The 57671-nt window shown below is 69.5% G+C and carries 44 protein-coding genes, 1 tRNA gene and 4 pseudogenes (1 of these 49 running past the window's edge); 23 read left to right on the top strand and 26 right to left on the bottom strand.

Annotated elements, in window-relative coordinates; all coding sequences use genetic code 11:
• The 6 genes and pseudogenes from DEI81_RS09345 to DEI81_RS09320 all read right to left on the bottom strand — a co-directional run.
• Window positions 1-606, bottom strand: partial view of a DUF6766 family protein gene (locus tag DEI81_RS09345; protein ID WP_111010446.1) — the 5' portion only. 93 nt of this gene lie to the left of the window's left edge; only the first 606 of its 699 coding nucleotides appear in the window; its start codon is at window positions 604-606; its stop codon lies off the left edge, out of view.
• 40 nt (window positions 607-646) lie between these two features.
• Window positions 647-1528, bottom strand: a complete 882-nt coding sequence (locus DEI81_RS09340; RefSeq protein ID WP_111010445.1) for an aldo/keto reductase — start codon at window positions 1526-1528, stop codon at window positions 647-649.
• 127 nt (window positions 1529-1655) lie between these two features.
• On the bottom strand, window positions 1656-3503 hold the full coding sequence (locus DEI81_RS09335) for a gamma-glutamyltransferase family protein (protein WP_258368598.1): 1848 nt from the start codon (window positions 3501-3503) through the stop codon (window positions 1656-1658).
• Window positions 3500-4045 (bottom strand): redox-sensitive transcriptional activator SoxR, encoded by a 546-nt coding sequence (gene soxR / locus DEI81_RS09330; RefSeq protein ID WP_111010444.1) that lies wholly within the window; start codon window positions 4043-4045, stop codon window positions 3500-3502. The genes DEI81_RS09335 and soxR overlap by 4 nt, the downstream gene beginning before the upstream one ends.
• Window positions 4046-4091: 46 nt before the next feature.
• Window positions 4092-4625 (bottom strand): annotated as a pseudogene (locus DEI81_RS09325) (DUF6264 family protein); the annotation flags it as partial.
• Window positions 4601-5464, bottom strand: a complete 864-nt coding sequence (locus DEI81_RS09320) for a CoA ester lyase (protein WP_111010442.1) — start codon at window positions 5462-5464, stop codon at window positions 4601-4603. The pseudogene DEI81_RS09325 and the gene DEI81_RS09320, both read right to left, overlap by 25 nt.
• A 140-nt stretch (window positions 5465-5604) precedes the next feature.
• Between DEI81_RS09320 and DEI81_RS09315 the strand changes: the two genes are divergently transcribed.
• Entirely contained in the window at window positions 5605-9369 is a 3765-nt protein-coding gene (locus tag DEI81_RS09315; protein ID WP_375334768.1) for an AAA family ATPase, read from the top strand.
• Window positions 9370-10046: 677 nt separating this feature from the next.
• On the opposite strand, the gene DEI81_RS09310 is transcribed toward DEI81_RS09315, so the two are convergent.
• Entirely contained in the window at window positions 10047-10640 is a 594-nt protein-coding gene (locus tag DEI81_RS09310; protein WP_111010440.1) for a CDP-alcohol phosphatidyltransferase family protein, read from the bottom strand.
• A gap of 106 nt (window positions 10641-10746) precedes the next feature.
• Window positions 10747-11244 (bottom strand): large conductance mechanosensitive channel protein MscL, encoded by a 498-nt coding sequence (mscL, locus tag DEI81_RS09305; RefSeq protein ID WP_111010439.1) that lies wholly within the window; start codon window positions 11242-11244, stop codon window positions 10747-10749.
• Between the two features lie 146 nt (window positions 11245-11390).
• Between mscL and DEI81_RS16695 the strand changes: the two genes are divergently transcribed.
• A complete protein-coding gene (locus DEI81_RS16695; protein WP_309146571.1) occupies window positions 11391-11543 on the top strand; it encodes a hypothetical protein in 153 nt (50 codons plus the stop codon).
• Window positions 11544-11557: 14 nt separating this feature from the next.
• Here the strand turns inward: DEI81_RS16695 and DEI81_RS16690 are convergent.
• Window positions 11558-11809 (bottom strand): annotated as a pseudogene (locus tag DEI81_RS16690) (FmdB family zinc ribbon protein); the annotation flags it as partial.
• Window positions 11700-12290 carry a 5-formyltetrahydrofolate cyclo-ligase gene (locus DEI81_RS09295; RefSeq protein WP_111010538.1) on the bottom strand — a complete coding sequence of 197 codons (591 nt, stop codon included), beginning with the start codon at window positions 12288-12290 and terminating at the stop codon, window positions 11700-11702. The pseudogene DEI81_RS16690 and the gene DEI81_RS09295, both read right to left, overlap by 110 nt.
• Before the next feature lie 103 nt (window positions 12291-12393).
• Here DEI81_RS09295 and galU point away from each other — a divergent pair, with 103 nt between their 5' ends.
• The 6 genes from galU (at window position 12394) to DEI81_RS09265 (ending at window position 17179) form a co-directional block, all read left to right on the top strand.
• Window positions 12394-13284, top strand: a complete 891-nt coding sequence (gene galU / locus DEI81_RS09290) for a UTP--glucose-1-phosphate uridylyltransferase GalU (RefSeq protein WP_111010437.1) — start codon at window positions 12394-12396, stop codon at window positions 13282-13284.
• A 42-nt stretch (window positions 13285-13326) separates the two neighbouring features.
• A complete protein-coding gene (locus tag DEI81_RS09285) occupies window positions 13327-13986 on the top strand; it encodes a GNAT family N-acetyltransferase (RefSeq protein ID WP_111010436.1) in 660 nt (219 codons plus the stop codon).
• A gap of 93 nt (window positions 13987-14079) precedes the next feature.
• On the top strand, window positions 14080-15279 hold the full coding sequence (locus DEI81_RS09280) for a DUF3040 domain-containing protein (protein WP_146242890.1): 1200 nt from the start codon (window positions 14080-14082) through the stop codon (window positions 15277-15279).
• Between the two features lie 83 nt (window positions 15280-15362).
• Window positions 15363-15435, top strand: a tRNA-Ala gene (locus DEI81_RS09275).
• 202 nt (window positions 15436-15637) lie between these two features.
• Complete coding sequence (locus DEI81_RS09270; protein WP_111010434.1) at window positions 15638-16054, top strand: VOC family protein; 417 nt, start codon at window positions 15638-15640, stop codon at window positions 16052-16054.
• Between the two features lie 87 nt (window positions 16055-16141).
• Window positions 16142-17179, top strand: coding sequence for an amidase domain-containing protein (locus DEI81_RS09265; protein WP_111010433.1), 1038 nt, complete (start codon window positions 16142-16144; stop codon window positions 17177-17179).
• A gap of 77 nt (window positions 17180-17256) precedes the next feature.
• Here the strand turns inward: DEI81_RS09265 and DEI81_RS09260 are convergent, their stop codons facing one another.
• Window positions 17257-18546: a hypothetical protein gene (locus DEI81_RS09260; protein WP_258368597.1), complete on the bottom strand. Its 1290-nt coding sequence runs from the start codon at window positions 18544-18546 to the stop codon at window positions 17257-17259.
• A 50-nt stretch (window positions 18547-18596) separates the two neighbouring features.
• On the bottom strand, window positions 18597-19052 hold the full coding sequence (locus tag DEI81_RS09255) for a MaoC/PaaZ C-terminal domain-containing protein (RefSeq protein ID WP_258368596.1): 456 nt from the start codon (window positions 19050-19052) through the stop codon (window positions 18597-18599).
• Window positions 19053-19179: 127 nt separating this feature from the next.
• On the opposite strand from DEI81_RS09255, the gene DEI81_RS09250 reads away from it, so the two are divergent.
• Window positions 19180-20607 carry a phosphotransferase gene (locus DEI81_RS09250; RefSeq protein WP_181435366.1) on the top strand — a complete coding sequence of 476 codons (1428 nt, stop codon included), beginning with the start codon at window positions 19180-19182 and terminating at the stop codon, window positions 20605-20607.
• Window positions 20608-20672: 65 nt separating this feature from the next.
• Here DEI81_RS09250 and DEI81_RS09245 read toward each other — a convergent pair whose 3' ends face one another.
• Together DEI81_RS09245 and DEI81_RS09240 are read right to left on the bottom strand one after the other, a co-directional pair.
• Entirely contained in the window at window positions 20673-21170 is a 498-nt protein-coding gene (locus DEI81_RS09245; RefSeq protein WP_111010431.1) for a DUF2510 domain-containing protein, read from the bottom strand.
• Window positions 21171-21291: 121 nt separating this feature from the next.
• Window positions 21292-22338, bottom strand: coding sequence for an LLM class flavin-dependent oxidoreductase (locus tag DEI81_RS09240; RefSeq protein ID WP_181435365.1), 1047 nt, complete (start codon window positions 22336-22338; stop codon window positions 21292-21294).
• Window positions 22339-22414: 76 nt separating this feature from the next.
• Between DEI81_RS09240 and DEI81_RS09235 the strand changes: the two genes are divergently transcribed.
• Together DEI81_RS09235 and DEI81_RS09230 are read left to right on the top strand one after the other, a co-directional pair.
• Window positions 22415-22771: a TraR/DksA C4-type zinc finger protein gene (locus tag DEI81_RS09235; RefSeq protein ID WP_111010430.1), complete on the top strand. Its 357-nt coding sequence runs from the start codon at window positions 22415-22417 to the stop codon at window positions 22769-22771.
• Between the two features lie 147 nt (window positions 22772-22918).
• Window positions 22919-23395: a TIGR02611 family protein gene (locus DEI81_RS09230; protein WP_111010429.1), complete on the top strand. Its 477-nt coding sequence runs from the start codon at window positions 22919-22921 to the stop codon at window positions 23393-23395.
• Between the two features lie 122 nt (window positions 23396-23517).
• Here DEI81_RS09230 and DEI81_RS09225 read toward each other — a convergent pair whose 3' ends face one another.
• Entirely contained in the window at window positions 23518-24807 is a 1290-nt protein-coding gene (locus tag DEI81_RS09225; protein ID WP_111010428.1) for an MFS transporter, read from the bottom strand.
• A gap of 117 nt (window positions 24808-24924) precedes the next feature.
• Here DEI81_RS09225 and DEI81_RS09220 point away from each other — a divergent pair, with 117 nt between their 5' ends.
• Both DEI81_RS09220 and DEI81_RS09215 read left to right on the top strand, forming a co-directional pair.
• Window positions 24925-25347, top strand: coding sequence for a helix-turn-helix transcriptional regulator (locus tag DEI81_RS09220; RefSeq protein WP_111010427.1), 423 nt, complete (start codon window positions 24925-24927; stop codon window positions 25345-25347).
• Window positions 25344-27128, top strand: coding sequence for a methyltransferase (locus DEI81_RS09215; RefSeq protein ID WP_258368595.1), 1785 nt, complete (start codon window positions 25344-25346; stop codon window positions 27126-27128). The genes DEI81_RS09220 and DEI81_RS09215 overlap by 4 nt, the downstream gene beginning before the upstream one ends.
• Before the next feature lie 103 nt (window positions 27129-27231).
• On the opposite strand, the gene DEI81_RS09210 is transcribed toward DEI81_RS09215, so the two are convergent.
• Together DEI81_RS09210 and DEI81_RS09205 are read right to left on the bottom strand one after the other, a co-directional pair.
• Window positions 27232-28095, bottom strand: coding sequence for an NAD(P)-dependent oxidoreductase (locus tag DEI81_RS09210; RefSeq protein WP_111010426.1), 864 nt, complete (start codon window positions 28093-28095; stop codon window positions 27232-27234).
• A gap of 555 nt (window positions 28096-28650) precedes the next feature.
• Window positions 28651-29679 carry an LLM class flavin-dependent oxidoreductase gene (locus tag DEI81_RS09205; RefSeq protein WP_181435364.1) on the bottom strand — a complete coding sequence of 343 codons (1029 nt, stop codon included), beginning with the start codon at window positions 29677-29679 and terminating at the stop codon, window positions 28651-28653.
• Between the two features lie 141 nt (window positions 29680-29820).
• Here DEI81_RS09205 and DEI81_RS09200 point away from each other — a divergent pair, with 141 nt between their 5' ends.
• Complete coding sequence (locus DEI81_RS09200) at window positions 29821-32388, top strand: RNA helicase (protein WP_111010532.1); 2568 nt, start codon at window positions 29821-29823, stop codon at window positions 32386-32388.
• 33 nt (window positions 32389-32421) lie between these two features.
• On the opposite strand, the gene DEI81_RS09195 is transcribed toward DEI81_RS09200, so the two are convergent.
• The 5 genes from DEI81_RS09195 to DEI81_RS09175 all read right to left on the bottom strand — a co-directional run bounded on the left by DEI81_RS09195 (window position 32422) and on the right by DEI81_RS09175 (window position 36923).
• On the bottom strand, window positions 32422-33297 hold the full coding sequence (locus tag DEI81_RS09195; protein WP_111010425.1) for a hypothetical protein: 876 nt from the start codon (window positions 33295-33297) through the stop codon (window positions 32422-32424).
• A gap of 124 nt (window positions 33298-33421) precedes the next feature.
• Complete coding sequence (locus DEI81_RS09190) at window positions 33422-33943, bottom strand: ribonuclease H (protein ID WP_111010424.1); 522 nt, start codon at window positions 33941-33943, stop codon at window positions 33422-33424.
• Between the two features lie 88 nt (window positions 33944-34031).
• On the bottom strand, window positions 34032-34625 hold the full coding sequence (locus DEI81_RS09185) for a hypothetical protein (protein ID WP_111010423.1): 594 nt from the start codon (window positions 34623-34625) through the stop codon (window positions 34032-34034).
• Between the two features lie 52 nt (window positions 34626-34677).
• A complete protein-coding gene (locus DEI81_RS09180; protein WP_111010422.1) occupies window positions 34678-35511 on the bottom strand; it encodes an aldo/keto reductase in 834 nt (277 codons plus the stop codon).
• A 203-nt stretch (window positions 35512-35714) separates the two neighbouring features.
• On the bottom strand, window positions 35715-36923 hold the full coding sequence (locus tag DEI81_RS09175; RefSeq protein WP_111010421.1) for an MFS transporter: 1209 nt from the start codon (window positions 36921-36923) through the stop codon (window positions 35715-35717).
• Between the two features lie 575 nt (window positions 36924-37498).
• Between DEI81_RS09175 and nrdH the strand changes: the two genes are divergently transcribed.
• From nrdH to drmB, 8 genes are all read left to right on the top strand, one after another.
• Complete coding sequence (nrdH, locus tag DEI81_RS09170) at window positions 37499-37732, top strand: glutaredoxin-like protein NrdH (RefSeq protein ID WP_111010420.1); 234 nt, start codon at window positions 37499-37501, stop codon at window positions 37730-37732.
• Between the two features lie 65 nt (window positions 37733-37797).
• A complete protein-coding gene (nrdI, locus tag DEI81_RS09165) occupies window positions 37798-38214 on the top strand; it encodes a class Ib ribonucleoside-diphosphate reductase assembly flavoprotein NrdI (protein ID WP_111010419.1) in 417 nt (138 codons plus the stop codon).
• A gap of 17 nt (window positions 38215-38231) precedes the next feature.
• Entirely contained in the window at window positions 38232-40337 is a 2106-nt protein-coding gene (gene nrdE, locus DEI81_RS09160; RefSeq protein ID WP_111010418.1) for a class 1b ribonucleoside-diphosphate reductase subunit alpha, read from the top strand.
• Window positions 40338-40856: 519 nt separating this feature from the next.
• Complete coding sequence (gene nrdF / locus DEI81_RS09150) at window positions 40857-41831, top strand: class 1b ribonucleoside-diphosphate reductase subunit beta (RefSeq protein ID WP_111010416.1); 975 nt, start codon at window positions 40857-40859, stop codon at window positions 41829-41831.
• 1100 nt (window positions 41832-42931) lie between these two features.
• Window positions 42932-47659, top strand: coding sequence for a DEAD/DEAH box helicase (locus DEI81_RS09145; protein ID WP_111010415.1), 4728 nt, complete (start codon window positions 42932-42934; stop codon window positions 47657-47659).
• Complete coding sequence (locus DEI81_RS09140) at window positions 47656-49173, top strand: NERD domain-containing protein (RefSeq protein ID WP_111010414.1); 1518 nt, start codon at window positions 47656-47658, stop codon at window positions 49171-49173. The genes DEI81_RS09145 and DEI81_RS09140 overlap by 4 nt, the downstream gene beginning before the upstream one ends.
• A gap of 23 nt (window positions 49174-49196) precedes the next feature.
• Complete coding sequence (locus DEI81_RS09135; RefSeq protein WP_220035659.1) at window positions 49197-52364, top strand: helicase-related protein; 3168 nt, start codon at window positions 49197-49199, stop codon at window positions 52362-52364.
• The gene (gene drmB, locus DEI81_RS09130; RefSeq protein ID WP_111010412.1) at window positions 52345-54156 is read left to right on the top strand and encodes a DUF1998 domain-containing protein; all 1812 of its coding nucleotides are present in this window, start codon (window positions 52345-52347) and stop codon (window positions 54154-54156) included. Before DEI81_RS09135 ends, drmB begins: the two co-directional genes overlap by 20 nt.
• Before the next feature lie 21 nt (window positions 54157-54177).
• Here drmB and DEI81_RS09125 read toward each other — a convergent pair whose 3' ends face one another.
• On the bottom strand, window positions 54178-54552 hold the full coding sequence (locus DEI81_RS09125) for a very short patch repair endonuclease (RefSeq protein ID WP_111010411.1): 375 nt from the start codon (window positions 54550-54552) through the stop codon (window positions 54178-54180).
• A 300-nt stretch (window positions 54553-54852) separates the two neighbouring features.
• On the opposite strand from DEI81_RS09125, the gene DEI81_RS09120 reads away from it, so the two are divergent.
• A complete protein-coding gene (locus DEI81_RS09120; RefSeq protein ID WP_111010410.1) occupies window positions 54853-56385 on the top strand; it encodes a DNA cytosine methyltransferase in 1533 nt (510 codons plus the stop codon).
• A gap of 87 nt (window positions 56386-56472) precedes the next feature.
• Here the strand turns inward: DEI81_RS09120 and DEI81_RS16755 are convergent.
• From DEI81_RS16755 to DEI81_RS09105, 3 genes and pseudogenes are all read right to left on the bottom strand, one after another.
• Window positions 56473-56616 (bottom strand): annotated as a pseudogene (locus DEI81_RS16755) (IS30 family transposase); the annotation flags it as partial.
• A 191-nt stretch (window positions 56617-56807) separates the two neighbouring features.
• Window positions 56808-57155 (bottom strand): annotated as a pseudogene (locus tag DEI81_RS16565) (DDE-type integrase/transposase/recombinase); the annotation flags it as partial.
• Between the two features lie 218 nt (window positions 57156-57373).
• Window positions 57374-57671: IS3 family transposase (locus DEI81_RS09105; RefSeq protein WP_146244065.1), on the bottom strand; the 298-nt coding region annotated here is incomplete at its 5' end.

Below are 57671 nucleotides of genomic sequence, written 5' to 3'. Positions count from 1 at the left end.
GACCGAGATCACCATGAACTCCGATTGCCAGTTCTGCATCGACTCGAACCAGAACTGGCTCGTGGCGAGGTAGCCCCACCCGGAGACGACGGCACCGCCGTGCTCGCGTTGGTCCTCGTTGTAGGCCGCAGCGCCGCCGAGGACGTGCCCCACGACGCTGCCGACGAACAGCAGCGCGAAGAGGATGAGCAGCGAGTTCTCGTACAACACGAGTACCAGGCCACCGCGCCGGACCGGCCAGGGAACACGAGCGTCGTCCCGGTGCTCCCGCGGGTCGTCGTCCTGCTCGGCCGCTTCGTCCAGGGGCTTCGACTCGCTCGACCCCCACTGGAACAGGAACGACGTCAGCACGACGTACGACCCCATCTGGAGGAACTCGCTCTCCCAGTTCTCGAACGTCGCCTCGACGAAGTCCCCGCTCCGCAGGAACGCGCCGAGGGACTCCGCCGCCTGGCCGTGCTCGAGTGCGTCGGCGTTCGCGACGTGCCAGCCGCTGAACACCATGCCCGCGAAGAAGACGAGGAACGCGATCAGGTTGACGAGCAGCAGCCCGTTCCGTCGCGCCCACGTCCACTCCTGCGGCCGGTCACGCAGGAAGGCGCTCATGTCGTCCGCCGGGTTCCCGCGTGCCGACCGTGGAGCACGATCACGCCGCGGGTGCCTGCGCGGCGTCGAGGCGCTCGATCTGCTCGGGCCGCAGCTTGACGTCGGCCGCCCGCACGGAATCGAGGATCGACTGCGGTCGCGACGCACCCGGGATCGGGATGACGACGTCGCTCTTCTGCAGCTCCCACGCCAGCGCGATCACCTGCGGGGAGACGTCGTGCTCGCGCGCGACGATCGAGAAGGCCTCGTGGATCGCCCCGAGGTCACCGGCCGACGTGATGCCGCCGAGCGGAGCCCACGGCAGGAACGTGATGCCGAGCTCGTCGCACAGGACGAGTTCGACCTCGCTCGTGCGGAACGCCGGCGAGTACTGGTTCTGCACGGACACGAGCCGCCCGTCGAGGATCTCGTTCGCCTGTCGGATCTGGTCGACGTCGGCGTTCGAGATGCCCGCCATGCGGATGACGCCTTCGTCGAGCAGGTCGACCAGGGCACCGATCGAGTCGGCGTAGGGCACGGCCGGGTCGGGCCGGTGGAACTGGTAGAGGTCGATGGCCTCGACGCCGAGGCGCTTCGCCGATGCCTTGGCGGCCTCCTTGAGGTAGGCCGGGTCGCCGTTCTGGGTCCACCGCTCGTCCGGCCCGGGGCGCAGGTGTCCGCCCTTCGTGGCGATGACGACGTGCGACGTGTCCCCGCCGTACTCCGCGATGGCCTTGGCGATGAGCGATTCGTTGTGCCCGACCTCGTCGTGGCCGCCCAGGTGGTAGGCGTCCGCCGTGTCGATGAGGGTCACCCCGGCCTCGAGTGCGGCGTGGATGGTCGCGATCGCTCGGCGTTCGTCCGGTCGCCCCTCGATGGACATGGGCATGCCGCCCAGACCGATGGCGCTGACGTCGGTGTCTCCGATGGTCCGTTGTCTCATGGCTCCAGCATGCGCCGCACGCACCGAGCCGGTTCCCCGCGAGGCCTCCCTGTGGATGTCGACAGCTCCCCGGCCCCGGTGGAGGGATCAGCGGTCAGCGGGAACGCGGCCGGCGACGAGCAGACCTTCAGCGCCCCGCGGCGTACGCCTGCTCGCCCCGCGGGTTCGCGGCGGCCGACAGGACACCGGTCCGCGGGTCGCGGCCGACGCTCGAGAGGCGACCGAGGGTCCAACCGCCGGCGCGCGTGACGACGTGTCCCCGGGCCTCCAGGCCGGCGATGACGTCGTCCCCGATCCGGTCCTCGACGACGATCCCCGCGGGCTCCCACGTGCGCGGCCAGAACGACCCCGGGAACGAGGTCGTGTGCAGCGCCGGGGCGTCGATCGCCTGCTGCGGCGACCAGCCGCCGACGATCGTCCGGAGCAGGTAGAGCAGCTGCCACTGGTCCTGCTGGTCACCGCCCGGGGAGCCGAGGGCGACGACGGGCTCGCCGTCGCGGAGCACGAGCGTCGGGGTGAGCGTCGTGCGCGGACGCAGCCCGGGGCGGAGCGTCGAGGCGGTGCCCTCCTCGAGCCAGGTCATCTGCAACCGCGTGCCGAGGCAGAAGCCGAGCTCGGGGATCGTCGGCGAGGACTGGAGCCATCCGCCGGACGGGGTGGCCGACACGATGTTGCCCCAGCGGTCGACGACGTCGATGTGGCACGTGTCGCCGCGCGTCTGGCCGTCGGGGCCGACGTGCGGTTCCGCGCCGGCGAACGAGTCGACGGTGGGTTCCCCGACGCCCTCGGGGCGCTCGTCGAGCGCCGGCGGCAGGTACTCGGTGCGGAGCGGGGGCATGACGCCGGCCGGCACGCCGGCGTCGCCCGGGCGGATCTCGGCGGAGGCCCGGTCACCGATGAGCGCGCGTCGCTCGGCTGCGTAGGCCGCGGACAGGAGCCGCTCGAGCGGCACGTCGTGGTCGCCGTAGTACGCCTCGCGGTCGGCGAGGGCGAGCTTCTGCGCCTCGACGATGGTGTGCGCGCCCTCGACCGTCGACGGGTCGAGCAGGGCGTCGTCGAGCGGTTCGAGGATCGCGAGGGTCTGCAGCAGTGCGGGCCCCTGCCCCCAGGCGCCGGTCTTCGCGATGGTGTGGCCGCGGAACTCGAGCGTCACCGCGGGCTCGTACGTGGCCCGGAACCCGGCCATGTCCGCAGCCGTGATGACACCCGCGTGGTCGGTGCCCGACGAGTGCCGGTGCGGCGTCCGGACGAACCGCTCGACGGCCTCGGCGACGAACCCCGACGCCCAAACGTCCCGGGCCGCGTCGATCCGTGCCGACCGGTCCGCCGAGCCCTCTCCGGCGGCGACGAGCCGCTCGAGCACGTCCGCGTACGCGGTGTTCCGGACGACCTCGCCGGCGACGGGGATCCGGCCCTCGGGCATCCAGCGCTCGGCGGAGGACGGCCAGTGCTCCGTGAACAGGTCGGCGACGCGGCCGATCGTGTCCGCGACGCGAGCGGCGACCGGGTGGCCGTCGCGCGCATATCCGATGGCGTAGGCCAGGACGTCGGCGAGGTCCCACGTGCCGTGGTCCCGGAGGAGCAGCAGCCACGCGTCGACGGCGGCGGGCACGGCGGCCGCGAGGGCGCCCGACCCCGGCACGAGTTCCAGACCCTCACCGCGGTAGTGCTCGACGGTCGCACCGGCGGGAGCCGGGCCCTGCCCCATGAGCACGACGGGCGTGGGGTCCGCCGCGGTGGCGAACACCGCGGTCATGTCGCCGCCCGGGCCGTTGAGGTGTGGCTCGACGACGTGGAGCACGAACGCCCCGGCGACGGCCGCGTCGAACGCGTTGCCCCCGCGCTCGAGTACCGACTGCGCCGAGGCCGTGGCCAGCCAGTGCGTCGAGGCGCTCATGCCGTGCGTGCCCTGCAGGTCGGGGCGGGTCATGGTCGTGGGTGGGGTCGTGTAGGTCACGAGGTCCTTCCTGGTCATGCGGGCCGCTCGGTCGGTTCGAACCGTGCCGCGTTCGTGTCGGCGACGATGCCGGTGTCCCCGCCCGAGCGCGCCTCGTGCAGCCGCGAACCCGTGCGTACTCCGTGCAGCTGGTGCGGACCGGGGCCGGAGCGGGCGGCGCCGTCCCCGGGGTTGACGAGGGCGCAGCGGGTCAGCGACAGACAGCCGCACCCGATGCAGCCGTCGAGGTCGTCGCGGAGGGCCTCGAGCTCGCGGATCCGGGTGTCGACCGCGTCGGCCCATCGTCGCGAGAGCGCCGTCCACTCCGCCGGGTTCGGGGCGCGGTCTGCGGGCAGGGCGTCGAACGCCTCGCGGATCTCGGCGAGGGACAGACCGGCTCGCTGCCCGGCGGCGAGGACCGCGAGCCGACGGAGCGTGTGGCGCGGGAACAGTCGCTGGTTGCCGGCCGTCCGTTCCGCCGTCACGAGACCGCGTTCCTCGTAGTACCGGATGGCCGACGGGGCGATCCCCGACCGGCGCGACAGCTCGCCGATGGTCAACAGGTCGGTCGCGGTCGGCACGCGTTCATCGTCGCACCGATCCGGCCCCTCGCGGTCCTGGGGGTTGTCAGGTCCCGCTCCCGCCGGGCCACGGAGAGTCACCGGCCGGGGTCGTGCCGCCGAGGTCGCCGAGTGCCGACGCGGACAGGACCCCGCCGCCGACGACGCATCCGACGGCCACCACGAAGCCGATCGCGGCGATCCACCACGAGCTCCGCCGACGGATCCAGGCCCACACCGCAAGGACGAGCGCCGCGACCCCGACGACGAACGCACCGCCGGCCGCGAGCGCGCCGCCGCCGACGAGCGCTCCGGTCGAGCACCCGCTCGCGGGGTGGCATCGCGGTGCCGATGCCAGGACCGCGACGAGCGCGATCACGGCGGTCACGATGGTCATGACGCCGGTCGCGGCCAGCAACAGGACCGTCACCACCCGGTCGGCGATGCGCCCGACCGGTGGGATGAGCGAGGTGCCGCCCTGCTCCCACGCGATCCGGGCCTCCCGTTCGGCCTGCGTCTCCATGTGCGGCCGGGAGGCCCGGCTGCCGTCCGGCGCGCCGCCGTCCGTCCCCCCGGTCATCGGGGTTCCACCCCGAAGGCCTGCGCGAGGCGTTCGATCTTCTGTGCGCGCCCGAGCCGGGGCAGGTCGCTGCCGTCCCGGACCATGCGGTCGCGCGCCTCGAAGTCGTCGAGGAAGTCGCGGGCCCAGGCGACGTCGGCCGGCGTGGGCGAGATGACCTCGTTGATCACGGGCAGCTGGTCGGTGTCGAGGCACAGCTTGCCGGTGAGGCCGAGCGCCACCGCGACCTGCGCCTGCTCCCGGAGGATCGGGTGGCTCGTGCCGACCGTCGGGCCGTCGATGGGGCCGGGCAGGTCCCCGACGCGGGACGCGACCACGAGCCGGGATCGCGGGTAGGCCATGGCCAGGGTGTCGGCGGAGGTACCGGTGTCGCGGCGGTAGTCACCGCTCCCGAACGCCAGGCGGAACGCGCCCTTCGCCCGGGCGATCGCCGTGGACTCCTCGATCCCGAGGGCCGACTCGACGAGCGCGACCACGGGGTGGGTGCCCCCGAGGCGGTGCCAGGTGTCGGTGACCTGTTCCGCGGCCTCCGTCTTGGCGAGGACGACGCCCCGCAGTCCGGGCAGGCCGCGGAGTGCCTCGACGTCGTCCGCCCAGAACGGCGTCGTGACGTCGTTGATGCGCACCCATGCCGATCCGCCGCCCGCGAGCCGCGCGGCGACGGTGGCGCGGGCCTCCGGCTTGCGCTTCGGGTCGACCGCGTCCTCGATGTCGAGCACGACCTGGTCGGCCCGGGACCGCGCAGCGCGGTCGAAGCCGTGCTCGGCGGTCGCGGCGACCAGGAGCCAGGACCGGCTGATCTCGGCCGGGACGGCACGGCGTTCGGAGGTGGAGGTGCGCGGACGGTCGTCGATGGCCATGCGTCGTTGGTACCACACCCACCCCCGCGCGCCAGGGGCCGCGGAGGGCTGCGTGTGGAGGGTCGCGTGATCACGCTCGGATGTGTCGAAATCGGCGTTCATTGACCGTCGGGGCTCGGCGGGCCGCCTACAGTATCGGTGTGTGGCGTGTCGACAGGACTGCAGAGCGCGAGGACGACGTGGATGACGACGTCCGCGCCGATGACCTGCGCGCGCCCGAGCAGGTGACGAGCCCACAGCAGCTGAGCCTCGGGGACCCGCGACTCACGGCGGGGAACGCGGCCGAGCCCGTGTGGGACGCCTGGCGCGAGCAGCTCTCCGGTGTCGGTGGCACGTCCCCGCTCATCCACTTCTCGGATCACCCCCGGGCTCGCATCGAGCTCAGCACGACCCACCCGGGTGGCCTGGCACAGTTCATCACCGGCAAGACGACCCTGCTGTCGAGCCTCATCCGCGACGAGGTCGCGTTCCGCGCCGCCCGCATCGCCGCGGGGTTCGTGGAGGAGAAGGGCACGGAGCTCGCGACGGTGCGCGGGATCGACGCGGTCGAGCTCGGCATCGGCATGGTGGACTGGCGGCACGCCGACGTCGACCACCGCGGGCCGGTCCTCCTCCGGCCGCTCGCCATCCGCCGCCACGGGCGTGACTTCGAGGTCCGACTGCTCGGCCAGCCCGTCCTCAACCCGGCGCTCGCCGACGCCCTGCGCGACCAGTTCGGGATCGTGCTCGACGCCGAGGCCTTCGTCGCGCTCGCCCAGCAGGACGGCTCGTTCACGCCGAACCCGGTCATCGACCGCCTCCGCGGCCTCACCGCGCACCTGCCGCACTTCAGCGTCCACCCGCGCCTCGTCGTGTCGACGTTCGCCGAGGTCGCGTCGAGCATGGTCGAGGACACCCGCGACCTCTCGCACCCGGTGCTCGACGCCCTCGCCGGCAACCCGAGCGCCAAGTGGCAGGTCGAGCAGTCCTACCGGCCGGTCGAGCAGACGCCGTCCGACGAGCGCAGCCCCGAGACCGACACGCTCCTGCTCGACGCCGACGACGAGCAGGAGAACGTGATCGCGCAGATCACGGCGGGCAACTCCATCGTGGTCAAGACCCTGCCCGGCACGGGTGGCACCCAGACCATCGTGAACGCCCTCGGTGGCCTCGTCGCCGCCAACAAGCGCGTGCTCGTCGTCAGCCCGCGGCGCGCGACCCTGCGCGGCATCGCCAGCCGGTTCGTCGAGGTCCAGCTGCCCGGCGTCGCCGTCACCCCCGCGACCCTCCGGCGCGACCTCATCCGCGCGATCGGCCGCAACGAGAAGTCGACGAAGCCGAACCTCCGCGAGGTCGACGACGCGCTCGTCCGGCTCCGAAAGGTCCTGCTCGACTACCGCGGCGCGCTCGGCCGCGTCGACCCGGCGTTCGGTGTCTCCGTGCTCGACTGTCTGGTCGAGCTGTCCCGTCTGTCGCTCCTCCCGGTCCCGCCCGCCACGACCGCGCGCCTGTCGCGGTCGTCCGTGGAGGCCATGGTCGACGGTCGCGCGCGCGTCGCCGAGACGATGGTGAGTGCCGCGAACCTCGGCGAGTTCAAGTACGGGCCGGACGACTCGCCCTGGTACGGCGCCCGGTTCGCGTCCAGCGCCGCCGCGCACAAGGCACACCAGACCGCGCAGGGCCTGCACGCCACCGAGCTGCCGACGCTGCTGCAGCGCGCGAACGACCTCATCGGCTCGACCCACATGCGGCCGTTCACGACGATCGGCGAACTCGGCGTGTACCTGCGGCTCCTCACCGAGATCCGCGACACCCTCGACCGCTTCCTGCCCGTCGTGTTCGATCGCTCCGTGTCCGAGCTCGTCGCGGCGACGGCCCCGCGGGGTGAGGGTGCCCCGATGTCGGCGACGAACCGCCGTCGCCTCAAGAAGCTCGCCCGCGAGTACGTCCGTCCGGGCGTGCACGTGTCCGACCTGCACGAGGCCCTGACGCGGGTCCAGCAGCAGCGGGTCCTGTGGCAGCGGTACGTGGCGGCCGGCGTCGCCCCGGAGATCCCCACCGGCATCGCCGACGTCCAGGTGCTCTACTCGAACGTCGCCGAGGACCTCGCGCGTCTCGACGAGCCGCTCGGCAACACGTCCCGTGAGCGGCAGCTCGCCAACCTGCCGATCGACCAGCTCGTCGCGGACATCGGCGAGCTCGCGGCCGAGAGCGACGTCCTGCACAACCTGCAGGAGCGCACGGAGCTCATGACGACCCTGCGCGACCTGCAGCTCGAACCGCTCATCACCGACCTGGCGAACCGCCACGTGCCCGAGTCCCAGGTGCCGGCCGAGCTCGAGCTCGCGTGGTGGCAGTCCTGCCTCGAGATGCTGCTCGAGGGCGACCGCGCCCTGCTCGGGGCGAACACCGACATGCTCGACCGCGTCGAGGCGGACTTCCGGCTCGTCGACGACGCCCACGCCGCCGGGGTGTCCCAGGGCCTGGCGTGGCAGCTCGCCGAGAACTGGAAGGTCGGCCTGGTCGACTGGCCGGACGAGGCCGCGCAGCTCAAGGCGCAGCTCCGGCAGCCCGCGATCACGTCGCGGCTGCTGCAGGACTCCGCACCGCACCTGTCCCGCGCCATCGCACCCGTTTGGCTCGCGTCGCCGTACGAGGTCCCGCAGATCGCCGACACGATGCCGTTCGACACCGTGATCCTCGTCGACGCCGGTGCCGTGACGATCGCCGAGACCGTCGGGGCGATCCGCCGCGCCAAGCAGACCGTGGTCTTCGGCGACCCGGTCACCCAGACGCCGTCCCCGTTCCGCATCGCGGTCGACCCGGACCACCGGGCGCTCCGCGTCGACGAGCAGACGCTCGACTCGCTGCACGCCGACTCCGCGCTGGCGAAGCTCTCGACGCTCCTGCCGACCCTGTCGCTCACGCGCTCGTACCGCGCCGGCGGCGAGGACCTCGCGGAGCTCGTGAACCGGCGCTTCTACGGGGGCCGCATCGAGTCCCTGCCGTGGGCGGGTTCGTTCCTCGGCCACGGCTCGATCGCGATCGACTACGTCGCCGAGGGCAAGGCCGTGCCGGACCCCGAGTCCGGCGCCGTCGAGAGCGTCGACGCCGAGGTCGACCGCGTCGTGCGGCTCGTCCTCGACCACGCCAAGAACCGGCCGACCGAGTCGCTCATGGTCATCACGGCGTCCGCCAAGCACGCCGTTCGTGTCGAGCAGGCCGTCCTCGCCGCCGTGCAGGGCCACAAGGACCTCACCGAGTTCGTGATCGGCGACCGCCCCGAGCCGTTCATGGTGGCGACGCTCGAGCAGTCCGTCGCCCAGAGCCGCGACCGCGTCGTGTTCTCGATCGGCTACGGCCGCACGCCCCACGGCCGCGTCCTCCGCGACTTCGGTCCGCTCGGCAAGCCCGGCGGCGAACGCCTGCTCGCCGTCGCGATGACCCGCGCCCGCCGGTCGATGATCATCGTCACGTGCTTCCAGCCGTCCGACATCGAGGCCGAGCGCATGGGTCACGGCACCGTCGCGCTCGCCGAGATCCTCGCCGAGGTCCGGGCCCGCACGAGCATGGAGTACGTGCCCGACGACAGCGACCCGCTGCTCGTCGACCTCGCCCGCCGGCTCGAGATGCGCGGCATCCCCGTGGCGCTCGGACACCGCGGCAAGCTCGGCCTCGTCGCCGCGCACGGCGGGGTCTGCGTGACGATCGAGACCGACGCGTCGCTCGCCAAGGGCTCCCTGCGCGAGTCGCTGCGCCTCCGGCCCGAGGTGCTCCGACGGCTCGGCTGGCACTACGTGCGCGTCCACGCCTTCCAGCTCTTCTCCGACCCGGACCGCGTCGCCACGACGGTCGCCCAGGTGCTCGGCGTCGACCGTGGTGCGACGCAGGAGATCGCGATCCCGCCGGTCCCGGCCCGGCAGTGACCGCGGGCTGGCCACCGACCGCCAGCTGGTCCCGATGACCGGGAGGCGCGCCTCCCGACCGGCCGGACCGGTCACCCCAGGGACGGAACAGCTCCGCGGGAGCTGGGCGGCCCACGCCGACGTCCGTTCCGCCACGGGGGCGGAGGCCGTCGCCGCCGGCCCCGCGGGCGACCCGTCCGCCGTTGGTCCCGCGGGCGACCCGTCCGCCGTTGGTCCCGCGGGCGACTCGTCCGCCGGGCGGACGACGGGCGCACAGGACCGCACGTCTGACGGCGCCACGGCCGCTCATGACCGACGGCCGGGAGGCCCCACTCGCCGCCGCCGGGTCACGACCGCTCCGGCGCCGGGAACGGACCCGAACCCCGCGCCCGAGCCGGAGCGGCACGGCGCGGGGGAGAACGACGCGCGGCTGCTGGGCGACCGGCCGCCGCACTGGGGCTGAGGCGGCCCTCCCGCCGCCCGTGAGCCCTGCCGCCTCCCCGTTCCGCCCTCGCACGGCCCCCGTCGGACCGGGACGACGTTCAACGCGTCGCCCGACAACGGTCGTGTCGGCGGCGGAAGTCGGGGGATGGAACTGTGCGGCTCACGTACCCAGGGGCGACGCGTCGATCGGGGAAGCGTGGCAGCCTCGGCAGCGCGAGGTCAGCGAGGAGACTGCCGTCCGCGCGGTGCCGACCTCAGCGAGCGGGGACGGCGTCGCCGCGGCGCTTCCGCACCATGGCAGCGGCGTACTGTACGCCGGCGAGCACGTGCCCGACCGTGCCGAGGACGATGCACACGAGGGCGACGACACGCACCCACGTGAGGTGTTCGGCGACCGACGTCGACGAGAACAGCAGCACGGGCAGCCCGACGAACAGCAGCGCCGAGCGGATCTTGCCCGTCCAGGTCACGTCGAGGTCTGGTGACCCGCGGAACAACGCGCTCGACATGGCGACGAGCACCAGGTCCACGACCACCACCACGGCGACGACGACCCACGGCAGGAGCCCGACGAGGACCAGCGACAACACGATCGCGACGATCGACAAGCGGTCCGCCACGGGATCCAGCGCCTTGCCGAGTGCGGACTCCTGGTGGAATCGGCGGGCGATGAAGCCGTCCGCCCAGTCGGTGACCCCGAGTCCGACCAGCGACACGAGGCCCCATCCGGGGTGTCCCGCGACGACCAGTCCGACGTACACGGGGATGAGGACGAACCGGACGAGCGTCAGCAGGTTCGGCCAGGTCTGCCAGTCCGGACGGGCTCGCCTCCCACTGATGTCCGCCATGGCGTCGGGCCTCTCGTTCGCCGTCGTGGCGAACCCGCCGGTCGCCCATCCACTCAGGATAGCGGCGGTGCCTCCGGCACCTGGGTGGCGAGCGATCGGCCCGGTCTCAGAGCTTCGTCGTGCCGCTGATGCCCGGTCCCGTCGGCGCGTCGGTGGGGGCGACGTGCGCGCCCGCGGCCTGACCGGTGATCCCCTGCTGCTGTCGGAGCAGGTCGCGGATCTCGAGGAGGACCTCGACATCGGTCGGCGGGACGTCCGCCGGCGGCTGCTCGACGTCGTTCTCGACGCGCTTGAACGCGAGCTTCCTCAGGCGGTTGACCGGCAGCACGAGCGCGAAGTAGACGACCGCGGCCACGATGACGAACTGGATCACGGCACCGAGCACGGAACCGAAGTGGAGCTCGGCGTGCGCCCCGCCGACTCCGGGGATCGTGAGGACCCAGGTGTGCTCGAGGCTCGACGCGTTGAACAGCGCCCCGACCGCCGGGTTGATCACCGCCGTGACGATCGTGTTGACGATCGCGGTGAACGCGGCGCCGATGACGACGGCGACTGCGAGGTCGATGACGTTGCCGCGGAGCAGGAACTCCCTGAAGCCCTTCACGGGACCCCCTCGTGTCCAGGTGTCGGCCCGCGCCACGGGGACCGGCCGGGCGTCCAGTCGACCGGCACGGATCACGCTACCGACGGAGCACGACTCAGGCCGCGCTGGAGCTCCCGGATGAGGACGACGACGGTGAGGACGAGCCTGTGGAGGACGAACCGGATGAACTCGACGAGGTCGAACCGGATGAACTCGACGAGGTCGAACTCGACGACGACGACTCGCTCGGTGTCGATCCGCCACCGGACTCGGACTTCGTCCCCGATGCCCCGGACGACGACCGGGAGTCCGTGCGGTAGAAGCCGGACCCGTTGAACGTCACTCCGACGGGGCTGAACACCTTGCGGAGCACGCCGCCGCAGGTCGGGCACTCGGTCAGGGCCGCGTCCGAGAAGGACTGCTTGACGTCGAAGGCGGTACCGCACTCGGTGCAGCGGTAGGAGTAGGTGGGCACGTCAGCTCCGGAAGGTGAGGATGCGCGATGGGGTGATGATGCCGTCGACGGGCTGGTCGTGGCGCTCGCGAGGGACCTCGTCCACGTACTCCGCGTCGAACACCACAGCATAGACGGGCGGACGCTTGGCCATGGATCCGAGGGTCTTGTCGTAGTAGCCGCGCCCCCAGCCCATCCGCATGCCGGCTCGGTCCACGGCGGCCGCGGGCGCGAGGATGACGTCGACGTCGTTGATCGCGATCGGCGAGAGCACCTCGCCGACGACCTCGGGGACGCCCGCCAGACCCTGGTGCTCGGTCTCGCCGTCCCCCACGGCCCAGTCCAGCAGGCCGTCGTCCCGGGCGATCGGGAACAGCGTGCGGATGCCCGCGTCGAACGCCCAGTTGAGGAACGGGCGGACGTTGGGCTCGTCGGACGACGGGAGGTAGGCCGACAGCGAGGAGATCGCCCGCTCCTCCACGAAGCGCTGGAGCGTGGCGGTGAGGTCCGTGGTGAACGCGCTCCGCTCCGACGCGGTGTGCATGCGGCGACGTTGCCGCAGCTCGGCACGGAGGGCTCGTTTGGCGTTCCCGATGTCGCTCTCGGCGCTCATGGCCACGAGCTTAACGGCTCGTCCCCGCGTGGCCATGTGTCCTCCACACGGTCCCCCGTCCGTTAACGCCCGCGTCGTGGGGGCAGCGGATACGCTCGTCGCCATGGGTTTCCAGATTTCCAAAGCAGTGATCCCGGCCGCAGGGCTGGGGACGCGGTTCCTCCCCGCGACCAAGGCGATGCCGAAGGAGATGCTCCCGGTCGTCGACAAGCCCGCGATCCAGTACGTGGTCGAGGAAGCCGTCGACGCGGGCCTCCATGACGTCCTCATGATCACCGGTCGCAACAAGAACGCGCTCGAGAACCACTTCGACCACGTGTCGGAGCTCGAGGAGACCCTCCGCAAGAAGGGCGACCACGACAAGCTCGCCAAGGTGAACCAGTCGACGGACCTCGCCGACATGCACTACGTGCGCCAGGGCGACCCGCTGGGCCTCGGCCACGCCGTGCTCCGCGCCAAGATGCACGTCGGCCGCGAGCCGTTCGCCGTGCTCCTCGGCGACGACATCATCGACGCTCGTGATCCGCTGCTCAAGCGCATGATCGAGGTGCAGGACGAGAAGAACGCGACCGTCGTCGCCCTGCTCGAGGTCCCGGCGTCCCAGACCCACATGTACGGCATCGCGACCGTCGAGGAGACCGACGAGGACGACGTCGTCAAGATCACCGGTCTCGTCGAGAAGCCCGCCCAGGGGGAGGCCCCCTCCAACCTCGCGATCATCGGTCGCTACGTGATCCGCCCCGAGGTGTTCGACGTCCTCGAGAAGCAGGAGCCGGGCAAGGGCGGCGAGATCCAGCTCACGGACGCGCTCATGAAGATGGCCGGCGCCGAGGAGTGGACGGGTGGCGTGTACGGCGTCGTGTTCCGTGGACGCCGGTACGACACGGGTGACAAACTCGACTACATCAAGGCGATCGTCCAGCTCGCCTCCGACCGCGACGACCTCGGCCCCGAGCTCAAGGAATGGCTCAAGGAGTTCAACGCGGGCGAGTAGCCGTCCCGTCCGGGACACCCGAACCAGGAACGCGATCCCCCGATGACGACCATCCCCACCCTGACGCACGGTCGGATCACCATCCGCCCGCTGCGCCTCCGTGACACCCGTGACCTCGACATGGCCCTGTCGATGAACCGGAGCTGGTTGCGGACCTGGGAGGCCACGAACCCGTCGGGACTCGTGTCGGCGGACGTCCGTGGGAGCATCCGGGCCCTGCAGGCGAACGCGCGTGCAGGGCTCGGCCTGCCCTTCGCCATGGAGCTCGACGGCCGGTTCGTCGGACAGCTCAACGTGTCGGGCATCAGCTACGGCTCGCTCGCCAGTGCGTCGATCGGTTACTGGGTGGTCGAGAGCGCCGCGGGGCACAACGTGACCCCGACCGCCGTCGCGCTCGCGACCGACCACTGCTTCCGTTCCGTCGGGATCCACCGGGTGGAGATCTGCATCCGTCCGGAGAACGCGCCCTCGCTCCGGGTCGTCGAGAAGCTCGGGTTCCGGTACGAGGGCCTGCGACGCCGGTACATCCACATCAACGGTGACTGGCGCGACCACTTCTGCTTCGCGCTCGTGGCCGAGGAGGTCCGCGAGGGCGTCCTCGACCGCTGGGTGCGCGGCGCCGTGCCCGCAGGTCAGGGCAGCGTGCCCGACCAGGCCCGTGAGGAGGCCGCGATGCCGATCGCGACCTCGCGCCGCGGCTGAACTCGTCCTCCACAACCCGAATCCGGCGCGACTCGCTCAACACGCGACGCGCAATGACCGATCGGCGCGCGGCCCGCCCATACCGTGTTCCCCGTGAGCATCGGGTCCTGGAGCGGAGGCATCGTCCTCCTCATCGCGGCGGTGCTGTGGCTCGTCTACCTCATGCCCTCGTGGCACGCGCGTCGGCAGTACCTCGCCACGGAGCGCAACGCGGTACGTCTGCAGCAGACGCTCCGGATCCTCGCACAGACCGCCGAACTCCCGGACGAGGTCCGCATCGAGATGAACGCCCGATCCCTGGCAGAGGCCCAGCGTGTGGCCGCGAGCGAAGAAGCCCGGCGCCGCGCCATCGTCCGAGCACACGAGGCCGCACGCCAGCGTGAGATCACGCGACGCCTGGCGGAGCAGGAGCCAGAGCTCGAGCGGGTCGCCGCGTCGCCGGCGCTCACTGCCCGCCGCATGCGTCGTTCTCGACTGGGGGCGACGCTCATCGGCTTCGTCGGGCTCGTGGTCACCGTGGTGACGCTCGTCGCCGCACCGGCGATGTGGCTCATGGCGCTCGCCGCCGCGCTCGTGGTCGTGGGGGCGGTGGCGGTCCTCGCGCAGCTCGCCGCCGTCGGCCGTGCCCGGATGCGCCGTGCCGCCGGGGTCGCCGCGGCGACCCGGGCACCCGCACCGCGCGCCCGGTCCGCACGGGCACGGAACGCCGCTCCGATCGACACCGCCGTTGGCACAGCGGAGACCGCACCGGCCGCCGAGGACCGGAGCTGGACGCCCGTGGAGGTCCCCAAGCCGCTCTACGTGTCGCGACCCGACGTGGAGCGCGCCCGTGCGGAAGCCCGCCAGGCAGCCGAGGAGTCGTCGGCGGCGCTCGCCGCACGCCTCCGCGAGCGTGTCGCCGAGGCCGCTGCGGCTGCGGACGCGGAAGCAGCGCGACGCCGAGCAGAGGCAGCTGCGGTGGCCGCGGGCGCGACCGACCCCGACCTCGCTCGGGTCACGCCGATCCGATCCGATGTCGAGGCCGCTGCGGCCGCGCTCGCCGAGCACGACCAGGCGACGCCGACGACCCTGGCCGAGCGGATGGGGCTGCGCGCTCCCGCCGCGGACGGGGCCGCTGGTGGACCACAGCCGGGAGGCTCGACCACCGCCACCCGGACCGCGGACGACCGGCGGCCGGAACCGGCCGCACCGTCGGCACCGCCGAGCAAGTACGCGGGTATGGGGATCATCGACGAGGACTCGTGGGAGCGCACGGACCTCGACGCGGTCCTCCGCCGCCGCCGCGCGGTCTGAACGCGGTCGCCCGGCCGGACCGATGTCGTGCCGGGCTCGATTTCGGATCGAGCCTGCTGCGGTGCTAGTCTTGCTGGGCACTCGGGGCTATGGCGCAGTTGGTAGCGCGTCTCGTTCGCAATGAGAAGGTCAGGGGTTCGAATCCCCTTAGCTCCACCGAGAACCGCGCGGCGAGAGGCCCGGGTCCACCAGGATCCGGGCCTCTCGCCGTCTCGGCGGGTGGTCGTTCTGCACCTGTCGTCTCGGCATGCTCGTTCTGCGCTGCGGGCGATGGTGGTGGTGCGCAGCGGCCTCTGGCACCATGGGCGCACCGCGACGGGGCGCACGCCGCTCCACAGCCAGCACGCGAGGAGCGACGATGCCCACCGCACTCAACCCCTACATCGGTTTCCGTGACGAGGCCCGCCAGGCGATGGAGTTCTACCGCGACGTCTTCGGCGGCGACTTGACGCTGTCGACGTTCGGCGAGATGCACGCGAGTGAGGACCCGACCGAGCAGGACAAGGTGATGCACAGCGTCCTGGTGACCCCGCACGGCCTCCTGCTCATGGCCTCGGACACGCCGAACAGCATGGAGGCCCCGACAGGGTCCCGCATCAGCATCTCGTTGAGCGGCGACGACGGGCAGGAGCTCCACGGCTACTGGGACGGTCTGGCCGACGGGGCGACGATCATCGCGCCGTTGACCGCCGCGCCGTGGGGTGACGAGTTCGGGATGCTGACCGACCGCTTCGGCGTCACCTGGCTGGTGAACGTCACCGGTTCGCGGTCCTGAGCGGCGCCGGTCGTCTCGGGGTTCCAGATCTCGGGAACGGTGGGCCACCGGCGCATCCTCGGACGTATCGCTTACCCTGTCCGGACGATGACTGCTCCCGCCGCGCTCACCCGACGTTCCCTGTTCTCGCTGGCGGGTGTCGCCGGTGTCGGCCTGGCGCTCGCGGCGTGCACGGCGGACGACCGGTCCTCAGGGTCCGCGACGCACGGACCCACGACGGGCAGCGCGTCGACAGGCGCGGCGCACCCGGTCGCACGGGCGCTGTCGCCGGCGCAGGTGCCCTTGGCCGGCGGGGTGACCGTGACCATCACGGGGTCCGGGCTGGCGCGGGTCGCGGGCGTGACGGTCGGCGGGCTCGCGGCACGGGACGTCCACGCGACGGACGAGCGGTTGACCTTCACGGCTCCGCACCAGGCCTCCTACGCCCCGGGGCGCGCGGAGGTGGCGCTGTTCACCCGTGCGGTGGAGCCGGTGCCGTCGGCGAACGTGACGACGTCGGACGGCAACGGCAGCACGAGCAACGACGGCGTGAGCGGGGACACCGCCACGAGCGGCGCGACCTCGACCCCGACGCCCACCGCAGCCACCGCGGGAACGCCCGTCGCCACGACGACGCTGACGTACGCCGCGCTGACCGCCGTCGACCGTCAGCTCCAGTACGCGATGGCGCACTGGTCGAACTACAACCTGGCGGAGTACGGCAACATGAACGCGATCGGCGGCGACTGCGCGAACTTCGTCAGCCAGACGCTCGTCGCCCGCGGGTGGCAGCAGCGCGACGACTGGTACAACCACGACGCCGGGGCCGTGCACTCCGCCACCTGGACCTACTGCCCGTCGCTCGACCCGTGGTTGCAGACGAACGCCGCCGCCTTCGGGCTCACACGGCGCACGCTGGACGAGCGCGCGAAGGTCGGGGTCGGTGACATCGTCATGTGGGACTGGAACGGCAACGGGTCACCGGACCACACGACGATCGTGTCCGAGGTGTTCCCGCAGGCCGACGGCACGGTGCTCATCAAGTCGGCGAGCCACAACGAGGACGGCCCCTACCGTGACCTCGACGAGATGCTCACCGTGCAGCACCCCGGTGGCACGGCCTGGTTCCACACCTTCGACGCATAGGGGAGCGCTGGCCGCCGAAGCGGGTCGGCGCATCGGCACAGGGGGGCGAACGCGCCGCACCACAACGGGGAGCCGGGTCACGGGAACCCGATGTACCAGATGAGCACGATCGCGATCGCCTGCAGCACCACGCCGACGACGGCGAGCACGACGGTGCGCCGCCGCGTCCGCACGAACAGGTCGGTCCCGAGCACGGGTGCGGCGGGCATGAGCAGCCGCACGAGGCTCTGCTGTGGCAGGAACACCGCGACGAGGTAGACCCCGTACGCGGCCACGAACCCGACCACCTCGGGCCCGAGCGCGCGCGTGCTCCGCCGGACGAGCAGCCACACCGCGGCGGCGATCACGGCGATCACCAGGACGAACCCGCCGTTCCCGAGCCACCGTCCGGCGAGCATGAACCACGGGGTCATCGGCACGAAGTGGACGTGGCCGACGTACCCGGTCCACCAGGCGAGCTCGCTGTCGAGGTAGGTGTCCGGCCGCCCGGTGACCGCGCTCGCGATGAACGGCCAGGCCAGACCGGCCACCGCGACCACGATCCCGGTGACGGCGAGGCCGAGGCGCGTGGTCCAGGGGACGCGGTGGATCCACCGTCGGGCGGGCAGGCCCCGGGTGCGCGATCGACCGGCCCGGACCTCGATGGCGACGAGGTGCACGGCGACCGCGACGGACAGCGCGAGGGCGCCCGGGCGGGTGAACGCGGCGACCACGCCCAGGGCGGCCACGAGCGGATACCGGCGTTGCACGAGTGCGAGCAACGCGCCCGCGACGAGCAGCAGGGACAGCGCCTCGGCGTAGGGCACCTGCAGCAGGAACCCGAGCGGCCCGAACACGAACAGGGCCGTGGCGCGCCGGGCCCGTCGGGACCCGGCGACGGCGCGGACGAGCCGGTAGAGCACGACCGTGCCGCCGGCGCCGCTGAGCAGGGACACGACGACGCCCGCACCCCAGAAGGACAGCCCGGTGACGGCCATGACGACACGGACGACGGCGGGGAACACCGGGAGGAACGCCCACGCGTTCGGCTCGACGTGCCCGTGGTGGTCCAGGGGGACGGACCGCGGGTACCCGTGCACCGCGACGGTCTGGTACCACCACGCGTCCCAGGAGCCGGAGAACGCCAGCAGACCGTGGGCGCCGCCGTGGCCCTCCGGCTCGTGTCCGGCGGCGGCCCCGACGAGCAGCACGCCGACGAGCAGCACGGTGCTCACCGCACGGGAGCCGACCCACAGCAGGAGCGGGGCGGTCCACCCGCTGTGCCGTCCCTCCAGGGCGATCCGGATCAGGCGGGCGAGCCGCCGCGGCCGGGAGGCCCCGCCCACGCCGTGGACGGCCGTGCTGACGGGCGTCGGCAGAGCTGGCACGACCTCGATGATCGCAGAGGCGCGACGGGCGCGCGCGCTCCGACGGGAGGTCACTCGATGGCGGCCTCGCGGGTGAGGACCATGACGTCCATGCGTCCGGTCTGCACGACCTCGCCGTGCTGGTTCCGGAGGGTCACGGTGCGCTCGACGATGCCGGTGCGGCCGGAGCTCGTGCGACGGGTGGACAGGATCTCGACCGTGCAGGTGAGCGTGTCACCGATGAACACGGGCGCGGTGAACCGCCAGCCGTCGATGCCGAGGAGCGCGACGGCGGAGCCCTCGAACACGCCGGTGCGGGCGATCAGCCCCAGGCACAGGGACGCGCCGAGCATGCCGTGGACGATGCGCTGGCCGTACCGCGTCTGCTTCGCGAACTCGACATCGGTGTGCACCTGGTTGTTGTCGTTCGTCCACGACGCGAACGACACGACGTCCGCCTCGGTGATCGTGCGACCCGGGGTCACGAAGGTCTGTCCGGCGGCGAGGTCCTCGAGGTAGTGCGGCACGGGGCCAGTGTCCCACGCGGGCTCCGACCTGCCGCGCTGCCCGGGTCCCGGGCAAGCCGGAGCCGACCACGGCCTCCCGGCGCGGACCAGGGAACCGCGCCGGTCCGTCCGGCGTACGCTCCGGCGCATGAGCGACGCAGCCCCGACCACCGCCGCGACGGACCCGACATCGACCTCGGAGCCGCGCGACGACCGCCGGGTCGACGCCCTGACCCACGAGGTCGTGGCCGCGTGGATGGCGGGGCAGCGCTGGTACGCCGCGAAGGGCCTCGACCCCGCGCTCCGGCTCATCGCCGCCCTCGAGGGGGAGGTCGACGGCGTCCGGGTCAGCACGCAGCTCGTCATCGACGACGCCCCGAGCACGCCCGTGCTGTACCAGGTGCCGCTCACCGTGCGGACCGAGCCGGTCGACGCGCTCGACGAGGTCCTCATCGCCACGGACGGCGAACGGTGGCTCTACGACGGGCCGCACGACGCCGCGTACGCACGGTGGCTGCTCGGGACGATCGACGGCGGCGCGACCGTGCAGGCCGACGGCGCCAGCGTGGAGGGGCAGCACCTCGCCGACATCGGTGCCGTGACCGCCGTCCGGGTGCTCCGCGGCGAACAGTCGAACACGTCCGTGATCTGCGACGTCGACGGCGGCGGCGGGCAGGTCATCGTCAAGGTGTTCCGGGTCCTGCACCACGGCGACAACCCGGACGTGACCTCCCAGGCCGCGCTCTCGGCAGGTGGCTCGACGCGCGTGCCGAGGTCGTTCGGGGCGCTCCGGGGCACCTGGCCGGACGTCGGGCGGGACGAGGGCAGGGCGACGGGCCACCTCGCGTTCGCGCAGGAGTTCCTGCCGGGGCTCGAGGACGCCTGGCGCGTGGCGCTGCAGGCCGCGCAGGACGGCGTGGACTTCACCGAGCAGGCCCACGGTCTCGGGCAGGCGACGGCCGAGGTGCACGCGGTGCTCGCCGAGCAGCTCCCGACGGTCGCGGCCGGCACCGACGAGATCGCCTCGGCGGTCGGGTCGATGCGGCAGCGGCTCGAGGTCGCCTCGGATGAGGTGCCCGCCGTCGCCGAGCACGCCGACGCGATCCGCAGGATCTACGACGCCGCCGAGGGTCTCGAATGGCCTCGGCTCCAGCGCATCCACGGCGACCTCCACCTGGGGCAGGCGGTCTCGTCGCCCGACCGCGGCTGGGTGCTCCTCGACTTCGAGGGCGAGCCGCTCCGGCCGATGCCCGAGCGGTCACGCCCCGACGTCACACTGCGGGACGTCGCGGGCATGCTCCGCTCGTTCGACTACGTCGCCGGCGCCCTGCAGCACGGCGACCACCCGACCGATGCGAGTGGCTGGGCGCACGATGCGCGCCGCGCCTTCGTGGACGGGTACATCGCGGCGTCCGGGACGGACATCCGTGCCCAGCGGACCCTGCTCGATGCGTTCGAGATCGACAAGGCCGTCTACGAGGCCGTGTACGAGGCGCGCAACCGTCCGGACTGGATCGGCATCCCGATCGCGGCCGTGGCCCGGCTCGTCGAGCGGTCCGCGCCGGACGCGGCCTGACGCCGCCCGCGGCCTGACGCGCCGCCTGGCCTGCCGTGCCGCCCGTGGCCGGACGCGCCGCCCGATCAGGCGGGGACGGCGCCCGTGAGCTGACTCGCGGCGAGCGCCAGGGTCATGATGCCGAGCACGGCTGCCGTGAAGGCCATGCTGCGCGCGGCGACGCGCCACACCCCCGTGGCTCGGGGGCGGGCGATGCCCACGATCGCGGCGAGCACCGCGAGCAGGCTGACGATCCCGAACGGGTCGACCACCAGGGCGAGCAACGCCAGCGCGAGCGAGCCCCAGCCGAACAGGCAGAAGCGCCGCGCGGCGTGCACGCTGAACCGGCCGCCCGGGGTGAGCGCGATCGATCCCGTGCGGGATCCGCACGCCCAGCCGTGCTCGTCGAGGTCCTGCGACGTCACCGAGAAGTGCGGGGCGACGGACTCGGGCGTCGTGGGGGCCAGTGTCCGGTCGGCCAGCGCGGGCGCCTGCGTGGCACTGCCCCACGTGCGACCGTCCCACCACCGCAGACGCGTCGCATCGGCGGGGTCGGGGAACCAGCCAGCAGCCGGCAGTGACACGGGGACGTCTCCTGATCCTGGGAGGGGTGGAACGCGATCGAGCCTACGAAGCGCGTCCCACCCGCCCCAGCCCCAGCACGAGTGTCGGCAGAAGGGGGGACAAACCGGACGGGAGGTACGTTCAGGCCGCGCCCACGGCCTCCCGGTCCCAGCCGAGCTCGGTCCCGACGGCCCTGACGCCGGCGAGCAGGCGCGCGTTGAACTCGACGCCGAGCTGGTTCGGCACCGTCACGAGCACGGTGTCGGCGGCCGCGACGGCCGCGTCCTGGGCGAGCTCGGCGACGAGCTGCTCCGGCTCGCCGATGTACGAGCGTCCGAACCGCGCGAGGCCGCCGTCGAGGTGCCCGACCTGGTCCTGCCCCTCCACCTGCGCCCGGACGCCGAAGTAGTGGCGGGACTCGTCGTCGGTGATCGGGATGATGCTCCGCGACACGGAGACGCGCGGTGTGCGCTCCCAGCCGGACTCCGCCCACGCGTCGCGGAACCGCTGGATCTGCTCGGCCTGCAGCTCGTCGAACGGCACGCCGGTGTCCTCGGTCAGGAGGGTGGACGACATGAGGTTCATGCCCTGCTCCGCGGTCCACTCCGCCGTCGCGCGGGTGCCGGCACCCCACCAGATGCGGTCGGGGAGCGTGTCGGACAGCGGGAAGAGGGGCAGCGACCCCTCACGGCCGGTCATCTGCGGGTTCGCGTTCGCCATCGGCTGCCCGGCGATCGCCTGGCGGAAGATCGCGGTGTGCTGCCGGGCCATGTCCGCGTCGGTCTGCCCCGCCGCGGGCGCGTACCCGAACGACTCGTAGCCCGCGAGCGCCGTCTCGGGCGATCCCCGGCTCACGCCGAGCTGCAGGCGGCCGCCGCTGATGAGGTCCGCGGCCGCGGCCTCCTCGGCCATGTAGAGGGGGTTCTCGTACCGCATGTCGATGACGCCGGTGCCGATCTCGATGCGGCTCGTCCGCGCCGCGATGGCGGACAGCAGCGGGAACGGCGCGGCCTGCTGCGGCGCGAAGTGGTGGACGCGGAAGTACGCGCCGTCCACGCCGACCTCCTCGGCGGCGACGGCCAGGTCGATCGCCTGCACGAGGGCCTCGCGGGCGGACCGCACCCGGGACCCCGGCACGTTCTGCCAGTGCCCGAAGGACAGGAACCCGATCTTCTTCGTCATGTGCATGCGAACGCACGGACCCCGGCGAGCATTCCGGCCGGGAGGCACGCTGCGAGCCCGTCCCGCCACTAGCGTCGAGCAGGTGGCCGATGACGCATGGACGGACGACGACGCCCGGGAGGCCCTGCTCGCCGAGCGGGTCCGCTCACGCCGACTGCTCGGTGCCGTCGAGCGGAGCATGGACGACGTCGCATCTGCGCGGGACGGTGCGAACAGCGACGACGAGCACGACCCCGAGGGCGCCACGCTCGCCTGGGAGCGCGGGTCCCTCGGCGCGGTCCGTGACGACGCCCGCCGACGGCTCGAGCTCGTCGACGCCGCGCTGCATCGTCTCGATGACGGGTCCTACGGACGGTGCCTCGTCGGGGGCGAGCCCATCCCGCAGGCGCGACTCGCCGCCGTCCCCTGGGCGCGGACCTGCGTCGCACACGCGGGCTGAGTCGCACGCGGGATGACCGGTCTGCTCCGGTGTCGCTCGTGGCGGGACCGCTCCCGGTTGTCCGATGCCGGGCCTCCCGGTCGTCGCGGGGGGACATCACCAGCCGCACCCCCGGGGTTTCCCAGCCGGGGTTCCTAGCCTCGAGCCATGGACGGCGACCGCGTGCACACCGACGGGGCCGACCCCCGTGCCGCGGACGACGATGGAGCGGCGCGAGCCCCCGGACAGGCGCTCGTCGCGGCGCCGGTACCGCCGAAGCGACATCGGTTCCACTGGTTCCGCGACGTGCGAGCGTGGATCCACGCGCGGCCCCACGTGCACTTCGTCTACCGCGTCCTCGTCGGGATCGTCGGCGGCCTCGTCATCATCATCGGGCTCGCGCTCGTGCCCCTGCCCGGGCCGGGCTGGCTCGTCGTGTTCATCGGTCTGACGATCCTGTCGAGCGAGTTCGCGTTCTTCCACCGCATCTCGACCTGGCTGCGCCGGAAGCTGCACGACTTCTGGGATCGGGTCCGTCGGCACGCGCCGTCCTCGCGGATGCGGGCTGCAGCCGACCGGGGCAAGGCGTCGGTGGACGCGGCGCACGACGACGCCCATCGGTCGATGGGGGCCTCGTCGCGCTGATCGCGCTGCCGCTGCGGCTCCTCCCGCGTTGAGCCGCGCTTCGCCCTGTTGAACCGGGTTGTTCCGCGGTTCAACACGACGGAACGCGGTTCAACCGGGCGTGATCCAGGTCGGGGGTGGCGTCAGACGGTGCGGATCGTCCCCGTCGCGATGCGCTCGACCTCGTCGGCGGCGGCCTGCTCGAGCGCAGCGGTCCGGGGCGACCGGAGCTGGGCCACGAGCGCGACGACCGCCGCGAGCACGACGAACCCGCCGTAGGCGACGCTCACGGGCACGATCCCGACGCTCGGCTCGAACACCCCCGCGACGACGCTCGGTGCACCGAACGCCAGGTAGCTCGCGACGTAGATCGCCGACAGGAGTCCGGCCCGGTGCGCGGGGGACGCCGTGGCGAGCAGCATCCGCAGCCCTGCCTGGAACCCCGCCCCGAAGCCGACGCCCGCGATCACGGCGCCGACGACGACGCCCACGAGCAGGTGCGCGACGACGAACCCGAGCGTGACGACCGGCCCGACGACGAGCGCCACGAGGCCGAGCACGACCGCGTGACGGGCGTCCATGCGCTGGATGACGACCCCCGTCAGCGCACCGGTACCCGCGAACGCCGCGATGAACCCGCCCGCGGCCACGTGGTCCGTCACGCCGAACACCGCCGGCAGGAGGGACGGCACGATGGACAGGAACATCCCGCCGAGCGCCCAGCTCGACACGAGGGCGCCGACGACGCTGCGGAACAGGCGCTTCGACGACGCCGGGATCCCGAGGGTGGGGCGCAGGGACCGGAGCGCGCCGGGCTGCTTGCGGACGCGTTCCGGCACGACGACGAGGGTGGCCGCCGCGAGCACGAGCAGTGCGCCGAAGACGATGTAGACGAGTTGCTCGGGCAGCGGTGCCCACTCGACGAGCATGCCGCTCGAGAGCGCCCCGACCGCGAGGGCGATGGGCGGGACGGCGCCGTTGAGGACACCGGCGAAGGCGGGATGCCGTTCGAGTGAATGATCGAGGAGCGCCGCACCGAGGGCCCCGATGAGCACGCCCACGAAGACGCCCTGCACGATGCGGGCGACGATGAGCATCGCGACCCCGTTCGCGAGCACGAACAGCACCATCGCGGCGACGACACCGAGCGCACCGACCGCGAGCACGGGCTTCCGGCCGACGTGGTCGGACAGCGCGCCGGCGGTCAACAGGCTGACGAGGAGCCCGGCCACGTAGATCGCGAACACCCCGGTGAGCATGAGCGGGCTCAGGTGCCACTCGGCCGCGTACACGGGGTAGATCGGCGAGGGGATGGCCGACGACGCGACGGAGATGAACATCATCGCCGCGACGATCCAGAAGGCGACGACCGAGCGTCGCGGCTGGGTGGACACGGCCTGTCCGTGGTCGCTCGTGCGCTCCGTCGGTGCCATGCCGTTCCTCCTGGTCCTCGGGCTCGCGCCGCGCGGTCGCAGTACGAGCAGACTCGTACTGTACTCGCAGTACGACCGGAGTCGTACTGCCCAGTACTGGGTGGTAGCCTTCCGCGCATGTCAGCAGCCGTCGCCGTCGCCCCCACCCCGGCACCGCTCCTGCCGCAGCCGGACCCGGACGCGATCGCGCTGCCGAGCGTGATGGCGGCGCTCTCGGACCCCATCCGCCTCACCATCCTGCACCGGTACCTCGTCGACGGCGACGGATCCGAGCAGGCCTGTGGATGGGTGGGGATCGACCGGCCGAAGTCGACGCTGACGCACCACTTCCGGGTCCTGCGCGAGGCCGGCCTGCTCGAGCAGCGTCAGGACGGCCTCGAACGACGCAGCCGCGTCCGGACCGAGGTCATCGCCCAGCGGTTCCCCGGCGTGCTCGACCTCGTCCGCACGTGGCAGGTCCCGCCCGCCGTGCTCCTCGAGGACCTGCCGCCGCTGCCCGCACCGCGCACGGCCGGCGCGCACACCCCGGCTCGCGCGTGACGACGCAGCACGCCCCCGAACTCGCCCCGGCGCCCGCCCGCCGGATCGTCCCCGACGCCGCACTCGCCCGTGCGCTCGCCGAGGACCTGCGCACCGCGGGGTATACCGTCGACGCCGTGGACGCGCTCTGGGGCACGGACGCCGCGGCCGCCCTGCACCGTGGCGACCGCGTCCCCGCGCTCCGGGCCCTGGACGCACGGCGACGCGCCGGCATGACGACCGGTGCCACGAACGACAGCGCGGACGACCGAGCACCCACCGCCACAGCGCCCGTCGCCACAGCGCCCGTCGCCACAGCGCCCGTCGCCACAGCACCCGCCGCCACAGCACCGACCGCCACTGCGCCGACTCCCTCAGCACCAAGCGCCACAGCGCCGACCCCCACCGCCACGCTCGCCACGTGCTTCGTGCTCGGCGTCGCCGTGCCCCGGACCGACGCCGACGCGGCCCTGCCCACCGCCGGCGTCGAGGCGCTCGCCGCCGCGGGCCTCCTGCGCGTCGTGGGCGACCACGTCGTCCCGGCGGTCGACCTCCGGCCCTACGCCTTCGTCGACGACGCCGGCGCGGGCAGCTGGTGGATCCTGTCCGACCTCGGCGAGGCCGTGCTCGGCGGGCCGCTCGGCGAGGACCACGTGCTCGGCGTCGGTGGTGCCACGATGACCCTGAGCGGCCTCATGGTGCCCGTCCCCGTCCGTCGCGTGCTCGACCTCGGCACGGGCTGCGGGATCCAGGCGATGCACGCGCGTCGCCACGCGGACCAGGTCGTGGCGACCGACATCTCGGAGCGGGCCCTCGCGATCGCGCGGTTCAACGCCGACCTCAACGGGCTCGACGGCATCGAGTTCCGCCTCGGGTCCCTGTTCGAGCCCGTCGCGGGAGAGCGGTTCGACCGCATCGTGTCGAATCCGCCGTTCGTCATCACACCCCGGCGCGACGACGTCCCCTCGTACGAGTACCGCGACGGCGGCATGATCGGCGACGGCCTCGTCGAGACCGTCCTGCGCGTACTCGCCGAGCACCTCGAGCCGGGAGGCACGGCGCAGCTCCTCGGGAACTGGGAGTACCGATGGGGTCAGGACGGGCTCGACCGTGTCCGCGGCTGGTTCGACGACACCGCGTCGGCGCGCGACGTCGACGTCTGGGTCGTCGAGCGCGAGCAGCAGGACCCCGCCCGCTACGCCGAGACCTGGATCCGCGACGGCGGCACGCGCCCCGGCACCCCCACCCACGACCGACTCGTCGACGCCTGGCTCGACGACTTCGCCGCCCGACACGTCACCGCCGTCGGGTTCGGCTACGTCGTCGTCCGCCGACCGGACCCCGTGGCGGAGGCGAGCGGCGCGCCGAGCGGCGGGCGGGCCTCCCGGCTGCGGCGCTTCGAACGGATCGCGGACGCGCTCGGCAGCAACCCGACCGGCCTCGGCGCCGCCGTCGCACGGACGCTCGACGCCGTCGCGTGGTCGCGCGGGCACGACGACGAGGCCCTCGGGCGCGCGCACCTCGTGGTCGCCGGCGACGTGACGGAGGAGCGCCACTACTGGCCGGGCAACGACGACCCGACCGTGATCACCCTCGTGCAGGGCGGCGGGTTCGCGCGGCGCGTGGACGCCGACACCGCGCTCGCCGCGTTCGTCGGTGCCTGCGACGGGGACCTGTCGGTGCGGGCGATCGTCGAGGCGATCGCCGACCTCACCGGCGTCGGGGCCGAGGACCTGGCCGCCGATCTGCTGCCGCGCGTCCGCGCCCTGCTGCACGACGGCCTCCTGCGCCCGCCCGCCTGACCTGCTCGGTCCCGCTCGTCCCGCCCCCCCACCGCCGAGATCGCAGTCGTCGCCGTTCCGACGGTGGTCAGAACGGCGACGAGTGCGATCTCGCGGAACCGGCTCAGCGGCCGTCGCGCCAGCTGTACTGCGGGTCGTAGCCGATGAGCTCGCGGGCCTTGTCCGACGACAGGAGCGAGCTGACGCCGTCGATCGCGCTCTTCCGGGGGATGTCGGGGACGAACCGCTCGACGAGTTCGATCGTCGGCGTCGTCATGACGGTGTCCGGCGAGGCGATGATGAACGCCTCGAACCCGGTGAGGTCGCTCTCGACGGCCTTGCGAACGGCCTGGGCGCCGTCACGCGAGTCGATGTAGGACCACAGGTTGAAGATCTTCGCCTCGGGCTGCTCGTCCCACGGGTACGCGGGGTAGTCGGTCTCGTCCATGACGTTCGAGAACCGCAGGCCGATCATCTTGAGGGTCGGGTCCCAGCGGGTGAAGTGCCGCGCCATCTCCTCCTCCACGGCCTTGCCGAGCGAGTACGAGGACTGCGGGCGGACGGCGAACTCCTCGTCGACCGGCAGGTACGGCGGCTGGTGCTCGCCCATGGGGATCCCGAGCAGCGTCTCGCTCGACGCCCACACGACGTTCTTGATCCCCGCTGCCTTGGCCGCGTGGAACACGTTGATCGACGCCGTCACGTTGTTCGTGATGAGGGCGACGTCGGGCACGAGGCCCGGCGCCGGGATCGCCGCGAGGTGCACGACGGCGTCGACGGGAGTGTCGTACCGGTCGTCGAGCCCGATGAACGCGCCGAGCACCTGCCCATAGTCGCTCAGGTCGGTGCGGACGAACGCGACGCCCTCGGGCTTGTCCGGGGACGGCACCCGGTCGAGCAGGACCACGTCGTAGCCGTGCGCGTCGAACTCGCGCACCACGGCCCTCCCGAGCTTGCCGCTGCCACCGGTCACCACTACGCGCGTCATCGCGCCTCCTCGTCGTCGAGTCCCACCGGGCATCGAGCCCGGTCGCGGCCCCAGGCCGCCCGTCCAATCATGCCCGGTCCTGCGCATTCCGGCTCCACCCGGAGAATCGGCCGCGTGATCTGGCTTTCGATGCGGTCGTATCAGTAACATGCACCTCGGTGGACACGGCTGGTTACCGTGACGCCCGCACCGTACGTGGTCGTTCGGAGCGCGCCGCAGCCTCCTGATCCGGCTATCGGTGCCCCATCGGCTTCGGTGTGTCGATGCGCCCTCGTGGTCTCCACGAGGGCGCATCGTCGTGTTCGGGCCGCGGAGCGACGGAGAACAGCCAGGATGCGTACTGTTCCGCGATCGGACTGTTGACGGGTGACAAACGCACAGCGCGATGCGATCATGGACGCACCATCCCGTTCGGATCAGGGCCGGGATGGGCGCCTCGGCGGGGGAGGGGTCCTCACCACGCCGCCTCTCCCGCCGAGGTCAACCCCGGCGAGTGGCATTCCCTGATCGCCGGACGGTCCTGGTCCCCGTCGCCGGGTCGGGCGTCCGCGTCGCTCAGTCGGCGGGCGTCCAGCCCAGGCGCGGCGCGATCCGGTCGGCGACGAGCGACAGGATCCGACGATGGGACGCGGCGTCGCCGTTGGCGGGCAGCGTGATCACGAGCTGGTCGGTCGCGGCGACCGCGGGGTCCGCGAGCAGCGCTTCCACGATCCGCTCCGGTTCGCCGGCCAGCACCTTGCTGAACCGGAACGGCGGGGTGCCGGAGCGCGGTCGACCCTCGTCGTCCATGCCCGCTGCGTAGCTCTCGATGAACTCGCGGTGCGTGGCGGCGTCGGCGTCGGTCTCGAACGGCACGACGATCCGACCGATCGCGACCCGGCCGGTCCGACCCGGGTGCGCCTCCGTCAGGCGTTCGCGGTACGCGACGATCTGCGCGGCCTGGGCGTCCGCGAACGGCGCCCCGGTGTCCTCGGTGTTGAGCGTCGACAGATGGAGGTCGAGCCCCCGCTCCGCGGTGCGCACCGCCGTGCCCGTGCTGCCGCCGCCCCACCACACGCGATCGAGCAGACCGGCGCTGCGCGGCTCGACGACCAGGTCCTTGCCCGCCGGGATGCTCTCGTACCCGCCGCCGCTCGTGCCGAGGGCGTCGCCGCGGAGGGCCTCGAGGAGCCGCGCCGCGCGGGCCTCCGCTTCCTCGCGGAACGGACGGTCGACCGCGCCGAACAGCGGATCGAGCACCGGCCCGGACTGCGGGATCCCCGTGCTGATGCCGAGCTCGACGCGGCCACCGCTCAGGAGGTCCACGGTGGCGACGTCCTCGGCGAGCCGGATGGGGTCCTCGTACCGCATGCCGAGCACCGCGGTGCCGAAGCCGATGCGACGGGTGCGTTGTGCCGCCGCCGCGAAGAACGTCATCGGGCTCGTCAGGAACGGCTCGAAGTGCCGGCCGCGGACCCAGCCCGTGGCGTATCCGAGTCCCTCGGCGTGCTCGAACAGCTGCAGGCCGTCCTCGAGCGCGGCGGCCGCCCCTGCGGGCCCGCCGTGGTTCGGGACGAAGGACAGGAACCCGAGTTCGCGCAGCACGGACCCGAGCCTAACCCGTCCGGTCGTTGCGTTCGCATGCAAATACGCGCGATCGGTTCGACCGGACCACACCCCGGTCGACGACGCTCGCGACGCTGGTGGCCGCCCGGCCCAGGCGGGATGCGGGAGGATCGACCCACCATGACCGACGTCACCGCCCCGGCACCCCTGCTCACCGCGCTCCCGCCGGCCGGCGATCCCGACGCCGTCTACGCCGCCTTCGCCGAGTGGGCCGAGTCCACCGGCCGCCCGCTCTACCCCGCGCAGGACGAAGCCCTCATCGAGCTCGTCTCGGGCGCGAACGTCGTGCTCAGCACCCCCACCGGGACCGGCAAGTCGCTCGTCGCCGCCGGCGCGCACTTCGCCGCGCTCGCCGAGGGCAAGCGGTCGTACTACACCGCCCCGATCAAGGCGCTCGTGTCCGAGAAGTTCTTCCAGCTCGTCGACCTGTTCGGCCCCGAGAACGTCGGCATGGTCACGGGGGACTCCTCGGTCAACGCCGACGCGCCGATCATCTGCTGCACCGCCGAGATCCTCGCGAACACCGCGCTCCGGCAGGGGCCCGACGCGGACGTCGACGTCGTCGTGATGGACGAGTTCCACTTCTACGGCGAGTCCGACCGCGGGTGGGCGTGGCAGGTCCCACTCCTCGTCCTGCACCGTGCGCAGTTCCTCCTCATGTCCGCGACGCTCGGCGACATCGAGGTGATCGCCGACGACCTGTCCCGGCGGACCGGACGCGTCACCGCGCGCGTCACGGGGGTGTCCCGTCCGGTGCCGCTCGACTACGAGTACGTCATGACGCCCGTGCAGGAGACAGTGGAGGCGCTGCTGTCCGACGGCAAGGCCCCCGTCTACATCGTGCACTTCGCCCAGGCGGCGGCGCTCGAACGCGCGCAGTCCCTGACGAGCATCACGGTCGCCTCGCGCGAACGCCGTGACGAGATCGCGGCCGCGATCGGCGGATTCCGGTTCAGCGCCGGGTTCGGCCAGACCCTGTCCCGCCTCATCCGCGCCGGCATCGGGGTGCACCACGCGGGGATGCTCCCCAAGTACCGGCGGCTCGTCGAACAGCTCGCGCAGCGGGGCCTCCTGCCCGTCATCTGCGGCACGGACACCCTCGGCGTCGGCATCAACGTGCCCATCCGGTCCGTGCTGTTCACCGGGCTGACGAAGTTCGACGGCACGAAGATGCGACAGCTCTCCGCGCGCGAGTTCCACCAGATCGCCGGTCGCGCCGGACGCGCCGGGTACGACACCGAGGGCACCGTGGTCGCCGAGGCGCCCGAGCACGACATCGAGAACGCCCGCGCCCTCGCCAAGGCCGGGGACGACCCGAAGAAGAAGAACAAGGTCAAGCGCAAGAAGGCCCCCGACGGGTTCGTCTCCTGGGGCGAGGCCTCGTTCCAACGGCTCATCGCCGCGGAACCCGAACCGCTCGTGTCCCGGATGCGGATCACGCACGCGATGGTGCTCTCCGTGGTCGGTCGCGGTGGCGACGTCTTCGGTGCCGTGCGCGACCTCGTGTTCGCGAACCACGAGCCTCCCGCCCGTCAGTTCGCGCTCGCGCGGCGCGCGCTCACCATCGCGCGGACGTTGCTCACCGCCGGCGTCATCGAGCGGGTCCCGGCCGGGAGGCCCGGGGAGCCCCCGACGGTCCGGCTCACCGTCGACCTGCAGCCGAACTTCGCCTTGAACCAGCCCCTGTCGCCGTTCGCGCTCGCCGCGTTCGAGCTGCTCGACCCCGAGTCGCCGACCTACGCCCTCGACATGGTGTCCATCGTCGAGTCCACGCTCGACGACCCGCGTGCGATCCTCGGCGCGCAGCAGTTCAAGGAACGTGGCGAGGCCGTCGCCGCCATGAAGCGTGAGGGCATCGAGTACGAGGAGCGGATGGAGCTCCTCGAGGAGGTCACCCACCCGCGGCCGCTCGCGGAGCTCCTCGAGGCCGCGTACGAGGCCTACGGCCGGGAACAGCCCTGGGTGCTCGACTTCGCCCTGTCCCCGAAGTCCGTCGTCCGCGACATGTTCGAACGCGCCATGACCTTCGGCGACTACGTCCGCTTCTACGGGCTCTCACGCTCCGAGGGACTCGTCCTCCGCTACCTCTCCGACGCCTACCGTGCGCTCCGGCAGACGATCCCGACCGAGATGCGCACCGACGAGCTCACCGACATCGTGGAGTGGCTCGGCGAACTCGTGCGGCAGGTGGACTCCTCGCTCGTCGACGAATGGGAGGCCATGGTCGCCCCGCACCTCGTCGGCGACGCCCCCGAGGCGGAGATCGCCCCGCCCGCACCGAACCGCCTCACGACGAACACCCGCGCGTTCCGGGTGCTCGTGCGCAACGAGCTGTTCCGGCGGGTGCAGCTCGCCGCCCTCGACGACGCCGAGGCCCTGGGGGAGCTCGACGCCGCCGGCGGTCACGACTGGCGCGCATGGGACGCCGTGCTCGAGGAGTACTACGCCGAGCACGACAGCATCGGGACCGACGCCGACGCCCGCTCCATGCGGTACCTCGTGCTCGACGAAGCCGGGCCCGGGCGGACCTGGCGCGCCCGGCAGATCTTCGCCGACCCCGAGGGCGACAACGACTTCGGGATCGTCGCGACCGTCGACCTCGACGCCTCGGACGAGGCCGGGGAGGCCGTGGTCCGCGTCACCGAGATCGGCCGGTTCGACGGCTGGACCGAGGTCGACGTGGACTGAGGTCGGGCCGGCGGTCAGCCCTGCGCGGGGCGGTCAGCCCTGCGCGGGATAGAACGCCGACGACCGACCGTTCGGGTCGAGGTTGAGCAGGTCGCCCTCGTCGAGCCAGTCCCGATCGTGGAACCCGCTCTGCGGATTGAGCCACCGCAGTTGCGCGACCGTGATCCCGAGGCGCTTCGCCACGGTCACCGCGCGGTCCCCGTGTGCCACGAAGTACTGCATCGGCGTGCCCGAGGCGTCCCGGACGATCGTGCCGTAGGCGTACGGGACCGCCGGCGCGATCGTGCCGAGGTGGAACCCGGGGTACGGGGACGGCACGTGCCAGGTCAGGGGCGCGGCGGCGAGGACGTGGTTCGCCCACGACGGGATCGTGTTCGTGGCGGCCTCGGCGTCGGTGTTCACCGGAACGAGCACCACGCTCCGCAGGAAGCTCGGGTCGTTCCCGGCCTCGGACAGGTCGTCCACGATCGGCGGTTGCCCCCCGGCGCCCCACTGGACCAGACCGATCGCCCCGAAGTCGTAGCCGTCCCCCTGGTGCGCCACGCTCGGGCGGAACTCGAGCGACATCGGCTGGGACACCGTCGTCCGGAACCCCGACAGCTCAGCGGTGAACGTGCCGTCACCGTCCGAGACCACGCGCACGTGTGCGGACGTGTCGCCGCTGGGCGACGTGACGTCCGTCTCGACGACCACCGTGCCGCTCGGCAGGGACGTGTGCTCGTGCTCGTCCACCGTGGTGTCGGGAGCCGTCGTGGCCTGTGCTGCCGGCTGCGACGGCCTCGCCGAAGCGTGCGCGTCGCGCGGATGCGGCGCGGGTGCTGCCCCGTGACCGGCACCGAACACGCTGCAACCGGCGAGCGCGAACGTCACCAGCGCCGCGACGGCAACGCCGGTCGCACGAGCCCCCATGGCTCCCCCCTCGTCAGCCGGAGCCTAACGGCTCGCGCGCGACCGGGACAACCGGCGGACGGAGGGCGTCACCCGGATGATCCCCGCGCGATCTCCCGGTGTCACTTGATGCTCGGGCGGGCGCTCAGAAGAGCGTCGCGGGCGGCGTGGCCTCGGGTAACGGAGCCGGGTCGGTGACCTCGACCCCGGGCCACCCCGGCCCGTGCGGGACCTCGGACCGGCGCTGGTACGCGGTCGCAGCGGCTCGGGCGCGGGTGTCGGCGGCCTCGTTCATCTCGTGGCCGACGTGCCCCCGGACCCACTCGAACGTGACCTTCCGGCCCTGCAGTTCGGCGTCGAGTTCCTTGATGATCTCGACGTTGAGCACGGGCTTGCCGTCGGCCTTGCGCCACCCCTTGCGCTTCCAGCCGGCGAGCCATTCCGTGCAGGCCTTGATGGCGTACTGGCTGTCGCACAGGATGTGCAGCGGCTCGCCCGTGGCCTTCGTGGCGCGCAGCAGCTGGAGCACGGCCGTCAGTTCGCCCTGGTTGTTCGTGGCGCTCGGCCATCCGCCCGCGGCCCATCGGTCGTCGTCCACGTACCAGGCCCATCCGGCGGGGCCGGGGTTGCCGAGGGCGGAGCCGTCAGCGGCGGCGACGATCGTCACGGGACCTCCAGGTGTTGGCGAGTGCCGGACCACGGTACCCGACCTCGGCGGCTTGCCCCGGGCCTCCCGGCCGACCTGTGGACGACGATCAGGCGGGGCCGCGCTCGGCGATGCGCAGTGCGGCAACGAGCGCATCACCGTCCGCGACGTCCCAGAACGCGAGCTCCTGCGGGCCGAACAGGCCGTCGAGCCCCGTGTTGCGGTAGATCATCGCGCCCCTGGTCCGGTTGCCGAAGAACCCGCCGGACGCATCGGTCACCCATTCGACGCTGCAGTGCGAGCGACCTCGCGACCACGTCGTCGTGTGGTCGGTCCGCGTCACGGGCGTGTCCTTCGTCCGGCGCCCCGTGGTCACGAGGGCGCGACGGTCCGTGATGCCGTACGCGGTCACGCGCTTGCGGTGCCGCTTGACGATGAACCGACCGACGAGCATGTGGAGGCCGATCAGCGCGAACACGCCCCCGTACGCGACGAGGAACCGCGGGGCGCCGCCGCTCGCGGCCTCGGTGATCCAGAACGCGACGAACGCACACCACACGATGCTGAAGGGCACGAGGAACGCATCGCGCCCGGTGAACAGGACCGACGGGTCGCCCCGACCGCTCCAGAGCAGGTGCTCGCCGGGTTCGAGCTCGCGTGTCACCTGGTCGCGGGCGCTCGGGTCGTCACGAGGATCGGTCATGAGTTGACGCTACGGGCATCGTTGACGACCCGCTCGCCGCATGAGCGAGCGCTCAGGCGACCCGGTCCGGGTGCGACCCGATCCGCTCCCCGTTCTGGAGCGCCGCGATCGCCGCCATGTCATCGTCGTCGAGTCCGAACCGCCCGACGTCGATGTTGGACGCGATACGCGCCGGCGTGACGGACTTCGGCAGGACCACGACCTCCTGCTGCAGGTTCCAGCGCACGAGCACCTGCGCGACGGACACGTCGTGCTTCGCCGCGATGCGCGCCAGGGTCGGTTCGTCCACCAGACGTCCGCGCCCGAGCGGCGACCACGCCTCGGTCACGATCCCGTGCCGCGCGTGGAACGCCATGAGTTCGGTCTGCGGCAGCCACGGATGCCGCTCCACCTGGTTCACCGCCGGGAGCACGTCCGTCTCGTCGAGGAGCCGCTGCAGGTGCTCGACCTGGAAGTTCGAGACGCCGATCGAGGTCGCGCGCCCCTCGGTCCGGATCCGCTCGAGCGCCCGCCAGGTGTCGACGTAGCGGTCGTTCGCCGCCGCCGGCCAGTGGATGAGGTACAGGTCCACCCGATCGAGCTCCAACCGGTCGAGCGATGCGTCGAACGCCCGCATCGTCGCGTCGAACCCCTGGTTCGTGTTCCACACCTTCGTCGTGACGAACACCTCGTCGCGGTCGACCTCTGCGGTCCGGAGGGCCCGGCCGACCCCGGCTTCGTTGCCGTACATCTCGGCCGTGTCGACGTGCCGGTAGCCGACGTGCAGAGCCTCGCGCACGGCACGCTCGGCCTCGTCGTCGGAGACCTTGTACACGCCGAGACCGACGGCGGGGATGGTGTTGCCGTCGAGCAGGGCGACGGTGGGGACGGTTGCGGGATCGACCATGCAGTCCATGGTGCCCGCGGCGGCGTCGGCTGGTGTTCTCGGCCTCCCGCTGGTCTTTGACGTCCCCGCTGTCGGACGACGCCCGCGGTGTCGAAAACAAGCGGGACGGGCCGGGAGCGGGGCCGGCGGGGAGTGAGTCGGCTGGAAGCGGAACGGAGGGGAGTGGCTCAGGGGGACCGGAGGGGAGTGAGGCCGGCCGGGCCTCAGGTCGTGGGCAGGTCGACCGGCTCGGTGTCCGGGATCGGCGAGGCGTCCCGCCCGCGGAGGTCCGGCAGCCACCGCCGCGCGAACAGCGGCACGAGCACCCCGACGAAGGCCGTGACCGCGCCGACCGCCAAGCCGCCGACCGCACCGTGCGCGTCGATGAGGAACCCGGCGACGGCGGACCCCAGCGCGGCCCCGATGAGCTGTCCGGTCCCCATCCAGCCGTAGGCCTCGGCCGTGTCGCTGAACTTGACGGTCGACGACACCGAGCCGAACATGACCGCCAGCGCGGGGGCGATCCCACCACCGGCGATGAGCAGGGTCAGGCACAGCCACCAGAAGCCCGGGTGGACCGTCGTGAGGACGAGTCCCACGAAGACGATGGCCATCCGGATCCACAGGCCGTTCGGCGCGATCGGACGGTGCCCGAACGCCAGCCCACCGCCGAGCGACCCGATCGCGAACAGGGCCAGGACGATGCCGGCGTTCGGGCTGCCGTCGCCGAACGCGCTCGTCACACCGGCCTCGACCGCAGCGCACGCGCCGATGAGCAGGAACCCGGTGAACGTGGCGACGAGCACCGACGGCCGACGGAGCACGGTGCCGAACGCGCGCTTCGAGCGGGGGATGCGCACCCGACCGACCTCGGGGGAGGCGATGAACCAGGTGCCGCCGACGACGAGGAACACGATGGCGATCACGATCGCGAGCACGGTGCTGATCTGGGTGGCGACGAAGGTCGTGATGACGGGGCCGGCCACCCAGATGAGCTCCTGCGCCGACGCGTCGAGCGAGAACAGCGGGGTCAGCTGCGCCGACGTCACCATCTTCGGGTAGATCGTCCGCACCGCCGGCTGCACGGGCGGCACCGCGAGGCCGCCGACGAACCCGACGAGCATGTACAGCGGAACGGGCATGACGACGAACGCGACGGCGGCCATGCTCACCGCGCAGACCGAGGTCGTGAGGATGAGCACCGGCCGCATGCCCCACTGGCCCATCCACCGACTGGTGAGCGGTCCGGCGATCGCCTGCCCGATGCTCGAGGCCGCCAGGACCAGCCCGGCGGCGCCGTAGGAGTGCGCCACCCGTTCGACGTGGAGCAGGTACGCGAGCGACAGCATCCCGAAGGGGAACCGGGCGGTCAGCTGGGCCGCGATGACGCGGCCGACCCCCGGAGTCCGCAGCAGGTTCCCGTACGCGCTCACCGTCCTCAGTGTACGGACGCCAGGGTGCCGGCCGGGAGGGTCGACACGCGTCGTGGAGAGCGGCGCAGCCTCCACAGGTGGTCGGTCGCGGGCCTCCCGGGACGGCTGGCAGCGTGGTGCCGGACGGATTCTGGCTGCCACGTCGGCGGCGCTGTCCGCCACCTCCACAACGGGGGAGGGGCGCCATCGACGACCGGACGCGCGACACGCCGAACCGCGAATCCCACACCCTGTGGAACACGCCCTCCACCGCTGTGCACAGATGTCGGTGGCCGGGCGGAGACTGGCGGAAATCCGGGCCTCCGAGGGGCTCAACCGGAATGCCCCACCTGTGGGGACTGTTGTGGAGAACTACACGGGTGTAACACTTCCTCTTGTGGTCGACTCCGGTGTCGGACACAAGATGTAGTATCGACCAGCCGGGACAGACCGGCCCCTCGGGGGCTGAAATGCCCCTCACCGGGGCCACCACGGACCGGCCGTCCGGACGAGGATCCGGGCCCACACGCACCAGCAGCACCACATCGAGAACCACCGCCGGACAGCCCGTCCGGAACACCACCTCTGGGGAGATCATGGCCGTCACCGTCTACACCAAGCCGTCCTGCGTCCAGTGCACGGCGACGTACCGCGCGCTCGACAACAAGGGCATCGAGTACGAGGTCCACGACGTCTCCTCGGACCCTGCCGCGCTCGAGCACGTCAAGAGCCTCGGCTACCTCCAGGCGCCGGTCGTCGTGACGGACGACGACCACTGGTCGGGCTTCCGTCCCGACAAGATCGCCGGCCTCGTCGCCGAGATCGGCTGACCCACCTCACCCACCTGCAGGGCACCGCGCCCGCTCCTCGCCCGTCCACTCGTCGGAGGCGCGTCATGAGCCAGCTCGTGTACTTCTCGAGCGTCTCGGGCAACACGGCACGGTTCGTCGACAAGCTCGGACGCCCGGCCGTCCGCATCCCGTTGTTCGCCAAGGAGCCCCCGCTCCGCGTCGACGAGCCGTACGTGCTCGTCCTGCCGACGTACGGCGGTGGCAACGGGCGCGGCGCGGTGCCCAAGCAGGTCATCTCCTTCCTCAACGACGAACACAACCGGTCGTTGATCCGCGGCGTCATCGTCGGCGGGAACACCAACTTCGGCGACGCCTACGGACTCGCCGGCGACATCGTGGCCGCCAAGTGCCACGTGCCCGTGCTCTATCGATTCGAACTCTTCGGGACCCCTGACGACGTGCAGGCGGTCAACTCAGGATTGGATGCATTTTGGACGCAGCAGTTGCAGACGTCGATCTGACGTCACCCGCGACGGGGATGGACTACCACGCCCTGAATGCCATGCTCAACCTCTACGGTCCGAGCGGCGAGATCCAGTTCGACAAGGACCGCGAGGCCGCCAAGCAGTACTTCCTGCAGCACGTCAACCAGAACACGGTCTTCTTCCACAACCTCAAGGAGCGCCTCGACTACCTGGTCGAGAACGACTACTACGAGCAGGCCGTCATCGACCAGTACTCGCTGGACTTCATCCAGCGGCTCAACGACCTCGCCTACGCCAAGAAGTTCCGGTTCCAGACCTTCCTCGGGGCGTTCAAGTACTACACGAGCTACACGCTCAAGACCTTCGACGGCAAGCGGTACCTCGAGCGCTTCGAGGACCGCGTCGTCATGACGGCGCTCGGGCTCGCCCACGGTGACGAGGACCTCGCGGTCAACCTCGTCGAGGAGATCATCGGGGGCCGGTTCCAGCCGGCGACCCCGACGTTCCTCAACACGGGCAAGGCCCAGCGCGGCGAACTCGTCTCGTGCTTCCTCCTCCGCATCGAGGACAACATGGAGTCGATCTCGCGCGGCATCAACTCCGCCCTCCAGCTGTCCAAGCGCGGCGGCGGTGTCGCCCTGCTGCTCTCGAACATCCGCGAGGCCGGGGCCCCGATCAAGCAGATCGAGAACCAGTCGTCCGGGATCATCCCCGTGATGAAGCTCCTCGAGGACTCGTTCTCGTACGCGAACCAGCTCGGCGCCCGTCAGGGAGCGGGCGCGGTGTACCTGTCGGCGCACCACCCCGACATCATGCGGTTCCTCGACACCAAGCGCGAGAACGCCGACGAGAAGATCCGCATCAAGACGCTGTCGCTCGGTGTCGTCGTGCCGGACATCACCTTCGAGCTCGCCAAGAACAACGAGGACATGTACCTGTTCTCGCCCTACGACGTCGAGCGCGTCTACGGCGTCCCGTTCGGCGACGTCCCGATGACCGAGAAGTACCGCGAGATGGTCGACGACCCGCGGATCAAGAAGACCAAGATCAAGGCGCGCGACTTCTTCCAGACGATCGCCGAGATCCAGTTCGAGTCGGGCTACCCGTACATCGTGTTCGAGGACACGGTGAACAAGGCCAACCCGATCAAGGGCCGGATCAACATGTCGAACCTGTGCTCGGAGATCCTCCAGGTCAACACCCCGACGACCTACAACGAGGACCTGTCGTACAACACGATCGGCAAGGACATCTCCTGCAACCTCGGGTCGCTCAACATCGCGCTGACGATGGACTCGCCCGACTTCGGCAAGACCATCGAGACCGCGATCCGTGGCCTCACCGCGGTGTCACAGCAGTCGCACATCCGCTCGGTGCGCTCCGTCGAGGACGGCAACGACAAGTCGCACGCGATCGGCCTCGGGCAGATGAACCTGCACGGCTACCTCGCCCGTGAGCGCGTCCACTACGGCAGCGACGAGGGCATCGACTTCACGAACATCTACTTCTACACGGTGCTGTACCACGCACTGCGGGCGTCGAACACGATCGCGATCGAGCAGGGCACCGCGTTCGAGGGCTTCGCCGACTCGAAGTACGCCTCGGGCGAGTTCTTCGACAAGTACACCGAGCAGGCGTGGGTCCCCGCGACCGCTCGGGTGCAGGCGCTGTTCGACGACGCCGGCATCCACATCCCGACCCAGGCCGACTGGGCCGCGCTCAAGGCCTCGGTCCAGGAGCACGGCATCTACAACCAGAACCTGCAGGCCGTGCCGCCGACGGGATCGATCTCGTACATCAACCACTCGACGTCGTCGATCCACCCGATCGCGTCGAAGATCGAGATCCGCAAGGAAGGCAAGCTCGGCCGCGTCTACTACCCGGCGCCGTTCATGACGAACGACAACCTGGAGTACTACACGGACGCGTACGAGATCGGCCCCGAGAAGATCATCGACACGTACGCGGCGGCGACGCAGCACGTGGACCAGGGCCTGTCGCTCACGCTGTTCTTCAAGGACACCGCGACCACCCGCGACATCAACAAGGCGCAGATCTACGCGTGGCGCAAGGGGATCAAGACGATCTACTACATCCGCCTCCGTCAGCTCGCGCTCGAGGGCACCGAGGTCGAGGGCTGCGTCAGCTGCATGCTGTAGCCGCCGGTCGCTGACCGCGACCATCCGTCGGACGTGAACCTCATTTGTCCCCCGACGCAAACACAAGTCCAAAAAAGCTCAGGGTCAGGTTCGCGAAAACCTGACCCTGAACAGCCCCTAGCGGGGACTCCAACTGAGCGCTGGAGCGTCCACTGTACATGAGTTGAACTGGCCCGGTCGGGCCAGGCTCTCGGGGCTGACGAAGCCCCGAGAGGAGGTGATGACAGTGGCACGCACAGTGAGCAGGAGCGCCTCGAGCGGGCGCTTCGTAAGCAAGGCTGCCGCCGCGCGCTGGCCGTCGAAGACGACCACCGAGCATGTCGGCAGCGGCACGAGCAACGCGCGTTCGGTGAACCGCTCAGCCAGCACAGGTCGATTCGTGACCGAAGCGACGGCGAAGCGGAACCCGGGCGGAACCATTCAGCAGCACATTTGATGCTGCGCTGGGTGGGCGGTGGTGACACCGCTCACCCAGCACCACCACTGATCTGCCGGCACAAGAACTGCGAGGAACCTACGTTGGTCGAGAAGCTGAAGCTCATCGATTCGGTCCAGGCCATCAACTGGAACCGCATCCAGGACGACAAGGACGTCGAGGTCTGGAACCGCCTCGTCAACAACTTCTGGCTGCCCGAGAAGGTGCCGCTGTCGAACGACGTGCAGTCGTGGAACACGCTCACGCCCGAGGAGCAGACGCTGACCATGCGCGTGTTCACCGGCCTGACGCTGCTCGACACCATCCAGGGCACGGTCGGCGCGGTCTCGCTGATCCCCGATGCGCTCACCCCGCACGAGGAAGCCGTCTACACGAACATCGCGTTCATGGAGTCGGTGCACGCCAAGAGCTACTCGTCGATCTTCTCGACCCTCGCGTCGACGCCCGAGATCGACGAGGCCTTCCGCTGGTCGGTGGAGAACCCGAACCTGCAGAAGAAGGCGTCCATCGTGATGGACTACTACAAGGGCGACGAGCCGCTCAAGCGCAAGGTCGCGTCGACCCTGCTCGAGTCGTTCCTGTTCTACTCGGGCTTCTACCTGCCGATGCACTGGTCGTCGCGCGCGAAGCTGACGAACACGGCCGACCTGGTCCGCCTGATCATCCGCGACGAGGCCGTGCACGGGTACTACATCGGCTACAAGTTCCAGAAGGGGCTCGAGCTCGTCACCGAGGCCGAGCGGCAGGACCTGAAGGACTACACGTTCTCGTTGCTCTACGAGCTCTACGACAACGAGGCGCAGTACACGCAGGACCTCTACGACGGCGTCGGCCTGACCGAGGACGTCAAGAAGTTCCTGCACTACAACGCCAACAAGGCGCTCATGAACCTGGGCTACGAGCCGATGTTCCCGAAGAACATCACCGACGTGAACCCGGCCATCCTCTCGGCCCTGTCGCCGAACGCCGACGAGAACCACGACTTCTTCTCGGGGTCGGGTTCGTCGTACGTCATCGGCAAGGCCGTGAACACCGAGGACGAGGACTGGGACTTCTGATCCCGAGCGCTCGCTGACCACGCCTCGTCCCTGACGACGTCCCCGCTGTCGAACGACAGCGGGGACGTTGCTTCCTATTAGATCGCAGCCATAGTTGGGTTTCGTCAACTTAGGTCGCATCTCGGGCTGATTCCGGCACCCAACGTTGCGTAAAGCGCGCAACGTTGGGTGCTGACTCGCTCTCTCGCTCTCGTCGATGTGTGGACGCGCGAGCAGGTGCGTGCGGGCGCGAGCAGGTGCTCGCGGACGGACGCATGTCATCTCACGCCCGCGGTGTGTGCGGGCGCGAGCAGGTGCTCGCCGACGGACGCTGTGTCATCCAACGCCCGGGTGCGCGTTCGGCTTGATCCGCCACTCGCCGATAACGGGCGTTAGGGCGGGGCTCGCTTGAGGGCGTCTGTCTGTCGTTGACCTCCGGGCAATGCCGTGCTGCCACGGTGCCTTCGGAAAAACGTCCGCGCTGCCGGCGGGGCGATACTCCGCAACTCTTTCGGTGTGGAGCGCCTCTTCGTCGTTCGTTAGCTCAAGGTGGCCAACGAGGCCCCGAGGACCCTAGCTCACGTCGCCCAGATCGCTTCGAGCAGATACTGCCAGAACTTCCCTGGGCTATTGGTCGTGCTGTTGGTGTTCGCCTTCAGAACTGCGTTCATGGGCGTCTCTTTCCGGTTGCAAATGTGGCGTTCCCTGAGGAGGCGCACAAGAGCAAGGATCAGGACCACCGCCAGCCACACTACGCCGCGCCCGGCGTTTATCGTGGGCTCGCTGGCACCTTGAACCAACGACCCCCTCATTCTGGCGTAGTCGAACTATCCGTGTCGAGGGCGGAACGCAGGTGATGATGCAGAGGTGACCTACGGCACGGCGCGTGGGACCTCGACACGTCTTGGAAGCGCGGGCCGGACCGTAGCGGCTACTCCTGCGTCCCCCGAACAGGGCACGCGGCGCGAGGCTTCAGCTTTGTAGAGTGATTCTCACCCGAGTCCTGTGATCTCTGCAGTGCGCTTCACGGACAACAGTTGAGGTTCCCGCTCGACAGAAGTTGTCCGTGAGGCTGTAACTTCGTCTCGCGGTGGAACCGTTGAAGGAGCACGGTCTTGGACATGCAGTCAAGTGCGACGTTGGACCTCAACTCATGGGAGCCGGACGCGTCGCTCGTGCGCGAAGTCGAGGACCAGTTCAATCGGACGATCGAGTCCTACCGGATCCATCCGAACTTGATCTCCGAGCACGCCAACCATGAAGAGTCGATCCGTACCGGCGGCTACGCGAACCGCACCTTGCTCGAGCTCATCCAGAACGCCGCCGACGCTCTGGCGGGTGCTGCCGACACCAGCAGGGAAAACTCGGGACGCGTCGAAATCATCCTCGACGCGGCCCAAAGCGTGCTGTACTGCGCGAACGCAGGACGGCCGTTCTCGATGAGCGGCCTGACAGCCGTCACGATGGCCTATCTGAGCGAGAAACGCGGCGACGAAATCGGACGCTTCGGCCTCGGATTCAAGTCAGTGCTCGCGGTCTCGCAGGCGCCGCAGGTGTTGAGCCGCTCGATCTCGTTCGAGTTCAACTCGCCGCATGCTCGAACTGAGATGGCAAAGGTCACAAACGCCAAGCGGTATCCTATCCTCCGGACCGCGACGGTTCTCGACGCAGCAACTGAGCTGGAGCGAGATCCCGTGCTCGCGGAACTCGGATCCTGGGCCACGACGATCGTCAAGCTCCCCGCGGCGACACATCTTGAGCGTTTGCGTGATGAGATCCAGGGGTTCACCTCCGAGTTCCTGCTGTTCGTCGATGCGGTCCGGGAAGTTCGGCTGCGTGTGATCGGAGACGAGCCGTTTGAGACGAGCCACGTATCCCGCGATCTGGGAGCCAACAGGTTCAGGATCGAGCGCCCAGACGGCGGCGGTGACGAATGGATCGTTCAGAGCGATATGCACAAGCCGTCGTCAGAAGCACGCCACGAAGTCGGCGAGGCAGTGTCACGCGAAAAGGTCAAGGTCACGGTCGCCGTCCCGGTTCAACGCAGCAGACTTGGTTCCGGGCAGTTCTGGTCGTACTTCCCGCTTCAGGACAAGACCTCGGTAGGAGCGCTGCTCAATGCGCCGTGGAGCGTCAACGACGACCGCACCAATCTGCTCGAGAACCGATACAACCGCGAGATCATCAAGACCCTCGCCGCGCTCTTCGTGCCGTTGCTCCCAAGGTTGCGGACCTCCGACGACCCTGCAGGGCACCTGGACTATCTGCCCGCTCGCGAGCGTGACCAAGAGAGCCGCGGATTCGCCGGAGACGCCCTACGAACACACATCCTGAGTTTGGCCGGCACGGGCCAGTACATTCCTGACAAGGCTGGAGACCTGCGAAACGGGTCGGAGCTCCGTCCGCTGGACCCAGCCATTCGCTTCGACCCCGTCGTTCACCAGGGGTGGATGGTCTCGCCCAACACCGGTGAGGATGTTCCCCACTGGCACTGCTACAGGACCTCACAGAGGGCGACACGCCTCAGGGATCTTCTCCTGGTTGCCCAGGAGCCTGACCCCGACCCCACCGCCCGCGACCTCCGTGCCGCGATGGAGCGCATGCCGAGGCGTGGCCTCCTGACCTGGCTCCGTGAGTGGGCCGAGGGCGATGACCCTGTCTCGTCGGCAAACGCTCTCAAGACTGTCCTCGGACACCTCTCACTTGAAGGCATCACGTCTGCCAAGGTCATTCCAACGACCGACGGAATGAAGTCACTCGACGACCGAAGCGTCGTATTCCTTCATCAGGAGGAAGGGCTAGTTGTTGACGGCGCCGTGTTCGTTGACCCCGCGTTCCTGGCGGAGAGCGGGGTCGAAGCGCTCCTCCGCAGCCGTGGCTTCCGCGACCTAGACCCAGAAGCGATCCTCGACGCGCGGTTGGCAACGCTGCCCACCGATCCCTCAAGCGAGGACCTCGAGAAGCTCTGGGACGCCGTCGTCTCTGTCAGCCTGGCCATCGCCATCAAGTCGATGACGGCCTCGAATGCGTCGATCAAGGTCCCCACGCGGGACGGTGGCTGGGCGTGGCCGCAGCAGGTAATCGATGTGGATACAACACTGTCTGAGCGGTTCGCCTCGCGAACTCTCGACCGAAGTCGGTCAACGGCCGAGGTCGCGCACAAGCTCGGTGTCGCTCGGACTCCGGTGAAGGACTTCTCTCTTGAGGACGAGGCGGAGTACGAGGCTTACGTCGCCGCCACCGTAGACGCGCTCAACAACCAGCGGGGGCCGGGTGAACGACCCATCGAACGACTGGAGGTCAGTCCGGCGGCAGGGCCTGGACCGTTCTCCGTGTTGCTCATGTTGCGGGATGCTGAGGCGCCGGAACAGCTGCGTGCGTCGTGGACGACTTCGCTCCTGGAGCTTCCGGAGCAGAACTGGGTCGTCGAGGATCTCGACACTGGGCGCACTCACGGAGTACTGCCGCCGTCTCGATGGGCGGTCCAGCAGGCGGGTCTTCTCCCGACGTCGCGAGGGTTCCGGGCGCCGAGCGACGTCGTCGCACCTTCGCTTGTGCGCTTCGGTGCGCTCCTACCGCTTTTCAAAGGCACACACCAGGTCCAGGTTGCCCTCGACCTGCCGGACGAGCTTGAAGCAGTGCCGGCGCACGTGCTCCGGGAAATGCTCGAGGCGGATCTCTTCCCGTCCGTCGACGACTCGGCTCTGACCGAGTTCGTTCTCGGGGCCACGAAGGCCGGGTACGCTGGCGAAAAGCCGTCGACCATCCCGGCCAGGGTCAAGCGACTCGTCGAGCCGCATGCGCCCTCGACAGTGTTCCTTGCCTCCACCGAGGAGGAAGAGGAGTTCCTTCGGAGCCGGCAGCGACCGTTCCTGAGGGTCCATCCGGACATGGTCGACGAGTTCGTCGAGACGGTCGGATGCCGTCGGTTCGCTGACAGCTTCTCGTTCGCAATGGTCGTCGAAGGCCAGCAGGACTCCCAGCGAGTTCTTGACGTCTACACCGGCCTCCGCTCGGCGTACGGGGCGGCGCTCGCATCGGCGAAGGTCTCTCGGGCCCTGCTCATCGCAAAGCGGGTGGTCACAGAGGACGGCACGGAGGATCAGCCCCGAGACTGGCACCTTGACGGTCAGGACCTGATCGTCAGGAGCGATGCTGACGAACGGCGAATCCTCGAGTTCATTAATGACGCCTTCGGTCTTCGCCTCGACAACATCCGACTCGCTGCCGTGCTCAAGGCGGGGCTGGACAACAAGCTCGAGCTCCTTCGTCATGAGGCACAGGCCATCGGGAGCGACGCCGAACGTCTCGACCACTACATCGGCCCCGATGACCTAAGGGAAGCGCTTCCGACCGGGCTTTGGAGCGCGCTTGAAGCGCAAAGCCTGGTCAACGACGGGACGCCCGTCGCGGAACTCTTCTTGACGGTCTACGGCTCGGACGCGCTCCGCATCCTCGCGGACAGGTTCCGAGACCTCGGGTTCTCGGACGTTCCGGAGGCCTGGGGCAGCACAGGGCCCGCTGTGTCCTGGGTCCGGAAGATGGGGTTCAGCGCAGAGTACGCCGGCCAGCGGAACCAGAAGCAGCCCCCGGAGTTCGTCGTCCCTGGCGCGGTGGTGCTGAACCGTCTACACACGTACCAGAAGAAGATCAGCGAGGATTTACGAACCGTCCTGACGCAACCGTCAGCCCACGGTCCTGCGCAAAAGGCCATGGTCGAGCTGCCGACGGGCGCGGGCAAGACCCGCGTCGCCACCGAGACCGTCCTCAAGCTGTTCGTCGACGAGGTGCTCTCGGGGACGATCCTCTGGATTGCACAGTCGGAGGAACTCTGCGAACAGGCCGTTCAGACCTTCCAAACCGTCTGGCGACACCTTGCCGACGAACGACCGCTTACGATCGGCCGCTTGTGGGGCTCGAACACCGTCCAGGAACCAGACACTGAGCTGTCCGTGATCGTCGCGACTGACGCGCAGCTCGCCCAGCTCATCGGTCGGGGCGACTACGAGTGGCTCAGCAAGCCGGCGGCAGTCTTCATCGACGAGGCTCATCGAGCGGGCTCGTCGGAATACACCAAAATCCTTCGGTGGCTTGGTGTCGATGGACGCAGCTGGGAGAGGCCACTTGTCGGACTATCCGCGACCCCGTTCAAGGGGCGAGCCGGTGACGACAGCGGGATCAAGGAACTGAAGGCCAGGTTCGGCACCAAGCTGGCACTGCCCTACCAAGAACCGTACAAAGAGCTCGTAAAGCTTGGTGTACTCGCGAGTGTCAGGCACGAGGTGTTGCCGACCGGCCTCGAGTTCGAGGTCAGCGACTCCGCGCCTGGCGATCTTAGGTCCAACAAGCTCATCGACCGAAACCTCTACGAGCGCATCGGCCGCAACGAACAGCGCATGCGGATCCTTGTCGAGCACATCCTCCAGACGCTTAGAGCACACCCAGAATGGCCCGTCCTTGTCTTCACCCCGAGTGTGCTCTCGGCGCAGGTCCTCTCAGCATCGCTTCGCTATCGAGGGGTCGCCGCTGAATCGGTCAGCGGACAGACCAGCAAGCAACAGCGTCGAAAGGTGATCAAGCAGTTTCAGGACAATGAGATCCAGGTCCTCGCCAACTGCGACCTCCTCGTCCAGGGCTTCGACGCCCCGGGTGTGAGGGCGCTCTACATCGCGCGCCCGACCTTCAGCCCCGGCGCTTACATCCAGATGGCAGGCCGCGGCCTTCGCGGAACTGAGAACGGCGGAAAGGACGAGTGCCTCATCGTCGATGTAGCCGACAATTGGGGCGCCATGAACGACTTCCTCGGCTACCACGACTACGAGGACCTCTGGGCGGAGCAGCGCGAATGATCCTTGTTCCTTCGCTGGCCGACATCGAAACAGCGTCCCGGAGTGACGCCGAGCGGCGAGTCGCCCGTCTCCTTCGGGACGTAGAGGCGGACGGCGACGCAGTTGCCTTCTACTCCGTCGGGCTTCGCTCGCACGGGTACAAGCAGCAGGCAGAAGCCGACTTCGTGATCCTGTGGCGGGGAACCGTCGTCGTCGTCGAGGTCAAGGGCGGTGGCGTGCGAAAGCACGATGGCATCTGGTACAGCATTGACCGCCGCGGAGACTGGCATAAGCTCGGCACGTCCCCGATGGAGCAAGCACGATCGGCGGGGTACGCGCTCCGTGACATCCTCAGGGCGCAGGGGCTCGGCTGGTACGCGCACGAGGCCGTTGTTGTCACGCCGGACATCGACGCACCGCCGAGCTCCGTCGACTGGAAGCCTTCGCACTGGCTGGCTCATGACTCAATGACAGCGCTAGAGCTGACCACGGCGCTTGACGTCGTGGTCGCGGATGCAAGGAACGCGCCGCGCGGAGAGAAGATCGCGCGGCTGGGTGACCTGCGGGAGCGTCTCTTCGGCGAGTTCACTCGAATGCCGGTAGTCGACGCACAACGCGGTGCGGTGATCGAGGAGCAGAACCGTGCCACGGTCGGCCAGGCCCGCGTTCTCGCTGCACTGGCGCGGAACCAGCGGGTGCTCGTATGCGGAGGAGCAGGTACCGGGAAGTCCCTGGTCCTTGTCGAGGCTGCGAAACAGGAGGAGGAGCAGGGGAGGTCCGTGCTCGTGACGTTCCGCTCACCTTCGCTCTCGCGGTACTTCGCACCGCATCTCGGTGACCGCAACGTCGACGTGATTCCTTTCGCGGACCTCGAGGGGTCGGGTCCCTACGACGTCGTGCTCGTTGACGAGGCACAGGACATGATGACCGCCGAGGCGATGGACCGCCTCGATGGTGTTCTTGTCGGCGGCCGAGCGGCCGGTCGGTGGCGGATGTTCCTCGACCCCAACAACCAGGCGCACGTCGACGGCGACTACGACCCGGACGTGGCGGAGCTGATCACCGCCGAGGCGATCACCGTAGACCTGTCGTTGAACGTGCGCAACACGCGTGCGATCGTGCACGTCGTGCAGGAGTACCTGGGTGCTGACGTCGGCGATCCAGGCATCGTTCACGGCGAGCGCGTGGAGTGGCTGACCAGGAATCAGGAGGTCACGGCCAGCGACGGTGTGAGGATCGCCGCCGAACTCGCGGCGGATGGAGCTCGTAGGTCCGACATCTGGGTGATTGACCCGCGGTCCGTCGCGGCGCCCACGACTGTCAACGGCATCGTGATGACGAGCCCTCGCTTCGCGAAGGGGTTGGAGGCTGAGCATGTCGTCGTGTGCGGACTGCCCGAGGCTCTCGACGCCTCCGGGACTGCTGCCTTTTACGTCGCGCTGACCCGCGCTCGTGTCTCCCTGCATGTGGTGCTCTCCAAGGATGACAGGAGTCGACTTCAGCAACTGGTAGGGCAAGGGAGGGCGAGCCGATGACACTTACTCGTGCTCAGGAGATCGTGCTTTCGCACCTGAGGTCGGCCTATGTCGGTCCGGACAGTGGCGACAGCGAGGTGATCTACAACCCGCCGAACAGACAGTACGCCGTCGGGATGTTGTTCCCGCGCGACGGCGAGCCTGAGTCCGACGATGGTGCCGTCGTGCCCGAGAGCGGCGACGTAGACGTCGATCTGATGAGCGCGTTCGACGGTGAGGTTGAGGAGAAGGGAGCGGCGGTCCCGATCGCCGAGGACTGGAGGCCGTCATCGGCGGCGATCTCTTTCATCACCGACAGCGACACGGTTGCGTGCACTGTCGCCGGCGCGACATACGCCGCCATCGAAGGCGATGGGCCGCCGAGCTGGCGTCGAACGCCCTTCACGATCCCTGGTTTGGTCCTTGCACCTGACCGTCGGGTACATGAGCAGTCCGTCGGTGACGTACCAATCGAGATCGGCAGCCGTTGGCGGCGCTTCGGAGACGTACGACTTGTCACCGTTCACCTACGCGTACTGGCTTCATCGACCGGCGACGACCGCGTCGACGCCACCAGCATGCTGTACCAGGTTGCGCTCGCCGTCTCCACGACCGGTGGTGGAACGATCCGTGAGTACGACACCCGGCGCGCTTTCGACGCCGACGACGAGTCCGCGGAACTGCGTCTGAGGTTCAAGAACCGCAAGGTATACGCCGTCGGACACGGCATGGCTGCGGACTGGACCGTCTCCGACGGCGTATGCAGCGAGGTGCGCCTTGATCCGGTCCCACACTTTGTCGTCCCTGACGTCGAGACAACTGGATTCAAGGACGGAACCCTTGAAGCGGACGCCTTGCGTCTCGAGCATCTAGCGACGCTCGACAAGAATGCCGATCAAGTTCTCGAGTCGCTGCGGGCCTTCGTCCGAAAGTTCGGGGTGTGGGTCGAGGCGCAGGAAGGACGGGTTGGTTCGTTCGGCCCGGACCACGAGGTTGCTGGTCGAATCGTCAGCCGGTCAAGAGAAGCGCTGATGCGAATGAACAAGTCTCTCGACCTGCTTGGAGAGGCGTGCAACGGCACCCTTCGGGAAGCTTTCTCTCTCGCAATGGCTGCAATGCGCCTACAGATGCAGCAAGCAGTCTTCACCCGCGACGGCATTCGGCCCGAGCCAAGCTGGCGCCCCTTTCAGCTGGGCTTCCTGCTCGTCGCCCTCACGTCCACGGTGGACGACACACACAAGGAGCGAGGGCTCGTCGACCTGATCTGGTTCCCAACCGGCGGCGGAAAGACTGAGGCGTACCTAGGGCTAGCAGCCATCGAGATCTTCCGCAGACGACTCTCGGACGGCCCGGCGGGTGGTGGCACTGCGGTATTGACCCGTTATACGCTGCGACTGCTTACCTCTCAGCAGTTCCAGCGAGCTGCCTCGCTCGTGTGTGCGATGGAGCTGCTCCGTCGCGCGGACAAGATCGGCGACCCGCGCGCAAGCCACATGACACCGTTCTCGATCGGGCTGTGGGTCGGCAACGAAGTGACTCCCGGGACGCGCAAGGATGCAAAGTCCGCTCTCGAGCGGCTTCACAAGGCCGCGCGGCCTGAAGAGGCCAACCAGTTCCAGGTGGAAAGCTGCCCCTGGTGCGCCACGCCTCTTCTTCCCCGCATCCGGTCTCCCCGCCCGAACGACTATGGCGTTCGCATGATGGGTCGTGACATCGTCATCCACTGCGTGAACTCGTCATGCGAGTTTGCCGATGAGATCCCCGTGTGCGTCGTCGACGAGATGCTCTATGAGGAGCCACCCACCATCCTGCTTGCGACGGTCGACAAGTTCGCGCGTCTGCAGTTTCGCCCTGAAGCTGGCCGTTTGCTCGGTCTGAACACCGCGTTCCGGCAGCCGTCGATGATCATCCAGGACGAGCTCCATCTGCTCTCTGGGCCCCTCGGCACGACGGTTGCAGTGTTCGACGCTGTGATCCAGATGCTGCTCGCCGCGAACGGCTCGACGCCGAAGATCGTTGCGTCGACCGCGACGATCCGTTCCTCGGACGAGCAGGTGCAGGGGCTGTACGGCAGGCCGGTCGCGCTGTACCCGCCGTCCGGTCTTGACGATGACACGACGTTCTTCTCCCGGCCGGTCACGAGCGGCGAGGGTCGCCTGTACCTCGGGCTGATGCCCCAGGCGCTTTCGCAGATGTCAGCAACAGTTTCGGCGTCAGCCCCCTTGATCGAGATCCCGGAAATTCTTCGGCGACACCCGGGTGCGGGGACGAGCCTCGACGCCTACTGGACCGCGGTGATGTACCACAACAGCCTTCGGGAGCTGGGGCGCACCGGGACCCTGGTGGTCGACGACGTCAACGCCCGCCTGGAGCCTCGCGCCGAGCGCCTGGAGCACCAACTCCGCACGGTTCGCGCCGGGCGCGTGCTGGAACTGACAAGCCGACGCGGACCAGAAGAGCTGCCGAACGACCTGCGCGAACTGCGTCGGAGCGCCGACGAGTCCGATCAGGCAGTCGACATCGTCCTTTCTTCGAACATGCTCTCCGTCGGCATCGACATCCCACGACTCGCGCTGATGCTGATGGTCGGCCAGCCCAAGACCACGTCCGAGTACATCCAGGCGACCAGCCGGGTCGGGCGAGGAAAGGTTCACGGCGTCGTCACCACGCTGTTCCGTTCAAACCGAGCGAGGGATCGTTCCCACTTCGAGACGTTCCGCGGCTACCACGAGGCCCTCTACCGAAGCGTCGAGCCGACTAGCGTCACTCCCTGGTCCTTGGCGTCGCGCGAACGCTCGCTCGCCGGTGCGCTGGTAGCGCTGATTCGTCACCTCGGACCAGGGCTGTCCTCCAATGACGCAGCCAAGGACCTCGATCTAGACAATGCTGGCCAGCGGAACTTGGTTGACCTGCTGGTCAGCGGGCTCCTCGAGCGGGTAGCGAGGGCGGACTCCGTCGAGACTTCAGACACGCGCGAGCGAATCACTACGCTGCTCAACGAGTGGGACCGCCGCGCACGCGCTGCTCGCGAGGCGGGCGAGAGCCTGCTGTACGACCGCGCCACGGCGGACGATTCCGCCTTGTTCAAGCGGTTCGGGCAAGCCGGCGAAGGTTGGCTGGTTGCCGACTCGATGCGCTCGGTTGAACCCAACGTTGCCGTCGAGGTGCGCGAGCCATTTGAGGAGGGGACCAGTGCAACGGATCAAACATGACCTGAGACTGTCGGAGACCGTGTCACCGTTCGGCGTCGGGGCAGTCATCGACATTCGAGGGGAATCGTTGATCGCACCCGACACTTCGTGGTGGGATGAGCGCTATTCGCCCGAGATCCACTGCGAGCGACTCGTGGAGCGGCTCGGTCCCAGCGTGCTGCGAGAAGCGCCCACCCACTCAGGGCGCACAGGCAAGGACACTGCGGGACTGCTGTATTGGCGGTTTCCAGCTTGGCGATTCTGCGAGCGGTGCTCCAGGCTCTCCCAGCGAACCGGCAAAGACCGGGGCAAGTGGATCAACAAGTGTGAATGCGGCGGCATGCTCGTCCCGATGAGATATGTCGCCGTCTGCGAAAAGGGCAGCCATCTCCAGGACATCCCTTGGTTCATGTGGGCCCACCGCGGACGCGACGCCGGCGTCACCGAGTCCGTGCGACACTGCCGGGCGTACAAGGAACTACGGTTCGTTCGTTCGGCCAAGCACGGTGAGGGCCTGAAGTCTCTTCGGGTGGAATGCGGCGGCTGCAGGCGTTCCCGCCCAATGTCGGACCTGGTCAGCAAGGGAGCACTCGCCCACGACGGCCTCCGATGCAAGGGCACCCAACCGTGGCAGGACTCACGGCAGGATGACGCTTGTGAGCACGCACTTGTCGCCGTCCAGCGCGGCGCGACGGGCAACTACATAGCGGAACGCATTTCCGCACTGGACATCCCCGAAGAGAAGCCGCCGTCGATCGCGCTCGCTGCCGCCATCCGCGAACACGCTGATTTCGGTCGAGTGGTCGACGACAACGGTGGGCCCAAGGCCGAGATGATCGCGGGCTGGATCGCCGACGAGGTCGGCGCCACGGTTGACGACGTCCTGATCCTGGCGGCAGCGGGCGGCATGCCGCAGGACGACGTCCTCGCAGATCTCAAGGATGGCGAGTGGGCGGCTTTTCTCAAGAAGCTCGGAACGCCCGGGCGTGACCATAGCGAGGGGGACTTCGTCGTCGACTCGTGGTTGACATCCGAACGTCCTGGCATTCCCACGACGCTGGCCGAACGGCTGACCGCGGTCGGCCAGGTTCGGCGAGTGCGCGAGGTCAGAGCTCTCAAGGGCTACCGCCGGTACTCCGCTGAGGCCGACATGATTCCGGCCGATCTGTCGCTCAAGGGCAAGCGCAAGCCAACTCTTCCCGCCATCGAAATGTACGGGGAAGGGATCTTCCTCCAGTTTAGCGAGGAGTTCCTCGCTGACTGGGAGCAGCGTGCAGCGGTTCGCGCACGGGCCAAGATCCTGCTGGACCGACGGTCAAAGACGCAATGGGCGAGTCGACTGGACCTCCCCGAGGCCCGTTTCGTCGCCCTCCACACGATCGCTCACCTGTTGATCCGCCGACTCGCGTACGCGTCTGGGTACTCGTCCGCCTCGCTTCAGGAGCGCATCTACGCGAGCTCCTACCGTCCCGACCGCACGGCCGGAGTGCTGATCTACACGGCAGCGGGCGACGCGCAGGGCACCCTGGGCGGTCTCGTTCGGCTCGGTGACCCCGATCAGCTGGTTCCGTTGCTTCTCGCAGCAATCGACGATGCCGATGTGTGCTCGAACGATCCGGTCTGCATCGAGAGCGACAGGCAAGGTGCCTCAAGCCTCAACTTGTCGGCATGCCATGGATGCTCACTTGTGAGCGAGACATCGTGCGAGACCGCAAACAGATTGCTCGACCGTCAGTTGGTTCTCGGCGGGCGCGACGTTCCAGGGCTGTTGGAGGGCGTACTCAACGAGGTCCGTGCGCTCAGCGTGCCCTAGCCTTACCAGGAGTGTCAGGTGTCAGCGGGGTGCCTTGACGACTGAGCAGGTGCGGTCGGCCACCAGCCGGGGGTCCTCGTGCTCCCAGAACCGCAGAACGCGCCAGCCTGCGGAGCTCAGTACGTCGTCCGTCTCCGCATCCCGCACCTTGTTGCGTCGGAGCTTGGTGGCCCACCAGTCGGCGTTCGCGCGCGGGTGTGTGCCGTGCTCTGGGCATCCGTGCCAGAAGCACCCGTCGAGGAAGACCGCCACCATCACCTTGGTGAAGGCGATGTCGATGCTTCGCCTCGCCATCCCCGGCACCGGGTACGCGACGCGGTAGCGAAGACCGCGAGCGTGCAGGACCCGACGAACGTCAACTTCCGGCTTCGTGTCTCGCCGACGCGCGGAGCTCATGCGCTGGCTCGCTGCCAGGCTTGATGCCCCTGGATGGGGACCGACGATGGGCATGAAACCACGGTAGCTCAAGTGCTGGATGCTCTTGCGGGCGCGCCGTCGCTGGTCCTGCCAGAACGACAACTTCGACGAACCGGCATATGGCGTTGTCGGAGGTCACCTCTGGTCAGCCGCGATGGCTGCCACTCTTCCTGAGTCATTTTGCCATCGCTTGAGGTGCAAGTGCCTTGGCTTGACTGGGGCATCGCTCGGCGACGCTTGCGCGCCTGAGCTGCAGGTGGTGCCGGCTAGTATTGCCAGGTGACATCCGAGGGACACCGCCGCGCCCACATAACTGTTCTGGATCTTTTCGCGGGATGTGGCGGTCTGACCGAGGGGTTCCACCAGTACCGCCCTGAGGGTGTTGCGAACCCGGTGTTCCGAAGCGTCGGCGCGGTCGAGTGGGAGCCAGCGGCCGCCGCGTCTTACGCAGCGAACTTCGGCGCCGGATCGTCTCGGCTTGGTGACCATGAGGCACCGGAGATCGTCTGCCGAACCATCGTCGGTTGGGAGCCACGATGGAAGCCAGGCGAGATCGATGTTGTGGTTGGGGGACCGCCGTGCCAAGGATTCTCCGGACTCAACCGCGAGAAGGTGGGTCCAGAGCGGAACATGCTCTGGGAGGAGTTCATCCGCGTGGTGGTCGCTCTTCAACCGAAGGTGTTCGTGATCGAGAACGTCGACAGATTCCTCCGATCAGCGGAGTTCGTGGATCTGAAGAACCGGATCGGCGGAGCGGACCTCACGAACTATCGCCTTGTCGACCCCGGCTCCAAGCCCGGTGAGACCGAGCTGGACCGTGACAAGCGCTACCTGCTGAACGCCGCGAACTACGGTGCTGCGCAAGCCCGTCGGCGCGCGATCGTGATCGGTGTTCGCACTGACGCCGGTCTGCCTTCTGACTCGCTGCGTTACCCCAAGCCCACGCACTCCCGGAATCTCGCCCGCGGCGCGCTGCCGCTCAGGGGTCCCGGCGGATCGCCCGGCTTGCTCGCCGAGCAGACCGCGTGGGCCACCGTAGACCAATTGTTCGAGGAGAGTGCGCGCAAGAACCTCGCAGTTGACCTGCCGGCCGCCTCCCCGCGACAGGTCCCTGGAATCGAAGGCAGCTTCGTCGGCCCGTTCTTGACGACGGACCTTCACATCGGCCGGCGACCAGAGCCGATCTCGATGTGGCGCTATAGCGCGATCCCGAGAGGTGGGAATCGAAAGGACCTTCGCGGTCGGTATGTGTGCCGCTTCGATGACGGCAGCGACATCATCCTTCAAAAGGTGGGCGACCACAGGTACGACGACGGGGCGCTGAAGGTTCTTGGTGCGCACGACGTCGTGGTCGACGGTGCCGCCACAGAGCGCCGAGTTACCGTGCGCACCGCCAGTCCCGTCACAGATGGCACGAGGTCGGGGGGCCGCCGCAACAAGTCGGAGATGTTCCATATTGTTCTCAGTGAGGGCGATGTACATCGGAAGGCCGTCCTCGAGTACCTCTCCACTGTGGCGTGGGACTTGCATGACGCCGGCTCCGGCGACGTCATGGGCCGACTCCGGAGCGGCGCGCCAGCTGTGACGATCCGGACGGAGTTTTTCAAGCCTGAGAAGGGCCGATACCTCCACCCGACCGAGGACCGCCCGATAACTCACTTCGAGGCGGCCAAGCTTCAAGGGTTTCCGGATGACTTCCAGTGGTACGGGTCTAAGCTCGAGATTGCCAAACAAATCGGCAATGCCGTGCCCATCCCGCTCGGGCGCAATATAGCCGAGTCGATCTACCAATACCTGCACGGCACTGCGTGAGTACCGGGGCGCTCTGAATAGGCGCTTCGCAATGCTTGCCGACTCCGTCAGGCATGCAGGAACCGCTACAAACGCCCTGTTGACAGGTGGGATCTCGCTATAGCCGTCAAGCCGCGGAAGATGCACCAGCAGGGTTGACCGGCTCTTGCGCTCGACGATCGTGCCGATCGCCGACCGGCCCGTTCCGATGATCAGATTGCCTTCCCAGTGCCCGGGAACTGCACGGTCCGCGGCCTGCCGCTGCACTGCCCGCGAGGGCTCAGGACGCCCGGGAGAGCGCATGGGCGGCCGCAACGCACGATCCGACCGCCATTGACGTCGAACGCCCTCGGGAGCCTCGCTCGTCTTCGCGACCCAATCCTTCTTCGCCACCTCGGAACACCTCCACGGTCAAGGTGTTGCGACGACCAATTGAATCCGCCCTGGCTGCCACGATCCGGGTGCACGACCGTGCCCACCGGGTTCCGGCGATGCACCGCCATCTGCAGGGCCGCGCCGGCAAGCGAGGACCGCATCCGGTCACTGATCGCGTAGCCCACGATCCGGCGGGAGCAGGCGTCCTTCACAGCGTAGAGGTAGAGCCTGCCCTCGCTCGTGTTGTGCTCGCTGATGTCGGTCAGCCACAGCCTGTCGATGTCGGGGGGGGCGGTGAACGCTCGCTGGACGCGGTCGTCATGCACCGGCGGTCCGGCCTTCCGGTTCAGGCCTCGCTTCTTCGCGTGCAACGACCAATGCCGCTGCGTGGAGTAGAGCCGCCAGACGCGCCGCTCCGACACGAGGTGGCTGGCCGCTCGCATTTGGCCGGGCACCCGCTCCCGCGCCAGGTTCGGCTCGACGCTGCGCTGCGCGGCGATGCGCAGGCTAATCTACCGATACTTCGCAAGCTTTGATGAGCCGACCGCGAGTGCGGCGCTGCTGCCGACCGCGCTGCGACTGGGGGAAAGCATCTGACCTGTCCCGGGTTTCCCGGACGCTCTCTTTGTGTTGATCATGCCGCGGTTTCGGCGGCGGTGTAGAGGTTTTCGAATTCGATGGGTGAGTAGTAGGCGAGCGCGGAGTGGCGTCGGGTGAGGTTGTAGAACGCTTCGATCCACTCGAACATCGCCGACGCGAGCTCGGCGCGGGTGGGCCAGTCGCAGCGGTCGAGCAGCTCGATCTGCATCGAGCCGAAGAACGATTCCATCAGCGCGTTGTCATACGCGGACGCGACCTGTCCCATTGAGCCGAGGAGCCCGGCTTCGCGGAGCCGGCTGCCGAATAACCATGACGTGAATTGCGCTCCACGA

Source organism: Curtobacterium sp. MCBD17_013 (assembly GCF_003234565.1).
Classification (GTDB): domain Bacteria; phylum Actinomycetota; class Actinomycetes; order Actinomycetales; family Microbacteriaceae; genus Curtobacterium.
This window is presented reverse-complemented; position numbering and strand designations above follow the sequence as displayed.

Excerpts from the sequence above, each read along its gene's own strand:
- DEI81_RS09310 (WP_111010440.1), bottom strand. The coding sequence starts at position 10,640 with ATGGCGGACATCAGTGGGAGGCGAGCCCGTCCGGACTGGCAGACCTGG.
- DEI81_RS09230 (WP_111010429.1), top strand. The coding sequence starts at position 22,919 with ATGGACGGCGACCGCGTGCACACCGACGGGGCCGACCCCCGTGCCGCG.
- DEI81_RS09340 (WP_111010445.1), bottom strand. The coding sequence starts at position 1,528 with ATGAGACAACGGACCATCGGAGACACCGACGTCAGCGCCATCGGTCTG.
- galU (WP_111010437.1), top strand. The coding sequence starts at position 12,394 with ATGGGTTTCCAGATTTCCAAAGCAGTGATCCCGGCCGCAGGGCTGGGG.
- DEI81_RS09285 (WP_111010436.1), top strand. The coding sequence starts at position 13,327 with ATGACGACCATCCCCACCCTGACGCACGGTCGGATCACCATCCGCCCG.
- DEI81_RS09145 (WP_111010415.1), top strand. The coding sequence starts at position 42,932 with ATGCAGTCAAGTGCGACGTTGGACCTCAACTCATGGGAGCCGGACGCG.
- DEI81_RS09250 (WP_181435366.1), top strand. The coding sequence starts at position 19,180 with ATGAGCGACGCAGCCCCGACCACCGCCGCGACGGACCCGACATCGACC.
- DEI81_RS09180 (WP_111010422.1), bottom strand. The coding sequence starts at position 35,511 with ATGGTCGATCCCGCAACCGTCCCCACCGTCGCCCTGCTCGACGGCAAC.
- DEI81_RS09210 (WP_111010426.1), bottom strand. The coding sequence starts at position 28,095 with ATGACGCGCGTAGTGGTGACCGGTGGCAGCGGCAAGCTCGGGAGGGCC.
- DEI81_RS09220 (WP_111010427.1), top strand. The coding sequence starts at position 24,925 with ATGTCAGCAGCCGTCGCCGTCGCCCCCACCCCGGCACCGCTCCTGCCG.
- DEI81_RS09295 (WP_111010538.1), bottom strand. The coding sequence starts at position 12,290 with ATGAGCGCCGAGAGCGACATCGGGAACGCCAAACGAGCCCTCCGTGCC.
- DEI81_RS09125 (WP_111010411.1), bottom strand. The coding sequence starts at position 54,552 with ATGAGCTCCGCGCGTCGGCGAGACACGAAGCCGGAAGTTGACGTTCGT.
- DEI81_RS09200 (WP_111010532.1), top strand. The coding sequence starts at position 29,821 with ATGACCGACGTCACCGCCCCGGCACCCCTGCTCACCGCGCTCCCGCCG.
- DEI81_RS09195 (WP_111010425.1), bottom strand. The coding sequence starts at position 33,297 with ATGGGGGCTCGTGCGACCGGCGTTGCCGTCGCGGCGCTGGTGACGTTC.
- DEI81_RS09320 (WP_111010442.1), bottom strand. The coding sequence starts at position 5,464 with ATGGCCATCGACGACCGTCCGCGCACCTCCACCTCCGAACGCCGTGCC.
- DEI81_RS09185 (WP_111010423.1), bottom strand. The coding sequence starts at position 34,625 with ATGACCGATCCTCGTGACGACCCGAGCGCCCGCGACCAGGTGACACGC.
- DEI81_RS09225 (WP_111010428.1), bottom strand. The coding sequence starts at position 24,807 with ATGGCACCGACGGAGCGCACGAGCGACCACGGACAGGCCGTGTCCACC.
- nrdI (WP_111010419.1), top strand. The coding sequence starts at position 37,798 with ATGAGCCAGCTCGTGTACTTCTCGAGCGTCTCGGGCAACACGGCACGG.
- nrdE (WP_111010418.1), top strand. The coding sequence starts at position 38,232 with ATGGACTACCACGCCCTGAATGCCATGCTCAACCTCTACGGTCCGAGC.
- DEI81_RS09140 (WP_111010414.1), top strand. The coding sequence starts at position 47,656 with ATGATCCTTGTTCCTTCGCTGGCCGACATCGAAACAGCGTCCCGGAGT.
- nrdH (WP_111010420.1), top strand. The coding sequence starts at position 37,499 with ATGGCCGTCACCGTCTACACCAAGCCGTCCTGCGTCCAGTGCACGGCG.
- DEI81_RS09270 (WP_111010434.1), top strand. The coding sequence starts at position 15,638 with ATGCCCACCGCACTCAACCCCTACATCGGTTTCCGTGACGAGGCCCGC.
- DEI81_RS09240 (WP_181435365.1), bottom strand. The coding sequence starts at position 22,338 with ATGCACATGACGAAGAAGATCGGGTTCCTGTCCTTCGGGCACTGGCAG.
- DEI81_RS09265 (WP_111010433.1), top strand. The coding sequence starts at position 16,142 with ATGACTGCTCCCGCCGCGCTCACCCGACGTTCCCTGTTCTCGCTGGCG.
- DEI81_RS09335 (WP_258368598.1), bottom strand. The coding sequence starts at position 3,503 with ATGACCAGGAAGGACCTCGTGACCTACACGACCCCACCCACGACCATG.